The sequence below is a fragment of the Streptomyces sp. SAS_270 genome, from assembly GCF_052543295.1.
On sequence record NZ_JBMNDS010000065.1, the window covers coordinates 1 to 56755 of the forward strand.

General features: G+C 71.2%; 49 protein-coding genes and 2 pseudogenes (1 of these 51 cut by a window edge). 28 read left to right on the forward strand and 23 right to left on the reverse strand.

Going from position 1 to position 56755, the window contains the following annotated elements:
- Together ACN6LB_RS32895 and ACN6LB_RS32900 are read left to right on the forward strand one after the other, a co-directional pair.
- Window positions 1-289: pseudogene (locus ACN6LB_RS32895) on the forward strand (slipin family protein); the annotation flags it as partial.
- Between the two features lie 278 nt (window positions 290-567).
- The gene (locus ACN6LB_RS32900) at window positions 568-1650 is read left to right on the forward strand and encodes a S1 family peptidase (protein WP_445029032.1); all 1083 of its coding nucleotides are present in this window, start codon (window positions 568-570) and stop codon (window positions 1648-1650) included.
- 117 nt (window positions 1651-1767) lie between these two features.
- Here the strand turns inward: ACN6LB_RS32900 and ACN6LB_RS32905 are convergent, their stop codons facing one another.
- Window positions 1768-2805 carry a DUF3533 domain-containing protein gene (locus ACN6LB_RS32905; RefSeq protein WP_445029033.1) on the reverse strand — a complete coding sequence of 346 codons (1038 nt, stop codon included), beginning with the start codon at window positions 2803-2805 and terminating at the stop codon, window positions 1768-1770.
- Window positions 2806-2970: 165 nt separating this feature from the next.
- Here ACN6LB_RS32905 and ACN6LB_RS32910 point away from each other — a divergent pair, with 165 nt between their 5' ends.
- Together ACN6LB_RS32910 and ACN6LB_RS32915 are read left to right on the forward strand one after the other, a co-directional pair.
- On the forward strand, window positions 2971-6420 hold the full coding sequence (locus tag ACN6LB_RS32910) for a DNA polymerase III subunit alpha (RefSeq protein WP_445029068.1): 3450 nt from the start codon (window positions 2971-2973) through the stop codon (window positions 6418-6420).
- Entirely contained in the window at window positions 6417-7391 is a 975-nt protein-coding gene (locus tag ACN6LB_RS32915) for a DNA polymerase Y family protein (RefSeq protein WP_445029034.1), read from the forward strand. Before ACN6LB_RS32910 ends, ACN6LB_RS32915 begins: the two co-directional genes overlap by 4 nt.
- An 18-nt stretch (window positions 7392-7409) precedes the next feature.
- Here the strand turns inward: ACN6LB_RS32915 and ACN6LB_RS32920 are convergent, their stop codons facing one another.
- Entirely contained in the window at window positions 7410-7784 is a 375-nt protein-coding gene (locus ACN6LB_RS32920) for a cupin domain-containing protein (RefSeq protein WP_445029035.1), read from the reverse strand.
- A 93-nt stretch (window positions 7785-7877) separates the two neighbouring features.
- On the opposite strand from ACN6LB_RS32920, the gene ACN6LB_RS32925 reads away from it, so the two are divergent.
- A complete protein-coding gene (locus tag ACN6LB_RS32925; RefSeq protein WP_356140590.1) occupies window positions 7878-8324 on the forward strand; it encodes a MarR family winged helix-turn-helix transcriptional regulator in 447 nt (148 codons plus the stop codon).
- A 192-nt stretch (window positions 8325-8516) separates the two neighbouring features.
- Window positions 8517-9371: an esterase/lipase family protein gene (locus ACN6LB_RS32930; protein ID WP_445029036.1), complete on the forward strand. Its 855-nt coding sequence runs from the start codon at window positions 8517-8519 to the stop codon at window positions 9369-9371.
- Between the two features lie 77 nt (window positions 9372-9448).
- Here the strand turns inward: ACN6LB_RS32930 and ACN6LB_RS32935 are convergent, their stop codons facing one another.
- Together ACN6LB_RS32935 and ACN6LB_RS32940 are read right to left on the reverse strand one after the other, a co-directional pair.
- Complete coding sequence (locus tag ACN6LB_RS32935; protein WP_445029037.1) at window positions 9449-10474, reverse strand: lytic polysaccharide monooxygenase auxiliary activity family 9 protein; 1026 nt, start codon at window positions 10472-10474, stop codon at window positions 9449-9451.
- A gap of 202 nt (window positions 10475-10676) precedes the next feature.
- Window positions 10677-11175 (reverse strand): annotated as a pseudogene (locus tag ACN6LB_RS32940) (transposase); the annotation flags it as partial.
- 109 nt (window positions 11176-11284) lie between these two features.
- Between ACN6LB_RS32940 and ACN6LB_RS32945 the strand changes: the two are divergent.
- Together ACN6LB_RS32945 and ACN6LB_RS32950 are read left to right on the forward strand one after the other, a co-directional pair.
- On the forward strand, window positions 11285-11689 hold the full coding sequence (locus ACN6LB_RS32945) for a type II toxin-antitoxin system PemK/MazF family toxin (RefSeq protein WP_079422987.1): 405 nt from the start codon (window positions 11285-11287) through the stop codon (window positions 11687-11689).
- Window positions 11690-12188: 499 nt separating this feature from the next.
- Window positions 12189-13286, forward strand: a complete 1098-nt coding sequence (locus ACN6LB_RS32950) for a trypsin-like serine peptidase (RefSeq protein WP_445029038.1) — start codon at window positions 12189-12191, stop codon at window positions 13284-13286.
- Window positions 13287-13549: 263 nt separating this feature from the next.
- Here ACN6LB_RS32950 and ACN6LB_RS32955 read toward each other — a convergent pair whose 3' ends face one another.
- A complete protein-coding gene (locus tag ACN6LB_RS32955) occupies window positions 13550-14944 on the reverse strand; it encodes a M1 family metallopeptidase (RefSeq protein ID WP_445029039.1) in 1395 nt (464 codons plus the stop codon).
- A 142-nt stretch (window positions 14945-15086) separates the two neighbouring features.
- Here ACN6LB_RS32955 and ACN6LB_RS32960 point away from each other — a divergent pair, with 142 nt between their 5' ends.
- Window positions 15087-15539, forward strand: coding sequence for a GNAT family N-acetyltransferase (locus ACN6LB_RS32960; protein WP_445029040.1), 453 nt, complete (start codon window positions 15087-15089; stop codon window positions 15537-15539).
- Window positions 15540-15555: 16 nt separating this feature from the next.
- On the opposite strand, the gene ACN6LB_RS32965 is transcribed toward ACN6LB_RS32960, so the two are convergent.
- Window positions 15556-15690 (reverse strand): hypothetical protein, encoded by a 135-nt coding sequence (locus ACN6LB_RS32965; RefSeq protein ID WP_356140129.1) that lies wholly within the window; start codon window positions 15688-15690, stop codon window positions 15556-15558.
- A 138-nt stretch (window positions 15691-15828) separates the two neighbouring features.
- Between ACN6LB_RS32965 and ACN6LB_RS32970 the strand changes: the two genes are divergently transcribed.
- Window positions 15829-16461 (forward strand): class I SAM-dependent methyltransferase, encoded by a 633-nt coding sequence (locus tag ACN6LB_RS32970; protein ID WP_445029041.1) that lies wholly within the window; start codon window positions 15829-15831, stop codon window positions 16459-16461.
- Between the two features lie 4 nt (window positions 16462-16465).
- Here ACN6LB_RS32970 and ACN6LB_RS32975 read toward each other — a convergent pair whose 3' ends face one another.
- Together ACN6LB_RS32975 and ACN6LB_RS32980 are read right to left on the reverse strand one after the other, a co-directional pair.
- Window positions 16466-17008 (reverse strand): DUF402 domain-containing protein, encoded by a 543-nt coding sequence (locus ACN6LB_RS32975; RefSeq protein WP_356140127.1) that lies wholly within the window; start codon window positions 17006-17008, stop codon window positions 16466-16468.
- Window positions 16989-17918, reverse strand: a complete 930-nt coding sequence (locus tag ACN6LB_RS32980) for a GNAT family N-acetyltransferase (RefSeq protein WP_445029042.1) — start codon at window positions 17916-17918, stop codon at window positions 16989-16991. The genes ACN6LB_RS32975 and ACN6LB_RS32980 overlap by 20 nt, the downstream gene beginning before the upstream one ends.
- A gap of 118 nt (window positions 17919-18036) precedes the next feature.
- Here ACN6LB_RS32980 and ACN6LB_RS32985 point away from each other — a divergent pair, with 118 nt between their 5' ends.
- Window positions 18037-18405: a GntR family transcriptional regulator gene (locus ACN6LB_RS32985; RefSeq protein ID WP_356140125.1), complete on the forward strand. Its 369-nt coding sequence runs from the start codon at window positions 18037-18039 to the stop codon at window positions 18403-18405.
- Between the two features lie 266 nt (window positions 18406-18671).
- Here the strand turns inward: ACN6LB_RS32985 and ACN6LB_RS32990 are convergent, their stop codons facing one another.
- Window positions 18672-19766, reverse strand: a complete 1095-nt coding sequence (locus ACN6LB_RS32990; RefSeq protein ID WP_445029043.1) for a DUF5925 domain-containing protein — start codon at window positions 19764-19766, stop codon at window positions 18672-18674.
- A 211-nt stretch (window positions 19767-19977) separates the two neighbouring features.
- Between ACN6LB_RS32990 and ACN6LB_RS32995 the strand changes: the two genes are divergently transcribed.
- Complete coding sequence (locus tag ACN6LB_RS32995; protein WP_445029044.1) at window positions 19978-21396, forward strand: GH39 family glycosyl hydrolase; 1419 nt, start codon at window positions 19978-19980, stop codon at window positions 21394-21396.
- Between the two features lie 36 nt (window positions 21397-21432).
- Here the strand turns inward: ACN6LB_RS32995 and ACN6LB_RS33000 are convergent, their stop codons facing one another.
- The 5 genes from ACN6LB_RS33000 to ACN6LB_RS33020 form a co-directional block, all read right to left on the reverse strand.
- Window positions 21433-25284: a lipopolysaccharide biosynthesis protein gene (locus ACN6LB_RS33000; RefSeq protein WP_445029045.1), complete on the reverse strand. Its 3852-nt coding sequence runs from the start codon at window positions 25282-25284 to the stop codon at window positions 21433-21435.
- Window positions 25277-26074: a polysaccharide deacetylase family protein gene (locus tag ACN6LB_RS33005; protein WP_445029046.1), complete on the reverse strand. Its 798-nt coding sequence runs from the start codon at window positions 26072-26074 to the stop codon at window positions 25277-25279. The genes ACN6LB_RS33000 and ACN6LB_RS33005 overlap by 8 nt, the downstream gene beginning before the upstream one ends.
- Window positions 26075-26102: 28 nt before the next feature.
- Window positions 26103-27116 (reverse strand): glycosyltransferase family 2 protein, encoded by a 1014-nt coding sequence (locus tag ACN6LB_RS33010; RefSeq protein WP_445029047.1) that lies wholly within the window; start codon window positions 27114-27116, stop codon window positions 26103-26105.
- On the reverse strand, window positions 27113-27931 hold the full coding sequence (locus ACN6LB_RS33015) for a glycosyltransferase family 2 protein (RefSeq protein WP_356140120.1): 819 nt from the start codon (window positions 27929-27931) through the stop codon (window positions 27113-27115). The genes ACN6LB_RS33010 and ACN6LB_RS33015 overlap by 4 nt, the downstream gene beginning before the upstream one ends.
- Window positions 27932-28301: 370 nt before the next feature.
- Window positions 28302-28802 (reverse strand): hypothetical protein, encoded by a 501-nt coding sequence (locus tag ACN6LB_RS33020; RefSeq protein ID WP_445029048.1) that lies wholly within the window; start codon window positions 28800-28802, stop codon window positions 28302-28304.
- Between the two features lie 161 nt (window positions 28803-28963).
- Between ACN6LB_RS33020 and ACN6LB_RS33025 the strand changes: the two genes are divergently transcribed.
- Window positions 28964-29773, forward strand: a complete 810-nt coding sequence (locus ACN6LB_RS33025; RefSeq protein ID WP_445029049.1) for an SGNH/GDSL hydrolase family protein — start codon at window positions 28964-28966, stop codon at window positions 29771-29773.
- A 5-nt stretch (window positions 29774-29778) separates the two neighbouring features.
- Here ACN6LB_RS33025 and ACN6LB_RS33030 read toward each other — a convergent pair whose 3' ends face one another.
- From ACN6LB_RS33030 to ACN6LB_RS33045, 4 genes are all read right to left on the reverse strand, one after another.
- Window positions 29779-31476 carry a serine/threonine-protein kinase gene (locus tag ACN6LB_RS33030; protein WP_445029050.1) on the reverse strand — a complete coding sequence of 566 codons (1698 nt, stop codon included), beginning with the start codon at window positions 31474-31476 and terminating at the stop codon, window positions 29779-29781.
- Between the two features lie 75 nt (window positions 31477-31551).
- Window positions 31552-33072 carry a HoxN/HupN/NixA family nickel/cobalt transporter gene (locus tag ACN6LB_RS33035; RefSeq protein WP_445029051.1) on the reverse strand — a complete coding sequence of 507 codons (1521 nt, stop codon included), beginning with the start codon at window positions 33070-33072 and terminating at the stop codon, window positions 31552-31554.
- Complete coding sequence (locus ACN6LB_RS33040) at window positions 33069-34652, reverse strand: tetratricopeptide repeat protein (protein WP_445029052.1); 1584 nt, start codon at window positions 34650-34652, stop codon at window positions 33069-33071. The genes ACN6LB_RS33035 and ACN6LB_RS33040 overlap by 4 nt, the downstream gene beginning before the upstream one ends.
- A gap of 105 nt (window positions 34653-34757) precedes the next feature.
- A complete protein-coding gene (locus tag ACN6LB_RS33045; RefSeq protein ID WP_356140114.1) occupies window positions 34758-36293 on the reverse strand; it encodes a DUF4331 domain-containing protein in 1536 nt (511 codons plus the stop codon).
- A 279-nt stretch (window positions 36294-36572) separates the two neighbouring features.
- Here ACN6LB_RS33045 and ACN6LB_RS33050 point away from each other — a divergent pair, with 279 nt between their 5' ends.
- From ACN6LB_RS33050 to ACN6LB_RS33060, 3 genes are all read left to right on the forward strand, one after another.
- Complete coding sequence (locus ACN6LB_RS33050; RefSeq protein WP_356140113.1) at window positions 36573-37115, forward strand: sigma-70 family RNA polymerase sigma factor; 543 nt, start codon at window positions 36573-36575, stop codon at window positions 37113-37115.
- The gene (locus ACN6LB_RS33055) at window positions 37112-37930 is read left to right on the forward strand and encodes an anti-sigma factor (RefSeq protein ID WP_445029053.1); all 819 of its coding nucleotides are present in this window, start codon (window positions 37112-37114) and stop codon (window positions 37928-37930) included. The genes ACN6LB_RS33050 and ACN6LB_RS33055 overlap by 4 nt, the downstream gene beginning before the upstream one ends.
- Window positions 37931-38045: 115 nt before the next feature.
- Window positions 38046-38315 (forward strand): hypothetical protein, encoded by a 270-nt coding sequence (locus ACN6LB_RS33060; RefSeq protein ID WP_356149756.1) that lies wholly within the window; start codon window positions 38046-38048, stop codon window positions 38313-38315.
- A 297-nt stretch (window positions 38316-38612) separates the two neighbouring features.
- Here the strand turns inward: ACN6LB_RS33060 and ACN6LB_RS33065 are convergent, their stop codons facing one another.
- Window positions 38613-39395, reverse strand: a complete 783-nt coding sequence (locus tag ACN6LB_RS33065) for an ABC transporter permease (protein ID WP_445029054.1) — start codon at window positions 39393-39395, stop codon at window positions 38613-38615.
- Window positions 39392-40396 (reverse strand): ATP-binding cassette domain-containing protein, encoded by a 1005-nt coding sequence (locus ACN6LB_RS33070; RefSeq protein WP_445029055.1) that lies wholly within the window; start codon window positions 40394-40396, stop codon window positions 39392-39394. Before ACN6LB_RS33070 ends, ACN6LB_RS33065 begins: the two co-directional genes overlap by 4 nt.
- Before the next feature lie 64 nt (window positions 40397-40460).
- Here ACN6LB_RS33070 and ACN6LB_RS33075 point away from each other — a divergent pair, with 64 nt between their 5' ends.
- Window positions 40461-41186 (forward strand): TetR/AcrR family transcriptional regulator C-terminal domain-containing protein, encoded by a 726-nt coding sequence (locus tag ACN6LB_RS33075; RefSeq protein WP_356147375.1) that lies wholly within the window; start codon window positions 40461-40463, stop codon window positions 41184-41186.
- On the opposite strand, the gene ACN6LB_RS33080 is transcribed toward ACN6LB_RS33075, so the two are convergent.
- The 3 genes from ACN6LB_RS33080 to hmgA form a co-directional block, all read right to left on the reverse strand.
- Entirely contained in the window at window positions 41183-42367 is a 1185-nt protein-coding gene (locus tag ACN6LB_RS33080; RefSeq protein WP_445029056.1) for a type ISP restriction/modification enzyme, read from the reverse strand. The genes ACN6LB_RS33075 and ACN6LB_RS33080 overlap by 4 nt on opposite strands.
- Before the next feature lie 31 nt (window positions 42368-42398).
- Window positions 42399-43148: a GntR family transcriptional regulator gene (locus ACN6LB_RS33085; RefSeq protein ID WP_445029057.1), complete on the reverse strand. Its 750-nt coding sequence runs from the start codon at window positions 43146-43148 to the stop codon at window positions 42399-42401.
- A 126-nt stretch (window positions 43149-43274) separates the two neighbouring features.
- Window positions 43275-44600 (reverse strand): homogentisate 1,2-dioxygenase, encoded by a 1326-nt coding sequence (gene hmgA / locus ACN6LB_RS33090; protein ID WP_445029058.1) that lies wholly within the window; start codon window positions 44598-44600, stop codon window positions 43275-43277.
- A 232-nt stretch (window positions 44601-44832) separates the two neighbouring features.
- Between hmgA and ACN6LB_RS33095 the strand changes: the two genes are divergently transcribed.
- The 11 genes from ACN6LB_RS33095 to ACN6LB_RS33145 all read left to right on the forward strand — a co-directional run.
- Window positions 44833-45447 (forward strand): nuclear transport factor 2 family protein, encoded by a 615-nt coding sequence (locus tag ACN6LB_RS33095; protein ID WP_445029059.1) that lies wholly within the window; start codon window positions 44833-44835, stop codon window positions 45445-45447.
- Window positions 45444-46067, forward strand: a complete 624-nt coding sequence (locus ACN6LB_RS33100; RefSeq protein ID WP_445029060.1) for a TetR family transcriptional regulator — start codon at window positions 45444-45446, stop codon at window positions 46065-46067. Before ACN6LB_RS33095 ends, ACN6LB_RS33100 begins: the two co-directional genes overlap by 4 nt.
- Window positions 46068-46187: 120 nt before the next feature.
- Entirely contained in the window at window positions 46188-48440 is a 2253-nt protein-coding gene (locus tag ACN6LB_RS33105; RefSeq protein ID WP_445029061.1) for a molybdopterin oxidoreductase family protein, read from the forward strand.
- A 122-nt stretch (window positions 48441-48562) separates the two neighbouring features.
- Window positions 48563-49966: a CitMHS family transporter gene (locus tag ACN6LB_RS33110; RefSeq protein WP_445029062.1), complete on the forward strand. Its 1404-nt coding sequence runs from the start codon at window positions 48563-48565 to the stop codon at window positions 49964-49966.
- Window positions 49966-51219, forward strand: a complete 1254-nt coding sequence (locus ACN6LB_RS33115; protein WP_445029063.1) for an MFS transporter — start codon at window positions 49966-49968, stop codon at window positions 51217-51219. Before ACN6LB_RS33110 ends, ACN6LB_RS33115 begins: the two co-directional genes overlap by 1 nt.
- Window positions 51220-51320: 101 nt before the next feature.
- A complete protein-coding gene (locus ACN6LB_RS33120; protein WP_445029064.1) occupies window positions 51321-51995 on the forward strand; it encodes a hypothetical protein in 675 nt (224 codons plus the stop codon).
- A complete protein-coding gene (locus tag ACN6LB_RS33125) occupies window positions 51982-52689 on the forward strand; it encodes a class F sortase (protein WP_445029065.1) in 708 nt (235 codons plus the stop codon). Before ACN6LB_RS33120 ends, ACN6LB_RS33125 begins: the two co-directional genes overlap by 14 nt.
- A 253-nt stretch (window positions 52690-52942) precedes the next feature.
- Window positions 52943-54286 carry an ABC transporter ATP-binding protein gene (locus ACN6LB_RS33130; protein ID WP_356149244.1) on the forward strand — a complete coding sequence of 448 codons (1344 nt, stop codon included), beginning with the start codon at window positions 52943-52945 and terminating at the stop codon, window positions 54284-54286.
- A gap of 19 nt (window positions 54287-54305) precedes the next feature.
- Window positions 54306-54788, forward strand: coding sequence for a DUF3574 domain-containing protein (locus tag ACN6LB_RS33135; protein WP_445029066.1), 483 nt, complete (start codon window positions 54306-54308; stop codon window positions 54786-54788).
- Between the two features lie 109 nt (window positions 54789-54897).
- Window positions 54898-56286 (forward strand): aldehyde dehydrogenase family protein, encoded by a 1389-nt coding sequence (locus ACN6LB_RS33140; RefSeq protein ID WP_445029067.1) that lies wholly within the window; start codon window positions 54898-54900, stop codon window positions 56284-56286.
- Between the two features lie 54 nt (window positions 56287-56340).
- On the forward strand, window positions 56341-56755 hold the 5' end (the start) of the coding sequence (locus ACN6LB_RS33145) for a Zn-dependent alcohol dehydrogenase (RefSeq protein ID WP_356149235.1). It continues 674 nt past the right edge of the window; 415 of the gene's 1089 nt are visible here — the first part of the coding sequence; it begins with the start codon at window positions 56341-56343; the stop codon falls past the right edge of the window.

A 56755-nucleotide genomic window follows, 5' to 3' on the forward strand; every position in this document is an offset into this window, starting at 1 on the left:
GCAACTGCGGCTGCTGCAGACGGTGGTGGCGGTCGCAGCCGAGAAGAACTCCACCCTCGTCCTGCCCTTCCCGGTGGAGCTGCTGCGCTTCCTGGAGCGGGCCCAGCAGGCCGCGCCGCAGTCCGGCCCTCAGCAGTCGGCGCAGCAACCGGGACAGGGCCCCCTGCGGGCGGTGCCGGAGGCTCAGGAACCGACGCGGGAGGCCGAGCAATCGGTGCAGGAGCAACTGCCGCCGCGTGCACCGCGGTTGGATTCGGACCCCGATGCATCGAAATTCGGACAGGACTAGACCTCGCGGGCGGCGCGGTGCGTAAGTGCTCCCGGGCGTTTGCAGTGCGAACCCACCGGGGGTGACCACCCGGTAGGGCCCGCGCGGGGGGCGTACGCCCGTGGTCGCATGCTCGTCCTGAAGTCGACCTTGTGTGCCCCCTGTGCGCCTCGGAATAGTGGGCGCCGAACCGTTGGCATGAACGCGGCTTTTTTTGTGTGCCGCCTTCATGCCCGTACGCCTTCCGGTCCTGGGGGTCCCCACAACCTCCCGGGCCGCCCCCCACAGGAGGACGTAAGTTGAAGCACCGACGTATACCCAAGCGCCGTGCAGTCGCGGTAGGTGCGGGCATCGCCGCACTGGTCGCCGCGGGCGTCACCTTCCAGACTGCGAACGCCAGTGAGGCGCCGAAGAGTTCGGCGCCCGAGACGCTCTCGATCGCGGCGGCCGGAAAGCTCGCCTCGACCCTCGGCAAGGACCTCGGCGCCGACGCGGCGGGAACGTATTACGACGCGAAGGCGAAGCATCTCGTCGTGAACGTGCTCGACGAGGACGCGGCGAGCGCCGTCGAGGCGGCCGGCGCCAAGGCCAGAGTCGTCGAGAACTCCCTGGCCGAGCTGAAGAGCACCCGTGCGACGCTCCGGCAGGACGCGACCATCCCCGGCACCTCGTGGGCGACCGACCCGGAGACCAACAAGGTCGTCGTCACCGCGGACCGCACCGTCTCCGCGGCCGAGTGGGCCAAGCTCACCAAGGTCGTCGACGGCCTCGGCGCCACCACCGAACTCCAGCGCACGAAGGGGGAGTTCAAGCCCTTCATCGCGGGCGGTGACGCCATCAGCGGCTCCGGCGGGCGCTGCTCGCTCGGCTTCAACGTGGTCAAGGGCGGCCAGCCGTACTTCATCACCGCCGGGCACTGCACCGAGGCGATCTCCACCTGGTCGGACTCCAGCGGCAACCAGATCGGCACGAACGAGCAGTCCAGCTTCCCGGACAACGACTTCGGCCTGGTCAAGTACACCTCCGACACCGCCCACCCGAGCGAGGTCGACCTCTACAACGGCTCCAGCCAGGCGATCACCAAGGCGGGCGACGCCACCGTCGGCATGAAGGTGACCCGCAGCGGCTCCACGACCCAGGTGCACGACGGCACGGTCAAGGGCCTGGACGCCACCGTGAACTACGGCAACGGCGACGTCGTCAACGGGCTCATCCAGACCGACGTCTGCGCCGAGCCGGGCGACAGCGGCGGCTCGCTCTTCGCCGGTGACACCGCGATCGGCCTCACCTCCGGTGGCAGTGGCGACTGCACCGCGGGCGGCGAGACCTTCTTCCAGCCGGTCACCGAGGCGCTCTCGGCCTTCGGCGCCCAGATCGGCTGACGGACTCACCGACCCGGCAGAGCACCGGCTCCCGGGAATTCCCCGGGCCGCGGTGCTCCGGTCCCGCCCCCGCGCAGGCTGCGGGGGCGGGATTCTTTCCGGCGACGAACGCCGGCCTCAGACGGTCTCGCGCCTTCTGCGCAGCGAGGCCGCCGCCAGCGTGATGCCGGTTCCGGCGACCGCCCATGCGGAGAGGACCAGCAGCGAGGCGGTGACGTCGTTGCCCTTGAAGTACGCGATCGAGCGAGCCGTCCAGGTGCCCGCGCCCGGCGGCAGGGCCGGGCCGATCGCCCGCCAGAACGGCGGCAGCATCGGCAGCGGGAAGGCGCCGCCCGCGCTCGGGTTGCCCGCGATGACGATCAGCAGGATGGCCAGGCCGATGCCGACGATCCCGAAGACGCCCTGCAGGGCGAGGGTGGCCGCGCCGACGGCGAAGATGACCAGGGCGCCCAGGCCCCAGAGGGCGCAGACGCTGCCGGGCAGGGCGTCGAGGATCGGCCCGACGATGACCGCGCCGCCGATTCCGCCGATGACCGCGATGAGCGCCATCACCACCAGCCGGATCACCGCGCGGAGCGGGTTGGCGGGCCTGGCGCCGCTGCTGATCGCCAGGATCGAGGCGGAGAGGTAGCCGCCCACGCACCAGCCCACGACCAGGTAGAAGGACGAGAGTCCGTCGAAGTCCTGGGAGGAGGCCGGGGCCACGTCGATGGTCCGCACCGTGCGCCGTTCGGTCTTCTCCAGCGTGGTCATGAGCGTGTCCAGGGCATGGGCGAGGGCGCTGCCGCCACCGGAGGCGACCAGGAGCGTGTCGGTGGTGCCCGCCGGGTTGATCACCAGGGCGCCGTCGATGTCACGGTTCATGATCTGCTTCCGCGCCGTGGCGGCGTCGGTGACCGCCCGCGGGTCCAGCGGCTTGCCCGGGATCTGCTTCAGCCGGGTCACGGCCTGCTCGGCGGCCACCTGAGGCGCGACGACTCCGAAGGGCACGTCCTTGAGCTTCGGGTGGTGCAGGGCGCCCACGTAGGAGGCGATGAAGAGCAGCTGCAGGGCGATCGCACCGATGACGAGCAGGGTGGCCCGCGGGGTGACCGCCCCCTTCACCTCGGCGAGGAAGGACGTGCGCGGGGTGTCGGCGTCGGCTGTCTGCGTCATGACCCCACGGTCCGGTCCGGGTGGTGTTCGTGCAGGTGGGACGGGTCCGAATGGATGTCGTACAACAGTTCGAAAATTGGTCTATGGTGGGGGTGGGAATGTTGGGAACGAATGTTCGAAGACTCGGCGGGGCTCGCCGGTGAGCCCCTGGGACTGGAGGTGCGTGTGCCGGGTTTCACGCATCTGCACACCGCCTCCGGGTTCTCCCTGCGATACGGCGCCTCGCACCCGGAGCGCCTCGCCGAGCGCGCCTCCGGGCAGGGCATGGACGCCCTCGCACTCACCGACCGGGACACCCTCGCGGGCACGGTCCGGTTCGCCAAGGCCTGCGCGAAGGCGGGCATCCGTCCGCTGTTCGGGGCGGAGCTCGCGGTGCAGGAATCCGGGCGCGGGGAGCGCGGGGTGCCCGCCGAGGGGCAGAAGCGGCGCACCCCGGTCCGTGGCGGCGCCTTCGTCGATGAGTCCACGCCCCGCGTGACCTTCCTTGCCCGGGACGGCGCGGCCGGCTGGGCCGACCTCTGCAGAATCGTTACGGCGGCGCATGCCGGCGAGGGCGAGGGCCCACCGCTGCTGCCCTGGCCGGACAACCACGCCGAAGGCCTGACCGTGCTGCTCGGCCCCTCCTCCGATGTCGGCCGCGCCCTCGCCGCGGGCCGCCCCGACCGGGCCGCGAGGCTGCTCGCACCCTGGCGGGAGATCTACGGCGACGCCCTGCGCCTCGAAGCCGTCTGGCACGGGCGCACGGGCACCGGTCCCGGTTCGCTGCGGCTCGCCGCCCGCACCGTCGGCTTCGCCGCCGAGCAGCGGGTGCGGCCCGTGCTCGGCAACGCCGTCCGGTACGCCGACCCCGGCATGGGCCCGGTCGCCGACGTCCTGGACGCCGCCCGTCGCCTCGTTCCCGTCGACCCCCGCCGCGAGCTGGACTCCGGCGAGGCATGGCTCAAGGACGCGACCGCCATGTTGGGCGCCGCCGAACGGATCGTCGAGGCCGCGGGCTACCGCCGCGACACCGCCCACCGTCTGCTCGAACAGACCGAGGCCACGGCCGCCGAGTGCCTCGTCGACCCCGAGGACGACCTCGGCATCGGCACCGTCCACTTCCCCGAACCGCACCTCGTCGGCGCCGGCCGGCGCACCGCCCAGCGCGCCCTGGCCTCCCGGGCCGCGGCGGGCATGGTGCTGCGCGGCTACACCGGCCGGCGTGCGTACTGGGAGCGGATGCACCGCGAACTGGACATCATCGCCCACCACGACTTCGCCTCCTACTTCCTGACGGTCGCTCAGGTCGTGGACGACGTACGGAAGATGGGCATCCGGGTCGCCGCACGCGGTTCCGGCGCGGGTTCCCTCGTCAACCACCTCCTCGGCATCGCGCACGCCGACCCCGTCGAGCACGGGCTGCTGATGGAGCGCTTCCTGTCCGAGCGTCGCTCCGTGCTGCCCGACATCGACATCGACGTGGAGTCCGCGCGCCGCCTGGAGGTGTACCGCGCGATCATCGGCCGGTTCGGCACCGAACGGGTCGCGACCGTCGCGATGCCCGAGACGTACCGTGTCCGCCACGCGATCCGTGACGTGGGCGCCGCCCTCTCCCTGGACCCGGCCGACATCGACCGGATCGCCAAGTCCTTCCCGCACATCCGGGCCCGCGACGCCCGCGCGGCGATGGACGAACTGCCCGAACTCCGGGCTCTCGCAGGGGAGAAGGAGAAGTACGGACGGCTGTGGGAGCTGGTCGAGGCACTCGACGCCCTCCCGCGCGGCGTCGCCATGCACCCGTGCGGGGTCCTCCTCTCCGACGCTTCTCTCCTCGCCCGTACGCCGGTGATGCCGACCAGCGGCGAGGGGTTTCCCATGGCGCAGTTCGACAAGGAGGACGTAGAGGACCTCGGGCTGCTCAAGCTGGATGTGCTCGGCGTGCGGATGCAGTCCGCGATGGCGCACGCGGTGGCCGAGGTGGAGCGGGCTACGGGGGTCTCCCCGGACCTGGACGCGGTGCCGCCGGGCGACCCGGCGACGTACCGGCTCATCCGGTCCACCGAGACGTTGGGCTGCTTCCAGATCGAGTCGCCGGGCCAGCGGGACCTGGTCGGGCGCCTTCAGCCCGCTACCTTCCACGACCTCGTCGTCGACATCTCGCTCTTCCGGCCGGGCCCGGTCGCCGCCGACATGGTGCGGCCGTTCATCGAGGCACGGCACGGCCGGGCGCCCGTGCGCTACCCGCACCCGGACCTGGAGAAGCCGCTGAAGGAGACGTACGGAGTCGTCGTCTTCCACGAGCAGATCATCGACATCATCGACATCATGACCGGCTGCGGGCGCGGCGAGGCGGACCGTGCGCGACGCGGGCTGTCCGACCCGGAGTCGCAGGGGCGGATCCGCTTCTGGTTCGCGCAGAACGCGGCCGTGCGCGGGTACGACGCGGAGACCATCGCGCGCACCTGGGAGATCGTCGAGGCCTTCGGGTCGTACGGCTTCTGCAAGGCGCACGCGGTCGCCTTCGCCGTACCGACCTACCAGTCGGCGTGGCTGAAGGCCCATCACCCGGCCGCGTTCTACGCGGGGTTGCTCACGCACGACCCCGGGATGTACCCGAAGCGGCTGCTGCTGGCGGACGCGCGGCGGCGCGGGGTGCCGGTGCTGCCGTTGGACGTGAACCGGTCGGCGGTCGCCCACCGTATCGAACTGGTGTCTGAATCGGTTGATGCTCCTGGCCGATGGGGCGTGCGGCTGGCGCTCTCCGACGTGCACGGCATCAGCGAGGCCGAGGCGGCGCGGATCGCGGACGGGCAGCCGTACGCCTCGCTGCTCGACTTCTGGGAGCGGGCCCGGCCGAGCCGGCCGCTCGCGCAGCGGCTCGCCCAGGTCGGCGCACTGGACGCGTTCGGCGCCAACCGCCGTGACCTGCAACTGCACCTGACCGAACTGCACCGGGGTGCGCGCGGCGCTCGCGGGGGCCAACTCCCGCTGTCCGGCGGCCGGAAGACCGCCTCGGCCGGGCTGCCCGACCTCTCCTCGGCGGAGAAACTCAGCGCCGAGCTGGGCGTGCTCTCCATGGACGCCTCGCGCAACCTGATGGACGACCACCGGGAGTTCCTGGACGAGTTGGGCGTGGTGACGGCCCGTCGGCTGCGCGCGGCGCGGCACGGCGAGACGGTCCTTGTCGCGGGCGCCAAGGCGGCCACCCAGACCCCGCCGATCCGCTCCGGCAAGCGGGTCATCTTCAGCACGCTGGACGACGGCACCGGCCTGGTCGACCTCGCCTTCTTCGACGACTCGCACGACGCCTGTGCCCACACCGTCTTCCACTCCTGGCTGCTGCTGGTGCGCGGTGTCGTCCAGCGCCGCGGCCCGCGCAGCCTCAGCGTGGTGGGCGCGGCCGCCTGGAACCTCGCCGAACTCGTCGAACTGCGCGCCGAGGGCGGCATCGACCTGGTGGCGGCGCGGCTCGCGGAGCCGGTACCGGAACCGGAGCAGGCAGAGGCGAAGGAGAGCAGGCAGATCCGTATGTCCACGGGGTATGTGATGCACCCCTGGGCCGATCTGCGCCCCGCGGGTGAAGGGCCCGCGGGCGGAAAGAAGCTGTGGCACCAGAGTCCGGGGAGTGCGGGATGACCATCCTCTGCGTACGTTTCCAACTGCCTCCGACGCGGGAGGCCGTCCTGCCTCAACTCCTCGGCCTCCTGGAGGAGTTCACGCCCGTCGTCGAGGCGCTGCCGCCCGATGGCGCACTGGTGGACCTGCGGGGCGCCGAACGGTACTTCGGGCGGGGGACCGTGGAGTTCGCCTCGCTGATCCGGGTGCGGGCGCTGGCCAGATACGGCATCGACTGTGTGATCGGCGCCGGGCCGGGACCGATGCTCGCGCGGATGGCCCTGCGTGCGTCCGCCCCCGGCATGACCTGCGTGGTGCCCGAAGAGCCGGGCGCCGTCGCGGAGTTCCTCGCCGAGCGGCCCGTCGCCACCCTGCCCGGAGTAGGCTCCGCCACCGCCCGCACCCTGTGCGAGTACGGCCTCGACACCCTCGGCAAGGTCGCCGCCGCACCTCTGTCCACCCTGCAACGCCTCACCGGCGCGCGCACCGGCCGCGAACTGCACGAGAAGGCGTCCGGCATCGACCGCGGCCGCGTCGTACCGAACGCCACCTCGCGCGCTCTCGCCACCGAACGCCCCTTCAACCACGACGAGTTGGACCCGGACCGGCACCGTCGTGCGCTGCTCTCCGCCGCCGAGGAACTGGGCACCCGGCTGCGCGCCCTGGAGAAGGTCTGCCGCACCCTGACCCTCACCGTGCGCTACGCCGACCGGTCTGCGACCACCCGCAGCCGCACCCTCAAGGAACCGACCGCCCACTCCTCGGCGCTCACCGCCACGGCGTACCGCATGTACGAGGCACTCGGCCTGCAGCGCGCCCGGGTCCGCTCGATCGCCCTGCGCGCAGAGGGGCTGGGCCCCGCCGATCAGGCCTCCCACCAGCTCACCTTCGACCCGGTGGACGAGAAGGTCCGCAGAATCGAGGAGGTCGCGGACCGGGCGCGGGCGAAGTTCGGCCCGCATGTGATCGTGCCGGGGACGCTGGCCGCGTGATCTGCCGGCGGCTCCGGATCAGTTGGCCCACGGCGGAACGATCCGGGTGCCGTCGGCCAGCTCCGCCTCCAGGCCGATGGACGTGGTGACCCAGGAGATCGCGGTCTCCCCGGTCGGGTTCTCGACGCCGAAGGTCGCGCCGGGGTTGATGATCACCGTGTCGCCCGCGATGATGCGCTCGGTGCGGCCGTCGAGCGTGATCAGCAGCTCGCCGCCGAGCAGGTGGAAGATCTCCTCACGGTTGACGGTGTGCAGGGGGGCCTTCGTTCCGGCCGGGATCTCGCCGCGCCAGGCGCACAGCTCCTTGCTGCCGCTGAGAGGGGTGGCGTACGAGACGAAACGGGCGCCGTGGATCTCGTGGGTGACGGCTTCGGACGAATGGACGATGGGCAAGGTTTTCTCCTCGGAAAGTAGTCAAGCAGCTTGACTATGTCGCTCTATAGTCAAGCTGCTTGACCACTGTGTCAAGGGTGTTTCAATGCTCCCGTGCAGAATTCCGAGGCCCTGGCCCTGTCCGCAGCCCTGCTCGCCGCCGCCGGCGAGCTGACCCAGCGCATCAACGACGGTGTGGTCGCCCGCGGATTCGAGGGAGTGCGGCCCGCGCACGGCTTCGCGTTCACCCGGCTCGCCCCTGCCGGGGCGACGGTGACCGACCTCGCCGCCCACCTCGGCGTCACCAAGCAGGCCGCGAGTCAGCTCGTCGACGAACTGGTGCGCAAGGGGTACGTCGAACGGCGGCCGCATCCCGATGACGCGCGCGCCCGCCTGCTGGTGCTCACCGACCTCGGCTGGGCCTGCACGCGCGCCGCGGAGGCGGCGGCGGCCGACGCGGTCCGTCCGTGGGTCGAGCTCCTCGGGGAGGGTGAAGTGCGCGTGTTGCGCGATCAGTTGCTGCGCATCGCACCCTATGGTCCTATCAGGCCCGCCTGGTGATGGTTTGTCGGTGCTTGCCCGTGTTCTCGGACGAGTTCAACTCGAACGTAACTAACACTGGAAGTTTTTACTGACGCGTAACTTCACACTTGCACTACTCACTCGTAACTTGACGAGTGAACAGCATCCTCGTGATCCGGATCACAGGGCGTACGCCGTCGCAACTCCCTTGAGCCGCAAGGAGATCACACGATGCTGCCCTGGAAGAGAGCTCTCGGACCGCTGGCCGCCGTACTGCTGGCCGCCGCCGTCACCGCCGTCCCCGCAGCCGCCACCGCGCGAGCCGACTCCGCTCCCAGTACCGGCTGGAACGACTACTCCTGCAAGCCGTCCGCGGCCCACCCCCGCCCCGTCGTCCTCGTGCACGGCACCCTCGGAAACTCCGTCGACAACTGGCTGGCTCTCGCGCCGTACCTGGAGAACCGCGGTTACTGCGTCTTCTCCCTCGACTACGGCCAGCTGCCGAACGTCCCGTTCTTCAACGGCCTCGGTCCCATCGACAAGTCGGCCGGGCAGCTCCAGGTCTTCGTCGACCGGGTGCTGACCGCGACCGGCGCCGCGAAGGCCGACCTCGTGGGCCACTCGCAGGGCGGGATGATGCCCCGCTACTACCTGAAGTTCCTCGGCGGAGCCGCCAAGGTGAACACCCTCGTCGGCATCGCCCCCGACAACCACGGCACCACCCTCTCCGGGCTGGCCAACCTGCTGCCCTACTTCCCGGGCGCCGCGGACGCGCTGTCCTCGGGCGCGCCGGGCCTCGCCGACCAGGTCGCCGGGTCCGCGTTCCTGACCAAGCTCAACGCCGGCGGCGACACCGTCGCGGGTGTCCACTACACGGTCATCGCCACCAAGTACGACGAGGTGGTCACGCCGTACCGCTCGCAGTTCCTCAGCGGATCCGACGTCCACAACGTCCTGCTCCAGGACCTGTGCGCGGTCGATCTCTCCGAGCACGTGACGATCGGGCTCCTCGACCGCGTCGCGTACCACGAGGTGGCGAACGCCCTCGATCCGGCGCACGCGAGCGCGACCAACTGCCTGTCCTAGCCGATTGCCCGGGAAGGGCGCCCGGAGGGGCTGTCCGGCCTGAGCCGCCGGACACCCCCTCCTGTGCTGCCCCCGTCCTAACGGCCGCGGCGGCCGCTCGTCGCGCGGCGCCGGACCGAGGCGAACAACGCCGCGGCACCGACCGCCAGGGCGGCCGCCCCGCCGATCGCGACGTACGGTGTGCTGCCGTCGCCGCCGGTCTCGGCGAGGTTCTCCGAGGCGCCCGCGGCGTCGGGCCGGTTGGCCGCGCCGGGCTTCCCGCTGGGCTTCGCCGACGTACTGGCGTCGGAGTCGCCGTGCCCGTGGTGCTCGACGGTCGACTTGTCGGCACCGGCCTCGATCTGCTCGTCGGAGGGCGCGGAGGCGGTGGGTGCAGGCGCGGAGGACGCGGAGGCGGTGGGCGTGCCGGTGGGCGGGGCGGGGGTGGAACCGGTCGCCGTACCGCCGCCGTTGCTGCCTCCACCGCTCCCGCCGAAGCTGACGTCGGAGCAGGAGTAGAACGCCTCCGGGCTGTCCGAGCGCTGCCAGATGGCGTACAGAAGCTGCTTGCCGGCACGCTCGGGGAGCGTGCCGGAGAAGGTGTAGAAGCCGCCCGACGCAACCGGATCGGTGACCGTCGCGACCGGGTGGTCCAGGTCCAGGTCGGCCCAGGCGAGCTCCTGCGACGGGTCGTAGCCGGTCTTGGTGAGGTAGACCTTGAAGGTCCCCTTGTGCGGGGCGGTCACGCGGTACTTGAAGGTGTACGAGCCACTGCTCACGCCCGTCGCGGGCCAGTCGGCGCGCGCCAGGTCGAGCCCTTTGAACTCGTCGTTGCCGGCGCTGCACAGCTTGCCGTCCGGGATCAGCTCCTGATGCCGGCCGTTCGCGTCGCCGATCCGGATGCCGTTCCAGTCGTAGAGCGCCTGGGTGCCACCCGCCGCGACCGCCGCCTTGCAGGCGGCGGACCCGGGGCTCTCCGGACCCTCCGCGTAACACTGGGCGACCCGGCTGACCGGGTCGCCCATCGAGCCGTGTGCCGCCGCGGGCGCGGCGGCGAGTGCGGTCAGGGCGAGCGGGGCGATGCCGACAGCGGTGACAGCGGCGACCTGGCGGCGTACGGGCATGGGGAACTCCTCGAAACGGCCTCGATGCGTGGGGCGGACCCTGTGGGGGCGATCAGCAAGCTAGCCCCAAGAAACCGTGGAATCGCCTGCTGGAGGCGGGTGATGGAGATCCTTATGGCGCCGTTAAGGCAGAGCTAACTGAGGGCTCAGGCAGCGTGGTCGAAGAGTCGTGCCTCACCAGTGGGGGAGCGGCGCCACCGTCCGTGGTCGTTCGCGGTTGTCCATCGTGGGACGCGTCTGTTGGCTCCCAGGCGGCCCGATGGCCGGCGTCGAGGAATCGGGTGACCATGCGAGCGGCCGGCTCCGGCTTATTGTCACCGAGGGCGGCGGCCCGGCAGCGGTCGGGATCGCAGGTCCAGGAACGCGGAACATAGAGTTCCCGGTCCACTGGGGCGTGCCCGCAGCACCGCCTCGTCGTCGTGCTGATGCTCCACCACGTAGTCACCCACCTCGTCGCGGACCTGGTCGGCATCCCACTTCGCCCTCCCGAGCAGGTGCTGCATGTCGTCCGGGGTCCTGTCCCCGGCCCACTCGGCGATGGTCCAGCAGTTCTTGCGCGGCAGGTCCGGCAACAGGCCGAGTACCAACTTCCGGGCCCGGTGTCGGGATTCGACCCGTGTGAAGCGTCCCGCCATCCGGCTCATCAGGCCCTCGAACGCCTCCTGCCGGCAGGCAGGGTCTACGCTGTGCTCTGCGGCCACCGCATGATCGTTTGTCTTCACACGCCGATGATCAACGGGGGCCGCACCCGTATCCACACCGGGTCAGGTCGCGCAGCTTCTGCCTGCCGTCCTGTGTATCGGAGGGCTTGTGCAACGTGGCGAAGTCTGGTGGGTCCAGTTCGACGAGCGGAGGTTGGTCGTACTCCTGTCAGGAGACGACGCGTCCGGGTTCCAGGTGATGCAGGTCGTCGCTCCGGCGGGCCTCGACATCAGCGGTCTGGGTATCGAAGTGACGGTCGGCGCCGGTGAAGGGCTGCCGCTCGAAGGCGTGCTGCGGCTCGCGTTCCCCCGTCCGGGCTTCACCCCGTGCACGTGGCTGACCACCGTGTCCCGGGACGACCTGATAGAGCGGGCGGCCGTCCTGTCCTCCAGGAAGCTCAGCGAGATCGACGATGCCCTCCGACTCGCTGAACAAGCACAGGAGCGGACCCCGGCAACGACCGCGAAGCTCAGCGAGCTAAGGGACGCCCTCCGTCGCGGTGAACTCGGCTAGACGGAGAAGGAGCCGACGCCCGCGACGGCATGGGCGATCTCGGGCGAGATGATCCACGCTGGACACCTGCCGCCTCGACGCCCCTCACCATCGAGATCACGATCTACGGCCTTCGTGCCCGTCCGGCGGAGCGGAGCGCAGCCGGGTGCTTGATGCCCCGAACCATCCGGAGCGGTGCGATCAGCTTTGGTCTTGTGACTTCTCTGAACCAGTGTCCGTTGCTGAACGCGACCTGAATATGGACCTCTCGGGTGCGACGGACGGTGCTGCTTCCGGGAGGGACACGAAGGGCCAGGACCCGCCGGCATCCCCCGTTCAGTCGCCGATGACGCGCGAGGGACCATGCCCGATGGCAGGCTCGGGAGTGCCTGATCAGTAGCGCAGCACGGGTCGTTGACGCTTCACGCAACGCCGATGAGAGCTGCGTCATGACCCCTCATCACATCTCAGTGTGATGAGCCCGTGCCGCACCATCCCGGATCGCATTCGAAGGGGAGACATGCCCGACGATCAGCCCGATCAACTGGACAGCATCATCAAGAATTCGCGCCCACAAAACGGCGACCCGCCCGAGGCCCTCAAAACCCCGCACAACTATCTCACCTTCGACCGCCTCGGCGACCCGCTGGACGACCCGACCAGCGCCTTCGACACGGGCTCAGACGGGCACGTGGGCGTCAGTGATCCCGACACCGTCCTCGGTGTCGTCGTTCGGAAGGTTGAGCCGACGACGCCGGAGGCAATCGAGTCCGACCTGGCTGAGATGCGGGCGGCCGACGCCAAGGCGGGAACCGACAGTTCGTCGTACATTCCTGACTGGACCGCGGTATCCGTCACGCCGGCCTTGGCGCCCCGAATCGATCCGACCCGGCTGGTACGCCGCAACGGAACACGGGTGCGCCCCGAATGCGTGATCCTGCCGGACAACCGGTCGTCGTACTACCCCAACTCCTATCCGTGGAATTGCGTCGGCCGGCTTTTCGTCTGGACAAACGCATCCAGTCCGGGTTGGGACAATTCAGGAACGGCCGCGCTCCTCGGTACGCGGACGATTCTGACAGCCAGCCACATGGTGCCGTGGGGTTCCTCGAACTGGAAGGCGCTGTTCATCCCCGCCTACTACAACGGGAGCTCGCTCTATGGCTCGTCTGCGGCTTCGTGGGTAACGAACGCCCAGGGATACAGCAACCACTCCCAAGGCGACGACATGGCGGTCATGCGGCTGGCTGCTCCGCTCGGCACCTCGTTCGGCTACTTCGGATGCCGGACGTACAACAGCGCCTGGGAAGACCAAAGCGTCTTCACGCTGCCGGGCTACCCCGGGGACAAGGACAACGCTGAGCGGCCGTGGCTGCACCTGAACTTCCCGATTATCGACGACGACAACGACGGTGCCGGCGTCGAGCTGGAATATCGGGGCGATGCCTACCACGGCCAAAGCGGCGCGCCAGTGTTCGCATGGTTCAACGGGTCACCTGACGTCGTTGGCACCCACTCCGGATGCGAGGACAACCCTGGTGAGCCCATGCAGAACTGTGCCGCCGGCGGATCCGCGCTGACGAACCTGGTGAGTTGGGCACGCAGCACATGGCCGTAGGCCCTACGCGGCACTCGGCCGCAAGTCGAACGGATCCAGGCCGCGGAATTGACGGGCCTCGCGTACCGCCCTCCGCCAGGGATCCTCATGTGGCCGATCCTCCCGACAGGTACCGATGAACAACCAGGGCCCGCCTCGGAGCACGGGGCGGGCCCCGTCCGTGTGCAGCGAGATGCACGATCGCTTTCATCCGCCGTGGCTCAGGCAGGGCGGTTGGGAAGCCTGGTCTCACCTGGGGGCGAGCAGTGGCAGTCGAGCCCCCGTCACCGGATGCGGTGGGTCTTCCAGAAGGGGCCGAGATCCTGGACGGTCATGGACTGGGCGGCCTTCTTGAAGTCGGCGGTGGTGGAGACGCCGTACCAGTGGTCGTGGACGTACCGCTTCAGGAGCCGTGCCATGACGTCGGCGCCGAGGGTGCGTTCCAGGTCGGACAGGGCGCAGGGCCCGGCCGTGTAGACGAGATGGTATTCGCCGCGGTGCTGCGACCAGTAGGCCATCGACGCGGTCAGTGCGGTGCTGTCGTCGGGCCAGTCGTCGTCCGACCAGCAGTCGCGGGTCTCCCAGCCGTGGAAGCGGGCGTTGGCGTACTGGGCGAAGCTCTCGTCCAGCCACGGCGAGGTGTACTCGTCGTTGCCGACGATGCCGTACCACCACTGGTGCGCCACCTCGTGGACGACGGCGCTGCCCTCGTCGGTCGTGCCCAGGAGGACGAGGCCGGGGTATTCCATGCCGCCGCCGAACCCGCTGGTCATCACGAGGTCGATCTCGCCGTACGGATAGCGGCCGAACTCCTGGCCGAACCGGTCGACCGCGGCTGCGGCGTCCGTGCGGGTCGAGCGCACGCCCGCAGCGGATGTGCCGGGCGCCCAGTACGACTTCACGCGCACGCCCCCGGGTGTGGTCTGCGTCGCCGTGCGGAACGGGCCCGCGGCCCACGCGAAGTCCCGCACCCGGTCCGCGACGCTGAGGGTGACCGTACGGCCGGGACCGCCGGGGAAGGTGCGGGTGCGGCCACTCGCGGGCACTCGCAGGGCCGAGGGGTGATCGAGACGGACCCGGAAATCGCCGGTCAGCGCGTAGAAGCTCTCACCGAGGGCCACGTACGGGTCGAGGTGCCACCCCTTCGCGTCGTGCACGGCAAGCACCGGCAGCGCGTTGCCGAGGAAGCGGTAGGCGTCCTCGCGGCCGAAGCGGGCATTGCGGTCGGGCACCGTGATGGAGACATCGAAGGCGAGGGACGTCCGTTCGCCGTGCGCGAGCGGCTTCGGCAGGGCGATGTGCAGGGCCGTGCAATCCACGGCGAGAGGCCCTGGTGTGCCACCACCTACCTTTGACACGGTGACGGGGGAGGGGGCACCGGGCGTGCCGCACTTGTCCTCGCCGTTGCCCCACAGCCGTAGGTACACCTCACGCAGAGGCCGGTCCGACGCGTTGCGGAACGACACCCGCTGCCGTCCCGTCCAGTGACTGCCGTCGGCGTCGGAGCGCAGAGCCACGTCGTAGCGGGCGTGATCGGGCGTCGCCGCGGCCCTGGCCGCTCCCGGCCCGGGCACCGCGCGAGCATCGCTCACACCGGCGCCGACCGAAACGAGCAGCACGAGGAGCACGAGGAACAGGCGACGACGGGACAGGTGCGGCCATGCGATTGACGGCGACATGCCAGCCGATACTGCCACAACTCACCGACGGGAGAACCGACTTGGGCGGATCTTCCTGCCAAGAAGGTCCGACCGGGCAGTGCGCCGGCCATCGCAGGCGAGGGCTCGGGCCAACCGCGATCAGGTAGGTACCGTTCGCCGTATGACAGTCGAGGAGATCCGGCCGGCCGGTGCCGGAGACGTGGCCGCGGTGAAGTCGGTGACCGATGCCGCGTATCAGCCCTACATCGCGCGCATCGGGGTGGTGCCCGTGCCCATGGAGGCGGACCACGCGGCGAACGTGGCCGCCGGACGGGTGTTCGTCACGGGGGAGCCCGTGATCGGCCTGGTGGTGATCGAGGCGTACGAGGACCATCTGTTCCTCGACAGCATCGCCGTGCACCCGGACGCCCACGGCAAGGGCGTGGGGCGACGGCTGCTGGAGTTCGTGGACGCACGCGCGCGTGCGCTCGGTCTGCCCGAGGTCAGGCTCTACACGAACGCGATGATGTGGGAGAACCAGAAGATCTACCCGAAGTACGGCTACGAGGTCGTGGAGCGTCGTGTGGACGGCCCCTACGACCGCATCCACTACCGCAAGCGGCTGGCCGCCTGACGGCTCCACGGCTCGATCAGCCGTCCGGCCACCAGGTGCGCGCGATGTCCTTTCGGACCTCCGGGCGCTCGGCCGGGCGTTCGTCGGCCTCGTCCCGCACACGCCGGGAATCCGACTTCCTCAGGGGCTTCTGCACGGTTACACGGCGCATGGCTGCCTCCTTGTGCCTATCAGAGTTCCGCGATTGCACGGAGATAGACCCTTTCGGTGAGGGTTCCTCATCGGTCGCGGTCTGTCAGTGGCGGCCGTCACGATTCGATTGTCAGTGGCGGGTGTCACTCTGGGGCCCATGACCAGTGACAACGGCATCAACCCGGAAGCGGACGTCGACTGGGACGCGCAGTCCGCCACCTTCGACGACGAGCCGGACCACGGGCTGCGCGACCCCGGCGTGCGCGCGGCCTGGGCGGCCCGGCTGGAGGAGTGGCTGCCCAGAGCCGCGTCCGACGTGCTCGACCTCGGCTGCGGCACCGGCAGCCTGTCACTCCTCGCGTCCGAGCGGGGCCACCATGTCACCGGGGTGGACTTCTCGCCCCGCATGATCGACCTCGCCCGCGCCAAGCTCGCCGGACGTGACGCCGTGTTCCTCGTCGGTGACGCGGCGGCGCCGCCCGTCGGCGAGCAGCGGTTCGACGTGGTCCTCGTGCGCCATGTGCTGTGGGCGCTGCCGGATCCCGCGCGCGTGCTGCGGCAGTGGTGCGGACTCCTGCGTCCCGGAGGGCGGCTCGTCCTGGTCGAGGGCGTCTGGGGCACGGTCAGCCCGGTGGGCGTACCCGCCGACCGGCTCACCGCGCTCCTCGCGCCTCTTGTCGCGGACGTGCGCCTGGAGCGGCTGTCGGACGACGCGCGGCTGTGGGGACGGGAGGTGGCGGACGAGCGGTACGCGGTGGTGGCCGGCCTCAAGGGCCCAGGGTCGCCGTGAGCGGTCAGGCGGACGCCCGCGGGGCCGTCAGCGACTCGAAGCCGCCCTCGTGGGCGAGGCGTTCGAGCGTGTCGAGGGCGTTGTGCGCGGCGGCCGCGGCTTCCGGGTCCGTGGCGGACAGGCCGCTCGCCTCGAACTCGTCCTCGTCCAGACGCAGTACGGCGGTGCCGTCGGCGGAGCGCCACAGGTCCAGGTCGAGGTCCTCGACGACCAGCTCGCCACCGGTGACGGCGGCCGGGCGGGTGATGTCGCAGTACCAGCCCTTCAGCACGCCCTCCGCGTCGCGGACCTCCTTCACGGCGTACCAGCGGTCCCGCCAGTAGTACTCGGTGAAGACATCGCCGGGCTCGAACCGTACGAAGCCGAAGTCGCGGACGCCCTCACCCGCCCACGGCGCGCGGACGGTGATCCTGTTGCCGTCGTCGTCGAGCAGGTCGGCGGGGTAACGGATCTTCGTCCGGCCCGCCTTGACCAGGACGACTTCCAGGACGGCCGCCGCCTCAGGTGCGCGAGGTGACGTGGGTGAGTCAGGTGAGTTCGCGGACATGGCGGACCTCCGTTGCACAGATCTCGTAACCGAACCATTCGTTGATGGCCAGCATCGGCCCGTTGCCCCCGTCGTTGCCGGTGAACGCCTCGGTGAGGCCGGCGGCGCGGGCGCGGTGCAGCGAGTCGTTCTTGGCGAGCTTGGCGAGGCCGCGGCCGCGGTGGGCGCGCGCCGAGCCCGTCATCACGGTGCCGTAGCGGGTGGAGCCGTCGGTGCGGGCCGCGCTGAACGCGGCGGGCCGGCCGTCGACGACCGCGACCGAGGTCAGCTCCGCGTTGAACAGGGGATGCTTCCAGGTCTCCAGGAGCCACGCCTCGTAGTCCGTGAACTCCTGGGCCACGTCGCTCGGTTCGTCGGCCATCGCCTCGGCGTCCAGGAGGAACAGCGGGTGCGGGTCGTCGGCGAAGTCCGAGCCACTGCGCAGTTCCACGCCCGCCGGGGGCTCCTGGAGGGGCGGCAGCACGCCGTTCGCCAGGTCCAGGCGGAGGAAGTGCGCGGAGCGGCTCGGGCGGTAGCCGCGACGTCCGGCGAAGGCGCGGTTTCCGGGGGAGTCCAGGACCCAGGCGAAGAGCTTCGTCGCGGAGAGCGCGGCCAGCCGCCGCTCGGCGGTGGCGACCAGGAGCGCGCCGGCGCCGCGGCCGGTCCGCTCCGGGTGCACATACACGTTGACGTAGCCCTGGCCCGGCTCCGGGCTGTCATGGGCGAGGCCCACCTGCGCCGTGCCGATGATCTCGCCGTCGGCCTCGGCGACCAGCGGTCGGTAGTGCGCGTCGGGGTGGGCGTGAAGCACGTCGTAGGCGACGGACTCCGGGGTGTGCAGCATGAAGGGGAGGACCAGGTGGCGGACGCGGGTGAAGCCCTCGGCGTCCTGCCGGTCGTGAGGGCGGAGGTCACGAACGATCACAGTCATGGATGCGCACGTTACGTGCGGGGAGCGCGCGGGCGCCCCTCAATTTCGCGGCGGGCCGCGGCACTTCGCCAAGGCGGCGCAGCGGGTCATTTCCCCGGAGGTACGGGAGAATCGCCCCGTGACTCTGAAGATCGACATCCAAGAGGGGGCCGCGCCGTACGAGCAGGTGCGCGCCCAGATTTCCGAGCAGGCCCGGTCCGGTGCGCTGCCCGTCGGCTACAAGCTGCCCACCGTGCGAGGGCTGGCCGAGGAGCTGGGCCTCGCCGCGAACACGGTCGCCAAGGCGTACCGCGCTCTGGAGACGGACGGGGTGATCGAGACGAGGGGACGCAACGGCACGTTCGTGGCCGCCGCGGGTTCGGCCGCCGAGCGCGAGGCGGCGACCGCCGCGCAGGGCTATGCCGAGCGCGTGCGTCGCCTCGGACTCGGCGAGTCGGACGCGCTTGCCGCGGTGCGGGACGCCCTGCGGGCGGCGTACGGGGAGTAGGGCGCTTGTGACGAGTCCTGAAGCGGCCCTCGGGGTGGAACGGGCGGGTCCGGAGAGGCGGCCGGCGCCTCGCGAGGTGCCCGGTGGCGGGCGGACTGGCCGCTCGGCGCCCGGCCAGGAGCCATCAGAAGCGCCTCAGGGCCGGACCAGGGCCCGGTTGCTGTGGGCACCACCCTCGGAGGACCCGGTCTCGTCGGGTGCGGCACCGTTGGATGCCGCGGCGGTGGTTGATCGCCGTCGCGGCAGGACAGAAGGGGAGCCGTCCCTCACAGATACAAGCCCGCGTCCGCCCCCTCGCGAGGATCCGGCACCGACGTCGGCTGCGTACCGCGGCGCAGCGCGTACAGCTCCGCCAGGGTCGCGCCCTCGCGGCCGACGCCCTCCTCCGTGCCGAGCCAGTTCACGGCCTCGCGGCGGGTCAGCGCGCCCACCTCGATGCGGGCGAGACAGCGGCCGGGGCGGACGACGGCGGGGTGCAGACGCTCCAGGTCCTCGTTGGTGGTGACGCCCACGAGGACGTTGCGGCCCTGGCCGAGCAGACCGTCCGTGAGGTTGAGCAACCGCGACAGGGCCTGGCCCGCCGTGTGCTTGGCCTCGCCGCGGATCAGCTCGTCGCAGTCCTCCAGGAGGAGCAGCCGCCAGCGGCCCTTGCCCGTGCCGTCGTCCTCGCCGATCGCGATGTCCATCAGATAGCCGACGTCGGAGAAGAGCCGCTCCGGGTCGAGGACGCAGTCCACCTGGCACCAGTCCCGCCACGAGCGCGCCAGCGTGCGCAGCGCCGACGTCTTGCCGGTGCCCGGAGGGCCGTGCAGCAGCAGGAGCCGGCCGGCGATGTCCTCGGGGGTCGTCTTCATCAGGTGGTCCATCGCGTCGGCCACCGGCGCCGTGTAGTTGGACCGGACCTCGTCCCACGTGCCCGCCGAGATCTGGCGGGTGGTGCGGTGCGGGCCGCGCCTCGGCGAGACGTACCAGAACCCCATCGTGACGTTCTCCGGCTGCGGTTCGGGCTCGTCCGCCGCGCCGTCCGTGGCCTGGTCGAGGACCTTCTCGGCGAGCTCGGCGCTGGTGGCCGTCACCGTGATGTCGGCGCCGCGGTTCCAGCGCGAGACCAGCAGCGTCCAGCCGTCGCCCTCGGCGAGCGTGGCGCTGCGGTCGTCGTCGCGGGCCGAGCGCAGCACACGGGCGCCGGACGGCAGGAGGGTGGCCCCGGACCGTACCCGGTCGATGTTCGCCGCGTGCGAGTGCGGCTGCTCGCCCGTCGCGAAGCGGCCGAGGAACAGCGCGTCGACGACATCCGACGGCGAGTCGCTGTCGTCGACGTTGAGCCGGATCGGCAGAGCGTCGTGTGGGTTCGCAGACATGTCGCCATGATCTGTCACCAAGGGAACCTCCGCATGGAATTTCCACAGCCCGCCCGTCCGCGGTGTTCTTCGAAGGCGTCCTTCGAGGCGTGTCCCGGCCAAACGGCTCCCGGCCAAAGGCCCCGGGGGGCCGGCTTCCGGAAAATGTGGCACGGCTGTGCACCGACGAGGCCTGTCCTACGGCCGATACTCGCCGATACTGTTGCCCTTGATGGGACGTCATGGGTGGAATTCGGGGGCACTGCGGTGGCGGCTCACCGCGCTGCTCGGCGTAGGGGTGGCCGCTCTGGCGCTGGTGGTGACGTTGCTCAACACCCTGCCCGGAGACAGTTCGAGCAACGCGGGCACCACCCGCGACGGCGACAAGGTGCACGGCACCCCGGTGGTGCCGTCCGGCACGCCGAAACCCGAGGTGGGCTGGGGCTTCACGCACACCCAGTACAGCGCCGACGAGGGCAGCTCCGCCGCGACCGAACGCGTCGAGGGGCTGCTCAAGGGGAAGGGGCTGCCGCAGATCCAGCACATCATGGGCTGGGGCTCCGACAACCCCGAACCGGTCAAGGGACGCTACGACTTCGAGGACATGGACCGCCGGATCGACTTCATCCGCAAGTCCGGCGGCACCCCGGTCGTCACCCTGTGCTGCGCGCCGGACTGGATGAAGGGCGGCAAGGCCGGCGCCGGCAACACCGACTGGAGCCAGCAGGCGCTGGAGACCGCCCCGGACCGCGCCCACTACAAGGACTTCGCCGCGCTCGCCGCGACCGTCGCCAAGCGCTATCCGGACGTACGCCACTTCGTCGTCTGGAACGAGTTCAAGGGCTTCTGGAACAACAGCGAGGCCCGCTGGGACTACGAGGGCTACACCCAGCTCTACAACCTGGTCTACAAGGCGCTCAAGAACGTCGACAAGGACATCATGGTCGGCGGCCCGTACCTGGTCATGGACAGCGTCGACCCGCGCTCGGACGACGCCTCCAAGACCTTCAAGGGGCCCTGGGGCGCCATGGACCAGCGGATCCTGGACGCCTTCGACTACTGGAACAAGAACAAGGCCGGCGCCGACTTCGTCGTCGTGGACGGCTCCAGCTACACCAACGACGACGAACTGCTGCCCGACGAGTTCGGGGCCACCGACAAGCTCACCGCGGTCGGCAAGTGGGTGCGCGCGCAGACCCGCGACCTGCCGCTGTGGTGGGCGGAGTACTACGTCGAGCCCGCCGACGGCAACGACGACCGCAAGGGCTGGTCCGAGACCCGCCGAGTCGCCGTCCAGGCCTCCGGAATGATCGCCATGGTCAAGGGCGGCGCCTCCTCCGGCTTCTACTGGAACCCGGAGGACGAGAAGGGCTCCGGCTGCGCGGGCTGCATGTGGACGCCGACCTCCGCGGCGGACGGCGGCAAGCCGCTCGCGATGTACGACCTGATCTCCCGCTTCAGCCAGGAGTTCCCGCCGGGCACCGGGTACCGGACCGTGTCGGTCGCCGCGGACGACGTGCCCAACGTGCGCGTGCTCGCCACCGACAAGGCCGTTCTGGTCGTGAACACCCTGGACCGGTCGATCAGCGCGAAGGTCGACGGAAAGCGGTTCGAGATGCAGGCGTACGGGGTGAAGTGGCTCCGGCGCTGAGCCGCTTCACTCCGTTCGGGTTGCCGTCCCCCAGCCCTACTTCATCGACAGGAACCGCTGCACGAGCGACGCCAGCAGCACCGCCAGCAGGGGCAGCGAGAACCAGAAGGTGCTCTGCAGCCACCGCAACTGCCGCACGCTCGGCCGCAACGCGACCCGTACGATCTCGCGGGCCGTCAGCATCAGGATGAGCGCGATCGCCGCGAGACCGCCGACCACGGACCACGGTGTCCATGTCACCTGGGGTCCGATCGGGCCTGGTTCGGCCTTCGGGACCTTTCCGGCGGGCTGCTTGCGCAGGGCGTACATCGTGACGTCGTCGTTGACGAGGACCTTCTTCAGTTCCTTCCGGGCGTCGAGGTTGCGCACGAGCCGGGAGTCCCAGCTCGCCGAGTAGCCTATGTCCATCTGCAGATAGACCACCTGACTGCGGTTGATCATCAGATACGAGTTCGGGCCGGCGTCCTTGAGCGCCTTGACCAGCCCCGACACCAGCACCGGGTCGGCCGGCGCCAGCGTCGGCACGTACTGCACCTTCTCCATGTCCCGCGCCCCCCACGGCATCGCGGGCGTCACGTTGTCGAGGGTGTCGTTGCTCATCCACAGCAGGCGCACGGTCGGATCGTCGTGCGCGTACACGTAGTTCATGGCGGTGACCTCGCCGGGGCGGATCCGCTCGAAGGGCTCGTTGCCCCAACGGGCCACCAGGAAGCCGCCCATCAGGATCAGTCCCGCCATCAGCGCGGCCACGGGAGCCAGGCTGATGCGGTCCTTCTCCCGTTCCTTCGCGGTGACTCCGGTGCGCGGGAACAGGGCGAGACCGGTGAGCAGCGCCGCGCCGGGGAGGGCGAACATGAAGACGCGCAGGGCCATTTCGCCGCCGTACGACTGCATGCCGAAGCCCAGGAACGGCACGAAGGTGAGGACGAGCAGCGACCGCTCGCGGTACTTGTGGTCGCGCCGCCGCCACCAGCCCCAGCAGGCGAAGGCCATCACGCCGCCGGCGAGCAGCACGCGCGTGTAGAGGACGAGTTTGTGGGTCGAACTGCCGCCCTGGATACGGCCGGAGACGGAGGTCGACACATTGCTGCCGACCCCGCCGACCCCGCCGAACAGGTCGTCGAAGTGCCCCGACCAGTACGGCTCGGCCATGAAGCCGACCCAGACGGCCACCAGTACGGCGAACAGGACGGGCAGGCCGCGCAGTTCGGAGCGGCCGACCAGGACGAGGACCGCGAGGACGCCCAGCATCACGAACGGCGTGAGCTGGTGGGCCGGTACGGTCGCGGCGAACAGCCCTATCAGGACCATGAGGAGCACGGCCCGCTGGCGCCGGTTGCTCGGCTCGACCTCCGCCTCACCGGGCCGCCGCTTCGTCCACAGCACGCGCGGGGCCCGGAACCAGACGAGCAGGATCGCCACGAAGGCCAGATAGAGAAGGTACGTGAAGCCCTGCGGGGAGAAGTAGTCCTGGCCGACCCAGCCGCTGAGCACGAAGATCCAGATGCCGGTCCACTTGGCGCGCCAGCTCGCCCGCATCGAGCGCACCAGGAGGAACAGCGGGGCCAGGTACAGCAGTTGGATGGCCAGCGGCCACCAGCGGATGACCTCGGTGAGGTCGGTGACACCGCAGGCCTTGGCGAAGAACGCGGCCGCGGCGAAGAAGCCCGGCCAGCTCCAGCGCGCGTCGAGATCGGGCACGGCCGAGCCGGTCCGGTCGATGTAGTCCATGAAGCCGAGGTGCTGCCACGCGGTCGCGAACCGCGGCTCGGTCTCGATCACGGCGGGCAGCGCGTGCAGCGACACCACGGTCGCCAGCAGCGTGATGAGCAGAAGTCCCTTGTGCTCGCGGGCCGTCCACAGCAGCGCGGCGAAGACCGTGATCAGCAGAGCGGCCCCGACCAGGGTCGGCAGGGGGAGCACGGAGATCAGTCCGAGCCCGCCCATCCGGTCGAGGTCGGACTCGCCGAGGCCCAGTACGGGCACCCAGTAGAGCAGCAGCGCGGCCGTCAGCAGACAGCCGAGGACCACACCCGGCCGGGTGGGGTGCCGCAGACGCTCCCGCAGGGACTGCGGCGGCTCGGGTGCGCCGAGGACGAGCGGGGACTCCTCCGCCTCTGTGGAGGATGCCGCGGTCTCCCTTACGGGCGTGATCTCCCGCAGCGCCGACTCCTGCGGGCTGAACGGCGCGTCCACCTCCGGCACTTCGACCGGTCCCAGCGAGGCCTCCGAGCCGGGCTCGCGCGCTTCGACGGGCAGGCCCAGCAAGGGTTCCCGTTCGAGCGGCGGCACCGGTTTCAGCGCCCAGGTCGGCCGGTGGTCGGGCCGCGCCCGGGGCGTTCCGGCGGGAGGGGTCCCGGGGCCCGGGCGGACGTCGGGGCGGCGCTCCTGGTGGTCGAAGTCGACGTGGATGCCGAGCGCGATGGTGTCCGAGTCGAGGGCCCAGGCGGGCCCCCGCTTCGGTTCGCGGGTCTTCGAGGCGGGGACCTCGCGCGCCCCCAGGTCGGCGAGGTCCCCGTCGGGGGCCGCGGCCTCGGGCACCGCGGCGGGTACGGCCCTGATCGTCCTGTAGAGCTTCGGCGCCGCGATCGCGACGATCACCGCGAGGCTGGAGATCTCCGCGACGCCCGCGCCGGTCAGTCCCATGCGGGGCAGCAGCAGCACGGTCAGCCCGAGCACAAGAGCGCACAGCAGGCCTTGGAGATAGGCGAGTCCTGAGGTGCGGCTCTGCGCGCGCAGCACCGCGAAGTAGGTCTCCATGACGACCCGCAGCAGCGCGCCGACGGCGAACCAGCGCAGCAGCGGCGTGGCCGCGTCGGCGTACCCCTGTCCGAAGACGTGCAGGATGAACGGCGCCCCGACGAACAGCCCGCCGCACACCGGCAGCATGATCCGGGCCATCCTCCGGAGCGCCGCCCGGGTGTTGGCGGCGAGCTGAGCCGGGTCGTGCGAGCCCTCGACGGTGAGCGAGGCGCCCATGTTGATGGCGAGCAGGTTGACCGTGCCGCCGATCGTGGTGGTGATGTAGAAGTACGCGTTGTCGGTGGAGCTGACCTGCGAGGCCACGAGCACCGGAACGAGGTAGACCACGGCGAGCGAGAACAGCGAGCCGGTGTAGTCGCCCGCGAGGAACCGCCCGATCTCCTTGAGAGTGGGCGGCTTCGCGTGCTCCTCGGTCGCCTTGATGTGCCGGGGCACCAGCCGCCGGAAGACCAGAAAGCCGAGCGGGACCACCGACATCGCGATCGCGGCGACCCAGGACACGAAGACGCCCGTGGTGGGGATCGCGGCGGCCAGGGCGACCAGCAGCACCAGCTTCACCGCGGAGAACACGGTGTTGCCCACCGGCACCCACAGCGCGCTGCGCAGCCCGGTCAGCACCCCGTCCTGCAGCGTGAGCAGCGACCAGGCGGCGACGGCGAGGATGAAGCCGAGGCCGTTGAGCGGTCCGTGCAGGAAGCGGTACGAGGGTCCCCACAGGTCGAGGGTGAGCAGGAAGATCACGGCGGCCACCGCCACGATCACCGAACTACCCGCGTACGTACGGAAGATGAGCCGTCCCGTGTGGCGGCCCGCGACCGGGATGAAGCGGGCCAGGGCGCCCGTCAGGGTGACCGCGGTCAGCCCCGCGAGGAGCTTCATCGCGGCGATCGCGGCGGAGCCCTGCCCGACCGCGTCCTCGGTGTAGTAGCGCGCCGCGACCAGCCAGTACCCGAGCCCGAGCACCGCGGAGATGCCGGTGTTGAGCATCAGCGCGTACGCGTTGCGGAACAGTTGGTTGCCTCCGGCGCCCTTGCCCCGGCCGGGCAGCCGGAGGCGGCGCCCCGACTGCTGCTCGGGCGCCTCGGGCGCGGGCGACTCTGCCTGGGCTGTGGTCGTGTCAGACACGGGAACGGATGGCCTTTCGGCGGACCTGTCGTGCTCTTCGGATCAACGCGTACCCCTTGGTGAGGACGCGGTCCCTGGCGAAGTTCCGGGCGATCGCGCGGCCTTCGACCAACCGCTCGAACTCCTCGATGCCGGTCGTACGGCGCACGGTGACCCGTTGCAGTGCGTACGGGCCCTGTCGGCGGCGCGCCAGACCGTTGCCGACGGCGAGCGACTGGGTGAAGCCCGTCTCGCGCACCGTGCGCCGCACCCGGCGGCTGGAGTAGCCGTAGGGGTAGGCGAACGAGGCGGGCCGGGTGCCGAGTTCGTCGGCGATGATCTCCCTGCAGCGCAGCAGTTCGAAGCGGAGCGCGTCGTCGTCGAGCTGGTCGAGCTGCGGGTGCGTGTGGCTGTGCCCGCCGATCTCGACCTGCTCGCCGGCGAGTGCGCGCACCTGGTCCCAGTCGAGCATCGTGTCGAGGCCGCCGCCGGTGTCGTATGCGCCGCGCAGCCAGCCCGTCGAGACGAACAGGGTGGAGGCGAAGCCGTGCTTGGCGAGGACCGGCAGCGCGTGCCGGTGCACGCCTTCGTAGCCGTCGTCGAAGGTGATGAGGACGGGGCGCGGCGGCAGCGGGCCGCCCGAGCGCCAGCTCGCCGCCAGCGTCGCCGTGTTCACCGGGGTGAACCCCTGGTCGGCCAGCAGTGTCAGCTGCTCCGCGAACGCCTCGGGCGCGACGGACAGGGCCCGGGTGGCGTCGTTCGGTGCGGTCGCCACGGAGTGGTACATGAGGATGGGCACGGGGGCGTTCATCGGACACCCCCGTGCACGGTGGGCATGGTCATGCGGCAGCCCCCTCGCTGTCCGGAGCCTCCTCGATCCGCACCACCGAGAACACGGCGCCACCCCTGTGGGCCCGGACGCTGCCGAGTGCGTACCCGCCCGCCGCCGTGAGCACTCCGGCGACGATGGCACCCGCGCGGCCCGCACCGCCCGGCCTGGCCCCGCGGGCCACCAGCGCGTCGCGCATCCCGCGCACCACCCCGGCCGGCAGGACACGCGTGGTGTACCGGCGCTCCGACTCAAGCCCCTTGCCGGCGCCCACGCTTCGGGCGACCAGAGCCTTGGAGAGCCCCTCGGCGTAGGCGCGGGTGCGGAAGTAGGCGAAGTGCTCGCGGGCCTCGGGCACCCGGTGGTGGATCACCGCGCGGTCGTCGATCAGCAGAATCGCGTCGGGTCTGGCGCGGGTGAGGCGGATGCACAGCTCCGTCTCCTCGCAGCCCAGCGGACGCTTGTCGCCGTCCCGTCCGATGCCCGTGGCGAAGCCGCCGGCCGCGTCGAACGCCGTACGGCGGAAGGAGGCGTTGCCGCCCAGGACGTTGCGCACCCGGACGCGGCCCGGCGGGAGTCCCTTGTACGTGCAGCCCACCACCCAGTCGAACTCCTCGGGGAACCAAGCCGGGCGGCGGCCCGACGCCCAGATCGGCATCGTACGGCCGCCGACGGCCATCACCCGCGGATCCCCGTACCCCTCGGCGAAGTACCGCAGCCAGTCGCGCTCGGCGACGGCGTCGTCGTCGAGGAACGCGATGATCCCGCCGCGGGAGGCGGCGATGCCGGTGTTGCGGCCCGCGGACAGGCCGCGGGGGCCCGCGTTGGCGAGCACCCGGACCTCTCCGGTTTCCTTGTACTCCCTGGTCAGCCGGCCCAGGAGCGCCGCGTTGTGGTCCACGACCAGCAGCGTCTCCAGGGCAGGCAGGGACTGCGCCCGCACCGAGGCGACCGCCGCGAGGATGTCCTCCCAGCGGTCCTCGGTGTAGACGCAGATCACCACCGAGATGTCCGGATCGCTCAAGGCATCTCTCCCCGGCCCGAGTTGAGCGCCACCGCGTGCGGCCGACGGGCCAGCGCGCGCCGGTTGGAGCGCTCCTTGAGGATCACCTTGAGTACCCGGAACCCGTCCCGCACGGCGCGCAGATTGCTGGCGCCGTGGATGCGGAGGTACTCGTGGCTGGGTATCTCCTGCACCTTGAGGCCGGCCTTGACGACCCGGATGTTCATCAGGGTCTCGACCTCGAAGCCGGTGCAGTCGAGGTCGATCTTGTCGAGGCAGTGCCGCCAGAACGCGTTGTAGCCGTAGCAGAGATCGGTGTAGCGGGCGCCGAACTTGGCGTTGACGACCGCGCACAGCACCCGGTTGCCGAGCTTGCGGATCGGCGTCATGTCGGAGGTGCCGCCGCCGTTGGCGAACCGCGACCCCTTCGCGAAGTCCGCCCCGGACACCAGTGCGGACACGTACGACACGATCTCGTTGCCGTCCGCCGAGCCGTCCGCGTCGACCATCACGATGATGTCGCCGGTGCAGGCCTCGAATCCGGTGATCAGGGCATCTCCCTTGCCCTTTCCGCGCTGCTCGACGACCTTGACCTCCGGCCACAGCCCGCGGGCCACTTCGACGGTGTCGTCCGTGGAATTGCCGTCGACCAGCACCACTTCATGAATCCAGTCAGGAAGGGTCTTGAAGACGTAGGGAAGATTCTCGGCCTCATTCATGGCGGGAATCACGACGCTCACCGGAGGCGCAATGGCCAGGTGAGAGGAGATGGGCCGGTACTTGCCGGCCATTAACGGATCTTGACTCGAAAATGCCGGTCGCAGAAATGAACTCATGAGTCTGGTCCCTCTCGTCCGGTGGACCGCCCGCCCCTGGGCGGTCCGGTTCTCTACTCCGGTTCGAAAGGGGGGTTCTCACTTACGGCATGACGAAATCGATCTCCGTGCATGCCGGGTGAGCTGGCAAAGCTGGCCGACTACAGAAGTCGGTAGTCGGTCGCGCGGCACGACTCGGCACAAGTGCGGTCACCGAGCACGGCACCCCCCTACCGCGCCCCGCGCCGGGATCCATCGCGGTCCTTGAGCCCTCCCCATGAGCCGCTCGATGATGGACCGATGCGGGTGAGATGTACGACGGTATTGACGATTGTGCACGTATGGCAAGACCTGGAACGTGGCCTCACGTTTTTGTTGATTTGGCTGTTACCTAACGCCTCGAACGGATTTTCCTCATCCGTTTGAGGACGACCAGAAGCAGAATCACGGAACTGATCACGGTCACTGCCGCGATACCTCCGTGAACGGACCACCGGTGCACCGCCAGCATTCCCTCGGCGACGAGGAGATCAATGGCGATCGCTCCCGCGACGGACGCGATGGTGCGGCCCCACGGTTCGAGGCCGTGCAACGCCGCTGCGACGGCGGCTCCCGGTGCGGCGATCAGGAAGAAAAGGGTGAACGGGCCGCGCAGGGGTGAGTCCACGTCGGTGAGTGCGAGCACCGCACCGACTCCCGCGACGGCCACCGCCGCACCCGCGAGCAGTGGAAGCAGGTCCCTCCCCGGTTCCTGCCCCGACCGCTCGTCTCCGTCCGACGGCGGGTTGATGCCTATCGTCTGCATTGGCGACTTTGCCCCCTGAAGCGCCGGATGCCGGACTTCAATGTCGCGCAGCGGGCGGGGGGTCGTCAAGGTGCGGAAGACGTTCACGCCGTTTGGTGTGCAGGGGGGCGCGAGAGTTCCCCGGAGGCGCCGTCCGTCCCGGGGAGGGGGATCCGGTAAGGGCCGGAAAGTCTTGGCATGGACACTTCCTGTCAACACGCGTAGCTGCTACGACAGTTGTGGCAGAGATCCTGCTAAAGGGAGGTTCCATGAGACGTTCCCGATTTACGGCATACGTGACCTCGCTCCTCCTCGCCGTCGGCGTCGCCCTCACCGGGGCCGCGACGGCGCAGGCGTCCCAACTGGCCGCAGGCACCGGCTATGTGGCCCTCGGCGACTCCTACGCCTCCGGTGTCGGGTCCGGCAGCTACCTCAGCTCCGGCGGCGACTGCAAACGCAGCACGAAGGCCCATCCGTATCTGTGGCAGGCCGCGCACTCACCCTCGTCGTTCAGTTTCCAGGCCTGCTCAGGCGCTCGTACGGGTGATGTTCTGGCGAACCAGCTGGGCACCCTCACCTCCTCCACCGGCCTCGTCTCGATCACCGTCGGCGGCAACGACGCGGGCTTCTCCGACGTCATGACGACCTGCGTACTCCAGTCCGACAGCGCCTGTCTGTCCCGGATCGCCACGGCCAGGGCGTACGTCGACTCGACGCTGCCCGGCCAACTCGACACCGTCTACTCGGCGATCAGCTCCAAGGCCCCCTCGGCGCACGTCGTCGTCCTCGGCTACCCCCGCTTCTACAAGCTGGGCGGCAGCTGCCTCACCGGCCTCTCCGACACGAAGCGGGCCGCGATCAACGGCGCCGCCGACTACCTGGACAGCGCGATCGCCAAGGTCGCCGGCAACCACGGCTTCACCTTCGGCGATGTCCGGCCCACCTTCAGCGGCCACGAGATCTGCTCCGGCAGCTCCTGGCTGCACAGCCTCGAATGGCTGAACATCGGCGAGTCCTACCACCCGACCGCGGCCGGACAGTCCGGCGGCTACCTGCCCGTCCTCAACGCAGCGGCCTGAGGGCCTCAGCGACCCGCTCCGGTGGGACCCGGCGCCGGCAGCACGGCATCGGGGCCCACCGGACCACCGAACAGCCCGCCCGACGAAGCCGAGGACGAAGGGGAGACGGAGGTCCCGCCGTTCGAGGTGTCCGTCTCGCACGTCACCGAGAACGGCACCGAGTTGGACGTCGCGTGCACCGGACCGCGGACCTCCACGCTGATCTCGTTCTCGTACGTCCCGCCTTCGTCGTACGTCGTCACGATCACTGTCTTCTGCTGCGACCGGCCGCCGCCCGCGGGGAACGAGAGGGTCTTCCAGCCCGGGTCGGACACCTCACCGGTCTTCGTCACCCAGCGGTAGTCGACCTCCACCGGGACGCGGCCCACCGTGAACGTCGCCGTGAAGGTGGGCGCCTGGGCCTCGGGCGGCGGACAACTGCCGGAGTAGTCCGTGTGCGAGCCCGCCACCGACACCGACACGGACTGCTGGGGCTGCGTCGTCGTACCCCCGCTGCTGGGCGAGCTGCTGGAAGGACTGCTGCTCGCATGCGAACCGCTGGGCGAGCTGCTGCTCTTCCCCCCGCTCGAACTCGCGCCGCCCGAGCCTTCCTTGGTGGTCTGCCCGGCAGAGCCTCCACGGGTGCCGTCGTCCCGGTTCAGCAGGGCGTACGTCAGCCCGCCGATCGCCAGGGCGAGGGCGGCCAGGCCCGCGATCAGCACGACGGCCGCGCGCCGGTTGCGCCCCGGCTCCGCCGTGGTCGTCGTGGCCGTCCCGGCGGGATGGGCCGGAACGGTGGGGGCGGGGGAGGGGAGCGGCGCGGTCGGCGGCTCGGCCGGGAAGGCGTGCACCGTCGGCGCGTAGGGGGCGACCGGCGGAGCGTCCGCGCGCGGCGTACCGCCCGCGGCGACGACCCGCAGGTCCTGCTCGGCACGCTCACCGGACAGGCGCTGCGCCGGATCCTTGCGCAGCAGCCCCTCGATCACCGGGGCGAGCGGCCCCGCACGGTACGGCGGCGGCAACTCCTCGTCGACGATCGCCCGCAGGGTGCTGAGCGGGGTGTTCTGCCGGAACGGCGAGTTGCCCTCCACCGCCGCGTACAGCAGGACCCCGAGCGACCACAGGTCCGACTCGGGACCCGGCGTACGGCCGAGCGCCCGTTCGGGGGCGAGGAATTCGGGCGAGCCGATGACCTCGCCGGTCATGGTCAGTGCGGAACTGCCCTCGACCATGGCGATCCCGAAGTCGGTCAGCACGACCCGGCCGTCGTTCGAGATCAGTACGTTGCCCGGCTTCACATCCCGGTGCAGGACCCCGGCCTCGTGGGCGGCGCGCAGGGCGGCGAGCACCTCGGCGCCGATGTGCGCGGCGCGCTGCGGAGTGATCGGACCCTCCGCGTCCAGGATGTCGGAGAGGGCCAGACCGCGGACCAGCTCCATCACGATCCAGGGGCGGCCGTCCTCGGTCGCCACGTCGTACACCGTCACCACGTTGCGGTTGGAGACCCGCGCCGCCGCCCACGCCTCCCGTTCCAGGCGGGCGTACATCCGCTGGACCTCGCTGTCCGGGAGTCCGTGGGGCGCGCGCACCTCCTTGACGGCGACCTCGCGGTGCAGCACCTCGTCGCGGGCGCGCCAGACGGTCCCCATGCCGCCCTCCCCCAAGGGGGACAGCAGCCGGTAGCGTCCCGCGATCACACGTTCACTGCCCGGTGCTTCGGACACGGGCGCCCCCCATTCGCATCCGCATGCGCATCCGCGCGAAATCTCCACTCCGCGTGATTTCTCCCCAAAAGTAGCTCAGCCGAGTGCGGATGCCGCCCCCCTGAACACCAATCCAGCCCCAAGAGCTACGACGACGAACGCGGATCCCAGCGGCGCGGCCCTGCGCAGCAGCGCCGCCACGGGGCCACCGGTCCAGCGCGGCCGCCTGGCCAGCAGCCGCGACATCCCGCCGCCGAGCCGCACCACGGCGAACCCGGCCGCCGTGAGCGTGAGGGCCAGCCCGACGCCGTACGCGAGCACGAGCAGGAAGCCGAACCAGGCCTGTCCGAGCGCCGCGGCGCCCACCAGTACGACGACGGCGGAGGGGCTCGGCACGAGTCCACCGGCGAAGCCGAGCAGGATCGTGCCGCGGATGGTGGGCGCGGTGGCGTGGGTGTGGGTGACGCCGCCGTGGGTGTGGGTGTGCGGGTCCTCGTGGTGGTGGTCGTCCTTGTGGGGGTGGTCGTGATGGTGGTCGTGGTCGTGGTCGTGGCTGTGCGGGTGCTTGTGTCCGTGGGCGCGTTCGCGGTTGCGCCAGGCGCGGCGTACGAGGGAGGCGCCGGCCAGGGTCACGAGGAGGCCGCTCGCGAGGCCCAGCCAGGCGATCACGGAGGGGGCCGCCGCCGAGCCGGCCGTGACGAGGAGGCCCAGCGTGACCACCCCGAGGGTGTGCGTGATCGTCACCGACGCGGCCAGCGGCAGGACGTCGCGGAGTCCGGCCCGGCCGCCGCGGGCGGCTGCCGTCGCCGCCATCAGGGTCTTGCCGTGGCCCGGAGCGAGCGCGTGCATCGCACCGAGGCCGATGGCGATCACCAGGGCCAGCGAGGCGAAGCCGAGCGTGAGGTGGTGGCGGGCCACCAAATTGTCCAGGGCGCGCGTCCAGCGGTCGGCGCCGCGGGGGAGCACGGAGGCCGCGGGCGCGTTCGACCGCTCGTCGACGAGGGCCGGACCGCCGGGGCGCACCCGCAGGGACGCGGACGCGGTGTCCGACGGCGAGGAGAGCAACTCCTTGGGATAGCCGGTGAGTTCGTGCGACACCGACTTCTTCGGTACGTCGGACGCGGTCAGCGTCATACGGTCGCCGCGGGCGGTGATCTCCCGCCAGCCCGGCCCGGTCGACGCCCCGGCGCTGTGGAAGCCCACGGAGACGGTGTCCCCCTCGGGGAGCGGCGCCGTCAGCCCGCACTCCACCCGGAGGGTGTCGAGGCCCGCCTGGCCGGGCCGCACGCGCGCGTGACTGGTGCCGACGCCGAGCGCGACCCGGCGCCCGTTCACGGTGACCTTGCTGCCGACCGCGGCCGTCTCGCACCGCTGCCGGGCCCAGGCGGTCATGCCCAGCTTCTCGATGTCGGGCTTGGCCTGCGTCGCCGGGATCTCCGCCAGGTCCTCGACGTGGGCGACCCGCAGTTCACCGGGGGCGGCGACGAGGCCGTCGTAGCGGTTGACGGTGAAGTTGCCGAGCGGGTGGGCGCTCGCGGCGCTCGCCGGCACGAGGACGAGGGCGCAGGCGGCTGTGAGGACGGCCGCGCAGGACGCGAAGAGACGACGGGGGTTCATTCGCCGGCCTCCAGAGCCTTGCGGGCGACGCGAGCGCCCAGCGGCGAGAAGCCGGGGTTCAGCTTCAGGGCCGCCGTCAGGGAGTCGTGGGCGTCCTTCTTGTGGCCGGTGGCGCGTTCGATCATGCCGCGGTGGTAGAGGAAGGTCGCGTTGCGGTAGCCGGTGGCCGTGGCGCGGCGGGCGTACGCAAGAGCTTCCGCGTCCCGGCCGTTGACGTGCAGCGCCCAGGCGAGGGCGTCCGCGGTGTGCACGGTGTGCCGGCGGGCCCACTCGGCGCGGGCCGCGGTGAGGGCGGCCGCGCGGTCGCCGTGGTCGGCGGCGGCCAGGGCCGTGTCGAGGTCGGCGTTGACGCCGTTGGCGCGGGCCAGCGCGGTCCAGGCATCGACGAGGGCGTACTGGTCGTGGGCCTTGCGGGCGTCCCCCTTCGCGCCGCGCGCCTCGTACAACTCGCCCAGCTCGACGAGGGGTTGGGGCAGCGGATAGCGGGACACGACGTCCTCCATGGCGCGGATCGCACCGGCCCGGTCGCCCTGCGCGGCCTGTGCGCGGGCCCGGCCCTCCAGCGCGGGAAGGTAGGTGTCGTCGGCCGCCAGCGCCCGCGCGTAGTAGGTCAGTGCGGTGCCGTACTCGCCCTGGTTCCAGGAAAGTTGGCCGAGAGCCGACGCCACGTACGCCACGTCCCCGCGCGAAGTCGCCGTGGACAGTGCCAGTTTCAGGACACGCCGGGCGGTCTTCACATCACCGCGCAGCTCGTGCACGTACGCGTACCGCGTGAAGACCGGCACGCCGGGGCGGCGGCTGTCGGCCAGGTCGGCGGCCTTCGACGCGTCGTCGTAGCGGCCGAGTTCGACCAGGGCGTCGATACGGGAGGACAGCGCGCGCTCGTTGTACGGGTTCTGGGCGAGCTCCTTGTCGGCGTACTTCAGCGCTTCGGGGAACTGGTGCCGGGCGGCGGCGAGCGCCGCGCGTCCGGTGAGCGCCGCGTCGTTGTCCGGGCGCAGCTTCAGTGAGCGGTCCAGCGCGCGCTGCGCCTGCGGGTAGCGCGCGGGGTCCCCCTTCGTCCGCGCCTGCTCCACGTAGGCGAGCCCGAGCGTCGCCCACGAGCCGAAGTCCTGTGGCTGGGCGCGCAGATGGGCCTGGAGCGAGCTGATGCTCGCGTCCAGGCTGCCGCTGGTGAGCAGTTCGGGAGACAGCCCCGCAGGCGCGGCTGCCACGGTCGCCGTGCCGCCGTCCCGCGCGCCCCCCCACGCGATGGCCCCGCCGGTCAGCGCGACGGCCAGCAGAGCGGCGCACCCGGCGAGTTGAGCTCCCCGCCAACGCCGCCCGGCCGCCGCCACCCGCCGCACGGCGACCACGCGCTCGTCGGCTGCAGCGTCCTGCCCGTCACCGGCTGCCGCGGCGCCGTCGGTTCCCGCCTCGGCCCCGGTCGCCGTACTGCCGTCCGCTGCCGCCTCGGTCTCGGTGGCCTGCCCGGTGTCCACCCCCGTCTCCTCACCCCCGGGCGTGGCCTCCGCTGTGCGGTCGGCCGGTGTCTCGCCGGGGGCGGTTGTCGGCGCGTCGTGGTTCTTACGCGGGGACATGGGCTCTCCTCAAAGTCCTTGGGTGCAACGGTCGTTGCGGGGGAGCGGCGCGGCCCGCGCCGTGGGGGATGAGTACGTGCGGGCCGCGCCAGTCGGTGGTGGGGGTCAGTACGCGCGGCCGCGCATACGGCGCCACCACATCAGGCCGGTGCCGACGAGGAGGATTCCGGCGGCGCCGGCGCCCGCCGAGAGGGCGATCAGCGTGGTGTCGCCGGAGCTGCCCGAGGCACCCGCCGGCTGAAGCGCGTCACCGAGCTGGTTGCGCACGTCGGTCCCACTGGTCGTGCCCTTGGCGAGGGCGCCGCGCGAGCCCGAGGTCGGCTCGGCGACGTAGGGGAAGTAGCTCTCGAACTTCTTGTCGTTCTTGTCGACCGCGTCGCCCAGGTCGTTCTTGGAGCCGACGAGTTCACCCTCGACCACCTGGAGCGAGGCGTCGATCACGTCGTCGGTGAGCCGGCGCCCGTTCGGGAAGCCCGCGTTGTCGCCGTCGAGCACACCGAGCCGCTTGGGATGCATGGTCGGCTTGATCGAGGTGTTGAGCCGCAGCTCCTCCGCCGGGCGGACGTTGGGCGGCTGGTTGAGGCCCTTCACGCCCTTCAGGAAGACGTCGACGAGGTCGTTGCGCGGCTCGGCGGGCGCCTTGATCTTGTAGATCGCCTCGATGAGCTTCGGCAGTTCGGGGTTGGTCACGTTCTTGAGGAACTGGGCGTCGTACCACGGCGCCGACGCGTTGAACTTGTCCTTGTCCTTCTGCGGGTTGACGACCTCGTTGACCAGCGGGTTGCCCAGCCGCGAGACCTGCGTCCAGTCACCGTGCGCGTCCTTGCGCTGCGTGGTGGACCAGATCCCCACGATCGGCTGCCCGGACGACTCGCGGATCATGTCGTTGGGCACCTGCAGGGCGAGCGAGTTGACGTTGTAGCCCTTGAGCGTGTCCCGCCCGACCTCCGTCAGGTTGCCGCCGTACAGCAGGTCGAAGACACGCAGGTCCAGGAAGAACGGGTCGTCCGCCTGACCGGCGAACGTCGTGGATCCGCCCGGAAGCTTGTACACGGCCTGGTCGCGCAGCTTGCCGTAGTCCGGCATCGACGCCTTGCCGACGTTCGACGGCGCCACCGGCACGTCGTCCGCGACCTTGGTCCGGGAGACGAGCTTCTGGTTGTGCAGCCGCAGCAGATCGATGTCGTACGTCTGCGTGATGTTCAGGTCGGGGTCGTCGAGGCTGGTGACCGGGCCCGTGTTGTAGAGGAACGTGTCCCCGTTCTTGCGGTGCGTCTTGAAGGTGTACCGGTAGATCAGCTCGCCCTGCGCGTCACCGTTGTTGTCGATGTGCAGGTCGTACTGGGCGTCGTCCGCGAACGTGAAGAAGTTCGGTCCGCCGGCCGGGTCCTCGAAGGGGATCCAGTTCGCCACGATCGTCGTCGTGTCGGGCTTGTCCGGGCTGACGAACGCGTACACGTCCGTGTTGTCGTACTGCGGTTGCCCCGAGATCAGCGGGGCCTCACGGTGGCTGGAGGCGTTGGCCGCCCCCGGTTCCAGCGCGGTCACGCCGGCGGCTGCGAGCCCCCCGGCGGCCAGCGCACCACAGACGAGGGTCGCGATGCTCCTGCGTCGCGCGCCACTCCTGGAGATAGGTGTCATGCCGTCCGTCCTCACGTCCCAATTGCCTGACGCAACGCCATTCGGAGCGCCCGCCGGGGTGGATTGGTCGAATCTCAAACGTTCTTACGTCGGCTTTCGAATCTTGTTTCACCGCTCGCGGCAGATGTTGTGTGAACCTTCCTGCCCCGGCCGCCAGTTGACCGGCCGTCGACCCGCGTTTTCGCCCCGCTGATCCGTAACCCCATCCGAAGGGGCACTCGCTGCGAATGACGGTGTGACCGAGGGGACGGGCCGTGCGCGGCCGGAGAGGGGGAGCGGGTGGAGGCGGACGAACTCCTGGTGCTCGTGGCCGGAGGCGACCAGAAGGCATTCGAGGAGCTGTACGGACTGGTGTCCGGGCCGGTGTTCGGACTCGTACGGCGCGTGGTGCGGGACGCGGCCCAGTCCGAGGAGGTGGCCCAGGAGGTGCTGCTCGAACTGTGGCGCTCCGCCGCCCGGTTCGATCCCGGCCGCGGCAGCGCCTTCTCCTGGATCCTCACCCTTGCGCACCGGCGGGCCGTCGACCGGGTGCGCAGCGCCCGCGCGGCCACCGAGCGCGAGCAGCGCGAAGGACGGCGCGCCCACCACCCCGCCTTCGACCAGGTCGCCGAAGAGGTCGAGGCCGGGCTCGAACGCGAGTGGGTCCGCCGCTGCCTGGACCGTCTGACGGCACTGCAACGGCAGTCCGTCACCCTCGCCTACTACGACGGGTACACGTACCGTGAAGTGGCCGAACGGCTCTCCCTGCCGCTCGGCACCGTGAAGACCCGGATGCGGGACGGACTCACGCGGCTGCGGGACTGCCTGGGAGGAGTCGCATGAGCGTCCTCGACCGACTGCGGGGCCGCGATCCGCACTCGCTTGCCGCCCCCTACGCACTCGACGCCCTGGAGCCCGCCGAGCGGCGCCGTTTCGAGCGGCACCTGCGGCGCTGCACGCGCTGCGCCGCCGAGGTGCGCGCCCTCGCCGAGGACGCCGTCCGTCTCGCCTGGTCCACCGCGGCCCCGCCCCCGCCGGCCCTGCGCGACCGCGTCCTGACCGCAGTACGCACCACTCCGCAGGAGGCCCCCTCCCAGGACGACGAACTGCTCGTGCGCGGCGCCGTGCAGCCGGCCCGCGGCCGGGGGGAAAGGCAGCCGGCACGCGCGCGTACCCCCCGCTTCCGACCGCTGCTCGCCCCGCTCGCCACCGCCACGGCCGCCGCCGCGCTCGTCGTGGCCTCGCTCTTCGCCGTTCAGGCGACGCAGACCAGGGACACCCTGGACCAGGAGCGGGCCCAGGCACGTGAGATCGCCCACGTTCTCGCGGCGCCCGACGCCCGCGCGACCGGCGCCCGGGACGTCCGGGGGCACGGTGTGGCCGTCGTCGCCTCCGCGTCGCTACGGCGCGCCGTCGTGACACCGAGCGGGCTCGGCAGCCCGACGGGGGGACGCGTGCACCAGCTGTGGCTCATGCGCCCCCACGTGCAACCACGCTCCCTGGGGCTCTTCGACGGCGACACGCCCTTGGTCACCGCTGGACTGAACACTGACGCCCAGTCACTCGCTGTGACCGTAGAGCCACCCGGCGGCTCACAGCAGCCCACCACTGCACCAATTGCCCAAGTCGACCTGAAATCAGTTGGATTCGGAGAGTAATCGTCAACACCCTTACAGGGAAGGTGAATCCTGTGACCGCGATACACGAGTGCCACGAGGGAGCGATAGGGTTAGCCTGCCCGGGCCGGGTGGACTCGTACGGGTGGGGAGTGACATGGAACAGATAACGATGCGCAGCAGGGCACGCGTCCCTGCGATCACCTGCGGGAGCAGCGCGACCAGTTCGCGCCTCGACCGCCATCTCTCGGTGCTGGGCGGCCCAGCCCTCCCGCAGCGCGAGACGGCCGAGGCGACGTCCCTGATGCGTGAGCTGACCGCGCGTGACACCGGGAAGGACCGCAACGGCAGGGTCGCGCGCATGCGGCGGGTCTCGCTCTTCGCACCGCTGAAGCGGCTGCGCCGCACGCTGTTCGGTGGCCACTGAGCGGTGCGGTCAGGCGGTTTCTGACCCGCGCTCGGGCGTTCGCCGCCCCGGCGCGGCGCTGTGCTGATCCGTGGCCGTTGTCCCCGCATGCCCGTAGCGCTCCCCAACTCCCGCTCTTCCACCACCCGTTGAGCGGGGTCACGGCCGAGGAACAGCGGTTTTCGCCCCCTCCGCCCCTTCCCTTCCCGTCACTGATCGCGCTGCCGCGCTCGTCCTCGAACGCCGGAGGGGCTGGATATAGCCCCTCCGGCGTTTGAGGAGCGGGGGTTCGGGGGCGGAGCCCCCGAGTGCTCGTGCTCACCGTTCACCGCGTTCGTACCGGCGGACGGCCAGCGGCAGGAACACGGCGATCAGGGCGGCGGACCAGGCGAGCGACCCGGCGACCGGGTGCGCCACCGGCCAGGCGGCGCCGTCCGGCACCGGCGCGTTCCCGAACAGGTCGCGCAGCGCCGTCGTCACCGCGCTGAGGGGATTCCACTCGGCCATCGTGCGCAGCCAACCCGGCAGGTTGTCGGTGGGGATGTACGCGTTCGACAACAGCGGCAGCATGAACGTGGCGCTGCCCAGCTGACCGGCAGCCTCCTCGCTCCCCGAGGCGAGTCCCAGCAGAATGCCGACCCACGTCATGGCGAACCGGAAGAGCAGCAGCAGCCCCAGGGCCCCGACCGCCTGAAGCGCCGATCCGTCGATCCGCCAGCCCACCACGAGTCCGACCAGCAGCAGCGGCACGATCCCCACGGCGGTCACGACCAGGTCGGCGGCCGCCTGCCCGAGCGGCACGGCGGCCCGGCTCATCGGCAGCGTACGGAAGCGGTCCATCACGCCCCGGTGCGAGTCCTGGGCGGCCTGGAACATCCCCGTCATGATCCCGTTGGCCGCGGTCGCCACCAGCAGGCCCGGCAGCAGGTACGCGCGGTACTCCTCGCCCGGCATCGCGAGGGCGCTGCCGAAGACGTATCCGAAGAAGAGCAGCATCGTGATCGGCATGGTCTGGGTGAGTACGACCAGACCGGGGTTGTGCCGGATCCGCTGAAGGTGACGGCCCAGCATCGCGCTGCCGTCGTACGCCAACGTGCTCATGCCACCAGCTCCTTGTGGTCGTTCGGGCCGTCGTTCGGGTTGTTGCGCCGGGAGTCGGCAGGGCCGCTCGTCAGACGGAGGAAGACGTCGTCGAGCGTGGGCGGCCGCAGGCTCGCGTCGAGCAACGGCACCCCGGCGGCGTCGAGTTCGCGCACCAGCCGGGGCAGCGTCAGCGTCGGGTCGGTCGCGAGCGCGCCCACGGCGTGCCGCTCGGGGGCGAAGTCGGGCGCCGAGCCCGTCAGTTGGTCCAGGACGGCCGCCGCCCCGGGCAGTGCGTCCGGGTGCGCGACGACCACCTCGGCGTACGAGCCGATGAGCGCCTTGAGCTCGCCGGGCGATCCCGTGTGCGCGACCCTGCCGTGGTCCAGCAGGGCGATGGTGTCGGCGAGTTGGTCGGCCTCCTCCAGGTACTGCGTGGTGAGCAGCACGGTCGTGCCGTCGTCCTTGAGCGCGCGCACGGCCTCCCAGATCTGGTTGCGGCTCGCCGGGTCGAGGCCGGTGGTCGGTTCGTCGAGGAAGAGCACGGCCGGGCGCCGGATCAGGCTCGCCGCCAGGTCCAGCCGGCGCCGCATGCCGCCCGAGTAGGTGGACGCGGGCCGGTCGGCGGCCTCGGCGAGACCGAACCGGTCGAGCAGCTCACCCGCCCGCGCCGCGGTGTCCCGGACGCGGTGCAGCTTCGCGAACAGCCGCAGGTTCTGCCGCCCGGTGAGGTCGCCGTCGACGGAGGCGTACTGCCCGGTGACCCCGATCGCGCCCCGGACGGCGCCGGCCTCCCGCACCAGGTCGTGCCCGGCGACACGCGCGGACCCCGCGTCGGGCCGCAGCAGCGTGGCGAGCAGCCGTACCGCCGTCGTCTTGCCCGCCCCGTTCGGCCCGAGCACCCCGCAGACCGTGCCCTGCGCCACCGCCAGATCCAGGCCCCGTACGGCGTGGACGACGTTCCCCCGTGATCCGAAGCTCTTCTCCAGACCTTCACTAAGTACAGCGTACGTAGTAGTCATGGGTCGACCATAGCGCACTACGTACGGTGTACGTAACTAGGATGGTCCACGAGGTGATCGACCCATGGCAGGGCGCAAGGCCGTACCCGAAGTGATCTGGGCCCGTCCGGAGCGGGCGGGGCGTGGCCCGCGGCCCGCGTTCAGCCGCGCGGACATCGCGGCCGCCGCGGTGCGCATCGCGGACGCGCAGGGGCTCGAAGGGGTGTCCATGCGGCACGTGGCGGCCGAACTGGGCTGCGGCACGATGTCGCTCTACAACTACGTGCCGCGCAAGGAGGACCTGTACGAGCTGATGCTCGACGCCATCGGCGCCGAGCACGTCATCGAGGAACCCTCCGGGGACTGGCGCGCCGACATGCTCCGCAACGCCCACGAGACCCGCGCCATCATGCACCGCCACACCTGGGTGCCGCGCCTGATGTCCGGCGTGTACGGCTTCAGCCCGCACACCCTGCGCTATCTGGAGCACTGCCTGGCCTGCCTCGAACCGCTCGATGTGCGTGCGAGCGTCAAGATGGAGCTGATCGCGATGCTCAACGGCGCCGTCACGACGTACACGGCGAACGAGATCGCCACCGCCGAGCGCACCCGCTCCATGCCCTGGTCGGAGGAGGAGGAGAACGCGGTCCGCATCGCCTATCTCGGCAGCCAGGTGGCCACCGGCGCGTATCCGCGGCTGGCCGCGGCCTTCATGGAGGACAGCGGGCCGATCGACCTGGAGGCGGTGTTCGCGCGGGCGCTCACCCGAGTGCTGGACGCCTTCGATCCGGAGTTCCGGCGAGAGCGTTAGAGCAGCGCGAACTGGCCCTCCGGGCCCTCCTCGTGATGATCGAGGACGGACGCGGGCCTGCGCGCCGCGTCCGGCACCGGCAGCACCCCCGCCGTGCGCAGCTCGGCCGCCGTGACCGGCGCGTCCCCCACGGTCAACTCGGCCTGCTGGGGCCGCAGTTCCGCGAGCAGCGCGAGCACCGTCACGAGCTCCAGGAGTTCGGACGTCCACACCTGCGGCCAGGTGGCGGGCCGGACCGCCTCCAGAGTCCCCGGCTCGGCCGGTACGGTCCTGGCCGCGAACCACTGCTCCAGGACGCGCACGCCCCCCACCTCGAAGTCCCAGGCGTCCGACGGCACCGGGGAGATCACGCCCTCGCCGAGGTGCAGGGCCTCCTCGTCACGGTCGTAGTACACATCGAGCGGTCGGGTGGGAAGCGGGGCGCGGACATAGGGGCGACGGCCGCCGGGGAGCTTGGGGCGCTCGCCCTCGCGTCGCATCAACCGCAGCATCCTGCGGCCCAGTTCGACCCCGTGCGCCCAGCTGTCGGGGTCGGCGGTGAGGGGTACCGCGCAGCCCGCACGGCCCGCCCGCGCCAGCGCCAGCGTCCAGGCGAGGACGTCGACCGGCTCGGGGGAGTGTCCCAACCGGCCGCCCAGGTACTCCAACAGGCCCGGCGCCAGGTTCGGTTCGCGACCGCCCGGGCGCCGGTGGAGAGGGCGCACCCGGCCACCGCGGCCGGCGCTCAACGGCACGACGGAGGAGACCAGCAGCGCGGGGCCCGACGACTCGGGCACCACCGTCTGCTCGACCGCGAACACCTGCCGCTCGTCCGCCACCCGCCACAGCTCCGGACGTGCCGCGTCGATCAACCGGTGGTCGGGGATCAGCCACTGCTCGTCGAACGGACCGTGCAGGACGCGCACCGGTTCCGGGCAGGGGCCCGACTCGCGCGCCAGCCGGCCCGTTCCGCCGCTCCGACCCGGCAGTTGCGCGACCGCCGAGTGCAGGGTGCGCGAGCGGGTGGGGCCGAACAGCGCCTCGCGATCCGGCCCCTCGGCCTTCATCAGCGCATCCCAGCGCGCCTTCAGGGACGCGGCATCGGGGGCCGTCGGCCACCCCCGGCCCAGCCTCGGCGGGGCGACGGACCACGGCATGAGGTCCGCGAGCAGCGGAGCGTCGTCGTGCGTCACGCTCGGCATCGTACGACGTCCTCCAGGGGGCACGCCGGGGTCAGTGGGCGTCGAGGGTGACCGTGAACGAGAAGCGGTCCCCCCGGTAGTGGATACGGACCACGTCCAGGGCGCGGCCGTCCTCGCCGTGCACGACGCCCGTGTAGTGCAGGATCGGGCTCAGCAGCGGGACCTGGAGCAGCCGCGCCGTCTCCGGGTCGGCGAGCCGGGCCTCCACGGTGTCGGTGATCCGGCTGATCCGCACGCCGACCACATCCCGCAGCACCTTGGTCATGGGCCAGCGCACCAGGTCCTCCGGGTCGATCAGCGCGGCCAGTTCGGGCCGGACGTAGTTGCGCGCGTGGTTCGTCGGCTCGCCCGTCTTCTCGTCGCTGCGCAGCCGGTGGTAGGTGCCCACCCGGTCCAGATCGGGGAAGAACTCGGCGAGTTCGGCCGACACCGCGGCCTGGCCGTGGTCGAGCAGCTCGGTCGTCATGCCCGACTGCTGGGCCACGATCGCGTCCACCGAGCCGAGCAGCCGTACGGGCGCGCCCCGCCGGGCGCTCGGCTCGATGAACGTGCCCCGTCTGCGATGCCGGGTGATCAGCCCCTCGTCCTCCAGTTCCTTGAGCGCCTGCCGCATGGTCAGCACGCTCACTCCGTAGTGCCCCGCGAGCTGCTCCTCGGTCGGCAGGCGCAGCGGGTCCTGCGGCGCCCGGCCGAGTATCGAGGCGCGCAGGGACTGCGACACCTGATACCAGAGCGGCAGTTTGCGGTTCAGGACGATCGAGTCCGGAGCGAAGGAGGTCACGAGGGCTATCCGTACCGGTCGCGGGCGGTCAGTGCAACGGGCCGTACTGCTAGGGGGTGTTTTGAAGGCACGCCGAGGGCACGCACCGAACACCGCGGGCACCGCACAGGACTTTCAAAACACCCCCTAGCCCGCCGGGCGGAAGTGACGCTGGAGGCCCTGCCAGACGTCGTCGTAGCCCTGTTGCAGGTGCTCCGCCCCCGCTGCCTGAGGCGTGGCGGTCACCGGCCAGCGGGTCTCGAACATGAACGCGAGGCCGTCGTCCACCTTCTGCGGCTTCAGTTCGGCGGCGCTCGCCCGGTCGAAGGTCTCCCGGTCCGGGCCGTGCGCCGACATCATGTTGTGCAGCGAGCCACCGCCCGGCACGAAGCCCTCCGCCTTCGCGTCGTACGCGCCCTCGATGAGCCCCATGTACTCGCTCATCACGTTCCGGTGGAAGTACGGCGGCCGGAACGTGTTCTCGCCCACCAGCCAGCGCGGCGCGAACACCACGAAGTCGACACCCGCGAGCCCCGGGGTGTCCGACGGCGACGTGAGCACCGTGAAGATCGACGGGTCCGGGTGGTCGTAGCTGATGGTGCCGATCACATTGAAACGGCGCAGGTCGTAGACGTACGGCACATGGTTGCCGTGCCAGGCGACCACGTCGAGCGGCGAGTGGTCGTACATCGCCGTCCAGAGGTTGCCGCAGAACTTGTTCACCACCTCGACGGGGCCCGCCGCGGTCTCATCGTCCTCGTACGCGGCGACCGGCGCCAGGAAGTCCCGCGCGTTGGCCAGCCCGTTGGCGCCGATCGGGCCCAGGTCGGGCAGTTGGAAGGGCGCCCCATAGTTCTCGCACACATAACCGCGAGCCGAAGCATCCAGCAGCTCCACACGGAAGCGGACACCACGAGGAATCAGCGCCACATGGCCCGGCTCCACATGAAGCAGCCCGAACTCCGTGCGCAGCAGCAGGCCGCCGCGCTCGGGCACGATCAGCAGTTCCCCGTCGGCGTCGCTGAAGACCCGCTCCATCGACGCGGTCGCGTGATACAGGTGCACCGCCATGCCCGTGCGCTGGGTCGCGTCGCCGTTGCCGCCGAGGGTCCACAGGCCGGCCAGGAAGTCGGTGCCGGGCGCCGGCTCCGGAAGCGGGTTCCAGCGCAGCCGGTTCGGGTCGGGGGCCGTCTCCGTGAAGGGGGCCGTGCGGATCGCGCCGTTCTCCGTGCGCGTGAACGCGGGGTGCGCGGCCGACGGGCGGATCCGGTACAGCCACGAGCGCCGGTTGTGCGCCCTCGGTTCCGTGAACGCCGTACCGCTCAGCTGCTCCGCGTACAGCCCGAGCGGTGCCCGCTGCGGGGAGTTGCGGCCCACCGGCAGCGCGCCCGGGACCGCCTCCGAGCCGTGTTCGTTGCCGAAACCGGAGAGGTAGACCAGCCCCTCGGCCGTCTTCCTCGCGTCCCCGCTCATGATCGCTCCCTTGCGCCTGATGGCGTACGCCGATGTGCCGTCGATTCCTATGCTTCACCGTAGGATTCGGTTTTTCCGCGCGCAAGAGGGAAAGCGAGCCACGCTGGGGCCGGCGGGTGCGTCACAGAGCGGGCCACTTCGGCCCGGATCGCACCGCATCGGTCCGCAGAGGGAGCGAGAACCAGACTCCAGGGGGATCCGACTGTCGGAGCGGTGTTCTACTCTCCCCGGCATGTCGTGGACGCGTGTACCGCTCGCCGCGCTCGTGATCTGCGCCCTGCTCGGCGGATCGGCGGGCTGTGGTTCCAGTGACGCGCGCGAGCGCGGGGGCGCGCCGTCGGCCTCGCCCGTGGGCAAGCTGCTGGACCGCACGGACGAGCAGGGCCGGCACTATCGCGAGGTCGACAAGAAGGGCGCCCCGAACGTCGCCATCGAGGTCCAGCCGGACTCCGACGACAGCTGGGACGTGACGCTGACCCTCCACCGCTTCCGCTTCTCGCCCGCCGGGACCCCGGCCAGGGCGGTGGCCGGCCGTGGGGTCGCCGTGCTGTATCTGGACGGCCGCACGCTCGCCGAGCTCCGTACCGCCGAGTACCACCTCGGCGCCGCCCTGGTCCCGCGCGGCACGCACCACGTCACCGCACGTCTGTACGCGGACGACCGCACCGTCTGGGCCGTCGGCGGCAAGCCCGTCGAGAGCACGGCGGACATCACGCAGTCCCAGGCGGGAGAAACCCTCAAGGCGCCGACGACCCCGACGACGCCCGCACCGACGCTGAGCGACAACGCCCCCGAGGCCCGTACTGGTACGGGAGGTTCACCGGACCCCGGCGGAAAGGCATCATGAAGCCCGTGCCCCAAGCGACCTCGCTGCGCCGCGCCCCCATCCAGCGCCGCAGCGCCGAACGACTGACCAGAATCCTCGACGCGTGCGCCGACCTCCTCGACGAGGTCGGCTACGACGCCCTGAGCACCCGTGCCGTCGCCCAGCGCGCAGGCGTGCCCATCGGCTCCGTCTACCGCTTCTTCGGCAACAAGCGCGCGATGGCCGACGCGCTCGCCCAGCGCAACCTCGACCGCTACACCGAGCGCGTCACCGAGCGGCTGCGGGAGGCGGGCGGGGGTGCGGGCGGCTGGCGTACGGCCATGGACGCCGTCCTCGACGAGTACCTCGTCATGAAGCGCACCGCGCCCGGCTTCTCCCTCGTCGACTTCGGCAACCAGATCCCGGTCGGCGCCCGCCACAGCGAACCCAACCACCGCGTCGCCGACCGCCTCACCGACCTGCTCTCCGCCTACCTGGACCGGGCCCCCGACGAGGACCTGCGCCGCACCTTCCTGATCGCCGTGGAAACCGCCGACACCCTGGTCCAGCTGGCCTTCCGGATCGCCCCGGAGGGGGACGAACGCACCATCGCGGAGACACGGGAGCTGCTGCGGGCGTATCTGGCGAGGGTTCTCGACTGAGTTGGGGGCTCTCGCGAGTTTCCGACCTCACCCCCCGCAGGCCCTCCCCGCAGTGCATACCGGTCGGTATGCTCGGCGGTGTCCGTGCGTCATCGCCGCCACCGTCCTCCGGGAGGACCCGTGCCCACCACCGACTCCCGCACAGCGCTCCGCGTGTGCCCGCTCTGCGAGGCGACCTGCGGGCTCACCCTGACCATCGAGGGCACCCGGGTCACCGGAGCACGCGGTGACCGCGACGACGTGTTCAGCCAGGGGTTCATCTGCCCCAAGGGCGCGTCCTTCGGCGCCGCCGACGGCGACCCGGACCGGCTGAGCACCCCCCTCGTCCGCAAGGACGGCGAGCTGCGCGAGGCCACCTGGGAGGAGGCCTTCGACGCCGTGGCGGCGGGGCTGCGCCCGGTCGTCGAGCAGTACGGGCCGAACGCCGTCGGTGTCGTCCTCGGCAACCCCAACGTGCACACCATGGCCGGCGCCCTCTACCCGCCCGTCCTGCTGGGCGCGCTGCGCACCCGCAGCATCTTCACCGCCTCCACCGTCGACCAGATGCCCAAGCATGTCTCCAGCGGGCTCCTGTACGGCGACGCGGTGGCGATCCCCGTGCCCGACCTGGACCGCACCGACCATCTGCTGCTCATCGGCGCCAACCCCCTGGAATCCAACGGCAGTCTGTGCACCGCCCCCGACTTCCCGGGCAAGCTGAAGGCCCTCAAGGCCCGCGGCGGCACCCTCACCGTCATCGACCCGCGCCGCACCCGCACGGCCAAGCTCGCCGACAGGCACGTCGCCATCCGCCCCGGCACCGACGCGCTGCTGCTCGCCGCGATGACGTACGTCCTCTTCGAGGAGAAGCTCGTCGACCTCGGCGACCTCGCCCCGCACGTCCAGGACATCGACGAACTCGCCGAAGCCGTACGGGACTTCACGCCCGAGGCGGCGAGCGAGGCATGCGACGTGCCCGCCGACACCATCCGGGCACTCGCCCGCGAACTCGCCGCCGCACCCACCGCCGCCGTGTACGGCCGCATCGGCAGCTGCACCGTCCCGCACGGCACCCTCGCCAGCTGGCTCGTCGACGTCCTCAACATCCTCACCGGCAACCTCGACCGGCCCGGCGGCGCACTCTTCCCCCTCTCCGCCACCGACAAGACACCCCGCCCGGCCGGCCCCGGCCGCGGCTTCGCCCTCGGACGCTGGCACAGCCGGGTCGGCGGGCACCCCGAAGCCAAGGGCGAACTGCCGCTGTCCTCGCTCGCCGAGGAGATGGACACCGCGACGCCGGAGGGCAGCCCGGTCCGCGCCGTCATCGCCGTCGCCGCCAACCCCGTGCTCTCCGCGCCGGACGGCGACCGCCTCGACAAGGCCCTCGGCTCACTGGACTTCATGGTCAGCGTCGACCCGTACCTCAACGAGACCTCACGCCACGCACACGTCGTCCTGCCGCCGCCCCCGCCCTCGCAGGCGCCGCACTTCGACTTCGCCTTCAACGCCTTCGCCGTGCGCAACCAGGTCCGCTACGGCCGCGCCGCGATCCCCCTGCAACCGGGCCGGATGCCCGAGACCGAGATCCTCGCCCGCCTCACACTCGCCGCGACCGGCATGCACGGCGCCGACCCGTCCGCCGTCGACGATCTCGTCATCGACCAGACCCTCGGCAAGTCCGTCACCGAGGCGCACTCACCCGTCCACGGACGTGACCCGCGCGAACTCGCCGCCGCCCTCACCGGCGAGTCCGGCCCGGAGCGACGCCTCGACCTGATGCTGCGCCTTGGCCCCTACGGCGACGGCTTCGGCGCGAACCCCGAGGGGCTGAGCCTGCGCAAGCTGCTCGCCCACCCGCACGGCATCGACCTCGGACCGCTCCAGCCGCGCCTGCCCGGCCCGCTGAAGACCCGCAGCGGGCGGATCGAACTGCTGCCGGGCCCCATCGCCGGCGACCTGCCGCGGCTGCGCGAAGCACTGCGCGAGCGCCCGGCCGGGCTCGTGCTCATCGGCCGCCGCCATCTGCGCTCCAACAACAGCTGGCTGCACAACGTGCCGGCCCTCACCGGCGGCTCCAACCGCTGCACCCTGCACATCCACCCCGAGGACGCCGCGCGCCTCGGCATCGCCGACGGGGCGCCCGTCCGGGTCAAGGGCGCCGGGGGAGAGGTGACCGCTCCCGCCGAGGTCACCGACGGCGTCCGCAGCGGCGTGGTGAGCCTGCCGCACGGCTGGGGACACGACCGGCCGGGCACCCGGATGAGCCACGCCGCCCTGGACCCGGGCGTCAATGTCAACCAGCTCCTCGACGGCTCGCTCCTGGACCCGCTGTCGGGCAACGCCGTACTCAACGGAGTCCCCGTTGAGCTGGCACTCACCGAGACAACGCTGTGACCTGGAGTTTTGCGCTTATTGCTCTCATGTCAACGTCTTGTTAACGCTGGATGGCGCGACCTAACGTCACCCTCACCGCCGGCCCTGGTGGGAGTTCAAGGGCGAACGTTAGGTATCCACTCATGCTGACCATCCTCGGCTTCACCATGATCGCGACCTTCCTGGTCCTGATCATGCTGAAGAAGATGTCGCCGATCGCGGCGCTCGTGCTGATCCCGGCACTCTTCTGTGTCTTCGTCGGTAAGGGCGCCAAGCTCGGTGACTACGTCATCGACGGCGTCACCAGCCTCGCCCCCACGGCGGCGATGCTCATGTTCGCGATCGTCTACTTCGGTGTGATGATCGACGTGGGTCTCTTCGATCCGATCGTTCGCGGGATCCTCAAGTTCTGCAAGGCGGACCCGCTGCGGATCGTCGTCGGCACGGCCCTGCTCGCCTCGATCGTCTCGCTCGACGGCGACGGTTCGACCACCTTCATGATCACGGTCTCGGCGATGTACCCGCTCTACAAGCGCCTCAAGATGAGCCTCGTCGTGATGACCGGCGTCGCCGCCATGGCCAACGGCGTGATGAACACCCTGCCCTGGGGCGGCCCCACCGCCCGCGCCGCGACCGCGCTCAAGCTCGACGCCAGCGACATCTTCGTCCCGATGATCCCGGCCCTCGCCGTCGGCCTGCTCGGTGTCTTCGCCCTCGCGTACGTCCTCGGCCGCCGCGAGCGCAAGCGGCTCGGTGTGCTCACACTGGACGAGGTCCTGGAGCCCGCCGAGTCCGAGACGGTTCTGGTCGGCGCCGGTGGCGGCTCCGAGGGCAAGAAGGGCCCACGTACGGGCGGTGCGGGCTCCGGCACGGACGCCGAAGCCCCCGAGACGGACGACGACGGCTTCCAGGGCCTCGACCCGAACCGCGCCACCCTGCGCCCCAAGCTCTACTGGTTCAACGCGCTCCTCACGGTCACCCTGCTCACCGCCATGATCATGGAGTGGCTGCCGATCCCGGTCCTCTTCCTGCTCGGCGCGGCCCTCGCCCTCACCGTCAACTTCCCGCACATGCCCGACCAGAAGGCCCGCCTCGGCGCCCATGCCGAGAACGTGCTCAACGTCTCGGGCATGGTCTTCGCCGCCGCCGTCTTCACGGGCGTGCTCCAGGGCACGGGCATGGTCGACCACATGGCCAAGTGGCTGGTCGGCAACATCCCCGACGGCATGGGCCCGCACATGGCCTTCGTCACCGGTGTCCTGAGCATCCCGCTCACGTACTTCATGTCCAACGACGGCTTCTACTTCGGCATCCTCCCGGTCCTCGCCGAAGCGGGCCACGCCCACGGCGTCTCCTCCCTGGAGATCGCCCGCGCCTCGCTCGTCGGCCAGCCGCTGCACATGTCGAGCCCGCTGGTGCCCGCCGTCTACGTCCTCGTCGGCATGGCGAAGGTCGAGTTCGGCGACCACACCAGGTTCGTGGTCAAGTGGGCAGCGCTCACCTCGATGGTCGTGCTCGGCGCGGGAATCCTCTTCGGCATCATCTGATGAAGGACGCTTCCGGGCCCGGCCGGGGCTGGCTGCTGCGCCTCGTCATCGCCTTCTCCTTCGCGCAGGGGGCGGTGTCGATGGCGCGGCCCGCCGTCTCCTACCGGGCCCTCGCGCTGGGCGCCGACGAGCGCGCGATCGGAGTCATCGCGGGCGTGTACGCGCTGCTCCCGCTGTTCGCCGCCGTACCGCTCGGGCGCCGTACGGACCACGGGCGTTGTGCCCCGCTCCTGCCCGTCGGCGTCGTCCTCATCGCGGGCGGCTGCGCGCTGAGCGGCAGGGCCGACTCGCTGACGGCGATGGCCGCCTGGAGCGGCGTGATGGGCCTCGGCCATCTCTGCTTCGTCATCGGCGCCCAGTCGATCGTCGCCCGCCAGTCCGCACCGCACGAACAGGACCGCAACTTCGGGCACTTCACCATCGGCGCGTCCCTGGGCCAGCTCGTCGGACCGATCGCCGCCGGCGCCCTCATCACCGGCCCCGACCGGGCGGGCACCAGCGCGCTGGCCCTGCTCGTCGCGGGCGCGGTCGCCGCGGTCTCCTGTACGTCGCTGTGGCGCATCGAACGCCCTGCGACGTCCAAGTCGCCTGCGGGACAAGGCGATCGCGTTCCCGTCGGCCGCATCCTGCGCACCCGGGGCGTTCCGGCGGGCATCTTCATCAGCCTCGCCGTGCTGTCCGCGACGGACATCCTCACCGCGTATCTGCCGGTCGTCGGCGACCACCGGGGCATCGAGCCGTCCGTGATCGGTCTGCTGCTGAGTCTGCGCGCGGCGGCGACCATCGCCTGCCGGCTGGTCATGACGCCGATGCTGCGCCGGCTCGGCCGGGCGGCGCTGCTCACCGTGACCTGTCTGGTGGCAGGTCTGCTCTGCGCGGGCATCGCGCTGCCGGTGCCGGTGTGGGGGCTCGCGGTGATGCTGCTGGTCCTCGGCTTCTGCCTGGGGGTCGGCCAGCCGCTGTCCATGACCACGGTCGTCCAGGCGGCCCCGGGCGGCGCGCGCTCCACCGCGCTGGCCCTGCGGCTGACCGGCAACCGGCTCGGCCAGGTCGCCGCGCCCGCCGCGGCCGGTCTGGTGGCCGGAGTCGCGGGTGTGGCCGCTCCGTTCGTGATGCTCGGCGCGCTGTTGCTGCTGTCCTTCGGGGTAGCGCTGCGCTCGCCGGGGCGAACGGACCGGGGAACCGGCGGCGGGGACCCGGTGCGGGCCCGGTCGGGGGTCCGGGAGCGGTTGCGCCGGAAGAGCGATATCTGACGGAGCGTCGGGCGAAGGTCCCCACGTTCGCGGGGCGGATGTGAAAGAGAGTCAGACGAAGCGCGATTTATATGAAAATCGTCTGACTCGGAGGAACCCTCATGTCCACCCTCGTCATCCCCCGCCGCGGTGGCGCACGCCTGACAGCCGCCGCCACCCTCGCCGCGCTCACCGTCGCGGGCACCGCCCTCGCCGGGGCCCCGGCCGCGTTCGCCGCTCCCACGGCGCCCGGCGACAACGGAACGGTCAAGATCCACACGCCGGACACGGACCCCGGAGACCCGAAGGACGAGCCGAAGGTCTGCGAGTTCTACCTCGACGGCACCGGCTTCGACGCGATGCAGAAGTTCCACTGGTCCATCAAGACCCAGCCGCCCGTCCCGGGCGGCGACACGGCCGAGGGCGACCTCGTCGCCGACGCGACCGGGGCGGCGCACACCGCCAACGTGCCGCTGGCCGACGGGATGTACAAGCTGACCTGGAAGTTCGAGGGCGAGAACGGCGCGGGCAAGATGAAGGTCTTCAAGGTCGACTGTGCGGGCTCCACGCCGTCCCCGACCCCGACCCCGACTCCCACCTCGACGCCGCCCGGCGGACCGGGTGGACCGCACGGTGGACCGGGCGGACCGCACGGCGGCCCGCCTGCCGGCGGCGGTGGCCTGGCCCGCGGCACCGGGGACTTCTCGCCGGTCGCCGGCGCGGCGGCAGCGGGACTGGTCGTGGTCGGAGGAGCCGTGTACTTCCGGCTGCGCCGCCGCCCCGATGGCGAGGCGTAACCGACGCCGCAGGCCCTGGTACCGGACGCGCGCCTACCGCCTGACCAGGACGATCGTGGTCACGATCGCCCTGGCGGTGGGCGGCGTCTGGTGGGCGCACGACGACGAGCCGGCCGCACCGGCCACGGCGGGGCCGGGGGGTGCCCGAGCGTCCTCCGGCCCCGCCGCCGGGAACCGGCCGCATCCGCCCAGGCGGCCCCCCGCCCCACCGGCGCCGCTGCCGCCCTCCCGGCCCACCACCCTCGCGATCCCCTATCTCGGTCTGGAGGCACCGGTGGTCGGGCTGCGGCTCGACAGCGCCAGCCGCCTCACCGCGCCGCCGATGGAGGACCCCAAGCTGGTCGGCTGGTACGACGGCGGACCGATGCCGGGCGGGGCCGGCACGGCCGTCGTCGTCGGCCACCGCGACACCAGAACCGGACCGGCCGTCTTCGCCGCTCTCGACCAGCTCCGCCCCGGCAAGCCGATCGAAGCCCGTCGTGCCGACGGACGGGCAGCCGTCTACACCGTGGACGCCGTGCGGACGTACGAGAAGGCGCGCTTCCCCGACAAGGAGGTGTACGGCGCCAGGGACCGCCCGGAGCTGCGACTGATCACCTGCGGCGGCGCCTACGACCCGAAGACCGGCTACGCCGGCAACATCGTCGTCTTCGCGCATCTGACGGCGACCCGGGGTCCGGCGCGCGGGGCGTGAACGGACCGGGGAGCCGGGGAGCGCCGGCCCGAGGTCCCAATCGGCCGGAAAGGGGCTGGAAGGGACGAGAGGAAGGCTGAAGCGGGCCGTCCGCTTTCTCACGGGGTGGACCGGACCACCCGATCCCGCCGCGCGTCTTCCCCCGGGTGTGTGCGGTCCGTTAGCTTCCGTGACTCATACGCCCCGTACGACCCGCACGGGACGTTCGACCGTGGAGCACCTACGTCCTGTGAGCCCCCGGGGGGCACCCCTCATGACACGCGCCATCTCCCTGCACAACGTCAGCAAGGTCTACACGCGCGGCGCCCGCGTGGTGGAGCGGCTGTCACTGCACATCCGGCCCGGTGAGTTCCTGGTGCTGCTCGGGCCCTCCGGCTGCGGCAAGTCGACCGTGCTGAGAATGATCGCCGGACTCGAGGACGCCACCGAGGGCGAGGTGCGCCTCGACGGCGAGTACGCCAACGATCTTGCGCCCGCCGAGCGGGACATCGCGATGGTCTTCCAGAACTTCGCCCTCTACCCGAGCATGACCAGCCGCGACAACATCGGCTTCCCGCTGCGCATCGAGGAGCCCGGCGCGGACCCGCGCCCACGCGTCGACGCCACCGCCCGGATGCTCGGCATCGAGGACCTCCTCGACCGCTTCCCGAGCCAGCTCTCCGGCGGTGAACGCCAGCGCGTCGCCATGGGCCGGGCGATCGCACGCCACCCGTCGGCCTTCCTGATGGACGAGCCGCTGTCCAACCTCGACGCCAAGCTGCGCAATCACCTGCGCGCCGAAATATCCAGCCTGACCAGGGACTTGGGCGTCACCACGGTGTACGTCACCCACGACCAGTCCGAGGCCATGTCCCTCGGCGACCGGGTGGCCGTCCTGCGCGGCGGTGTCCTGCAGCAGGTGGGCACACCGCGGGAGGTCTACGCGCTGCCCAGGAACGTCTTCGTCGCCGCCTTCATCGGCACCCCGCGGATCAACCTGCTGCGCGGCCTCGTCCGCGCCCCGCTCGACGGCGCGATGTCCATCAGCCTCGGCAAGCAGTACCTGCGGCTGCCCGAACCCCTCTCCCTCGACCACCAGTTGCTCCGGGTGCAGCAGGGGCGCGAGGTCATCGTCGGGCTGCGCTCCGAGGCCGTCCGCATCGGCAAACCCGCCGCCGCCCGCCCCGGCGAGGTGGCGATCAGCGGTCTCGTCGAGCATGTGGAGTTCCAGGGCCACGAGGTCCTCGTCCACTTCAACACCGGCTCGCGGCCGGCCGTCGTACCGGACCTGGAGGCGCCGCGCCCGGTCCGGCCGGCCCGTCGGCGCCGCCGCGAGGGCACCGTCATCGACCGGCTGAAAGAGCGGGCGGGCGCCCTGCGGGCCGGGCCCGTCGTGGTCCTCGAACACCCCGGGGACACGGGACCCGAGCGCCCCGAACCGGCGCCCCCGGAGGGCCGCCTGCCCGGTGACCTCGTCGTCCGCACCACCCCCGACATCGACCTGCGCCACGGGATGCAGGTCCCCCTCCTCGTCGACCTCGCCCACCTGTTCGTCTTCGACCAGCACGGCGAACGGATCTGCCCGGCCCCGGCACGGCTTCCGGATCTGGAGGAGTGAAACCGCTAGGGATGGGTGCATGAAACCGCACCTCCTCCGTACCCGGGCCGTCCTCACGGCGGTCGGACTCCTGCTGGCCGCCGCTCCGGCCGCGTACGCCACTCTCGCCGACGGGGTGCCCGCGGCAGCCGTCGCGGCCGCGGGTCCCGCCATGTCCGTTCCGGCGCGCGGGAAGCCGTACGTCGAGAGCCGGCTCCTTTTCGGCACTCAGCGGCCCGACGGCGGCCCGGCCGTCACCGACCGGCAGTTCATGGCCTTCGTCGACCGGGAGATCACGCCGGACTTCCCGGACGGGCTCACCGTGCAGAGCGGGCGCGGGCAGTGGCGCGACGCGCACGGCACCGTCGAGAAGGAGCGGTCGTACGTGCTGACGCTGCTGTATCCCGTGGCGCGGGCGGGCACGAGCGACCGGCGGATCGAGGAGATCCGCCGGGCGTACGAGAAGGCCTTCGGGCAGGAGTCGGTGGGCCGGGTGGACGATCGGGCCCGGGTCGACCTGTGAGGGTTTCCGGCCGGTCCCGTGCGTCTGGTGACCGGGGGCGCCTGGCGCACAAAAACTAACATCGCTAGTTTGTGAGCCGGACGACGCAGCCCATCCGGGAGGAAGCACGATGCAGGCACACGACGGCATGTACATCGACGGAGCCTGGCGGCCCGCAGCGGGCGGGGACACGATCGAGGTCGTGAACCCGGTCGACGAGCAGGTGATCGGCCGTGTCCCGGCGGGCAGCGCCGAGGACGTCGACACCGCCGTACGGGCCGCCCGCGCCGCCCTGCCGGGCTGGGCGGCGACCCCGCCCGCCGCACGCGCGGCGCGCCTGGGAGCCCTGCGGGACGTCCTGGTCGCCCGCAAGGACGAGATCGCCGAGACCGTCACCGCCGAACTCGGCTCGCCGCTCGCGTTCTCGCAGGCGGTCCACGCGGGCGTGCCGATCGCGGTCGCCGGCTCCTATGCCGAACTGGCGGCGACCCACGCCTTCGAGGAGCGGATCGGCAACTCGACCGTCCACCACGAGCCGGTCGGCGTGGTCGGTGCCATCACCCCCTGGAACTACCCTCTGCACCAGATCGTCGCCAAGGTCGCCCCGGCGCTGGCGGCGGGCTGCACGGTGGTGCTGAAGCCCGCCGAGGACACCCCGCTGACCGCACAGCTCTTCGCCGAGGCGGTCCACGAAGCGGGTGTACCGGCAGGCGTGTTCAACCTGGTCACCGGCCTCGGACCGGTCGCGGGCCAGGCCCTCGCCGAGCACGAGGGCGTGGACCTGGTCTCCTTCACCGGGTCCACGGCCGTCGGCCGGCACATCGGCGCCACCGCCGGCGGTGCCGTCAAGAGGGTGGCCCTGGAGCTGGGCGGCAAGTCGGCCAACGTCATCCTGCCGAGCGCCGACCTCGCCAAGGCCGTGGCCGTCGGCGTCGCCAACGTGATGTCCAACTCCGGCCAGACGTGCAGTGCCTGGACGCGCATGCTCGTGCACCGCGACCAGTACGACGAGGCGGTCGATCTCGCCGCGTCCGCCGCGGCCAAGTACGGCGACCGGATCGGACCTGTGGTGAACGCCAAGCAGCAGGCCCGGGTGCGGAGCTACATCGAGAAGGGCGTGGCCGAGGGCGCCCGGCTGGTCACGGGCGGCCCCGAATCCCCGTACGAGCGCGGCTACTTCGTCAGCCCGACCGTCTTCGCCGATGTGACCTCCGACATGACGATCGCCCAGGAGGAGATCTTCGGCCCGGTCCTCTCGCTCATCCGGTACGAGGACCAGGAGGACGCGCTGCGGATCGCGAACGGCACGGTGTACGGCCTCGCGGGTGCCGTCTGGGCAGGGGACGAGGCGGAGGCGGTCGCCTTCGCCCGCCGACTGGAGACCGGGCAGGTCGACATCAACGGCGGCCGCTTCAACCCCCGTGCCCCCTTCGGCGGTTACAAGCAGTCGGGAGTGGGTCGCGAACTGGGTCCGCACGGTCTCGGCGAGTATCTCCAGACCAAGTCCCTCCAGTTCTAGGCCGGTTGGCCGTACTGCAATCCACATCGCTCTATTTTTGGGAGAGTTGCCTCCATGGCCGTCCGTGCCGCCGTCCTGCCCGCCATCGGTGCCCCGCTGGAGATCACCGACATCGAGCTGCCCGAGCCCGGCCCCGGCCAGGTCCGCGTCCGCCTTGTCGCCGCCGGGGTCTGCCACTCCGACCTGTCCCTGTCCGACGGCACCATGCGGGTGCCGGTGCCCGCGGTTCTCGGCCACGAGGGTGCGGGCACGGTCGTCTCCGTCGGTGAGGGCGTCACACATGTCGCGCCCGGCGACGGAGTCGTCCTCAACTGGGCGCCCTCCTGCGGTCGTTGTCATGCGTGCTCGCTCGGTGAGGTGTGGCTGTGCGCCAACGCGCTGAACGGCGCGGCCGACGTGTACGCCCGGCGCGTGTCCGACGGGAGCGACCTGCACCCCGGACTGAACGTCGCCGCGTTCGCCGAGGAGA

Excerpts from the sequence above, each read along its gene's own strand:
- ACN6LB_RS33100 (WP_445029060.1), top strand. The coding sequence starts at position 45,444 with ATGAAGCCCGTGCCCCAAGCGACCTCGCTGCGCCGCGCCCCCATCCAG.
- ACN6LB_RS32980 (WP_445029042.1), bottom strand. The coding sequence starts at position 17,918 with ATGACTGTGATCGTTCGTGACCTCCGCCCTCACGACCGGCAGGACGCC.
- ACN6LB_RS32975 (WP_356140127.1), bottom strand. The coding sequence starts at position 17,008 with ATGTCCGCGAACTCACCTGACTCACCCACGTCACCTCGCGCACCTGAG.
- ACN6LB_RS32990 (WP_445029043.1), bottom strand. The coding sequence starts at position 19,766 with ATGTCTGCGAACCCACACGACGCTCTGCCGATCCGGCTCAACGTCGAC.
- ACN6LB_RS33055 (WP_445029053.1), top strand. The coding sequence starts at position 37,112 with ATGAGCGTCCTCGACCGACTGCGGGGCCGCGATCCGCACTCGCTTGCC.
- ACN6LB_RS32950 (WP_445029038.1), top strand. The coding sequence starts at position 12,189 with ATGCCCGACGATCAGCCCGATCAACTGGACAGCATCATCAAGAATTCG.
- ACN6LB_RS33060 (WP_356149756.1), top strand. The coding sequence starts at position 38,046 with ATGGAACAGATAACGATGCGCAGCAGGGCACGCGTCCCTGCGATCACC.
- ACN6LB_RS32970 (WP_445029041.1), top strand. The coding sequence starts at position 15,829 with ATGACCAGTGACAACGGCATCAACCCGGAAGCGGACGTCGACTGGGAC.
- ACN6LB_RS33115 (WP_445029063.1), top strand. The coding sequence starts at position 49,966 with ATGAAGGACGCTTCCGGGCCCGGCCGGGGCTGGCTGCTGCGCCTCGTC.
- ACN6LB_RS33110 (WP_445029062.1), top strand. The coding sequence starts at position 48,563 with ATGCTGACCATCCTCGGCTTCACCATGATCGCGACCTTCCTGGTCCTG.
- ACN6LB_RS33065 (WP_445029054.1), bottom strand. The coding sequence starts at position 39,395 with ATGAGCACGTTGGCGTACGACGGCAGCGCGATGCTGGGCCGTCACCTT.
- ACN6LB_RS33005 (WP_445029046.1), bottom strand. The coding sequence starts at position 26,074 with ATGAACGCCCCCGTGCCCATCCTCATGTACCACTCCGTGGCGACCGCA.
- ACN6LB_RS33080 (WP_445029056.1), bottom strand. The coding sequence starts at position 42,367 with ATGCCGAGCGTGACGCACGACGACGCTCCGCTGCTCGCGGACCTCATG.
- ACN6LB_RS32915 (WP_445029034.1), top strand. The coding sequence starts at position 6,417 with ATGACCATCCTCTGCGTACGTTTCCAACTGCCTCCGACGCGGGAGGCC.
- ACN6LB_RS33135 (WP_445029066.1), top strand. The coding sequence starts at position 54,306 with ATGAAACCGCACCTCCTCCGTACCCGGGCCGTCCTCACGGCGGTCGGA.
- ACN6LB_RS32905 (WP_445029033.1), bottom strand. The coding sequence starts at position 2,805 with ATGACGCAGACAGCCGACGCCGACACCCCGCGCACGTCCTTCCTCGCC.
- ACN6LB_RS33040 (WP_445029052.1), bottom strand. The coding sequence starts at position 34,652 with ATGTCCCCGCGTAAGAACCACGACGCGCCGACAACCGCCCCCGGCGAG.
- ACN6LB_RS33125 (WP_445029065.1), top strand. The coding sequence starts at position 51,982 with ATGGCGAGGCGTAACCGACGCCGCAGGCCCTGGTACCGGACGCGCGCC.
- ACN6LB_RS33120 (WP_445029064.1), top strand. The coding sequence starts at position 51,321 with ATGTCCACCCTCGTCATCCCCCGCCGCGGTGGCGCACGCCTGACAGCC.
- ACN6LB_RS32935 (WP_445029037.1), bottom strand. The coding sequence starts at position 10,474 with ATGCCCGTACGCCGCCAGGTCGCCGCTGTCACCGCTGTCGGCATCGCC.
- ACN6LB_RS33140 (WP_445029067.1), top strand. The coding sequence starts at position 54,898 with ATGCAGGCACACGACGGCATGTACATCGACGGAGCCTGGCGGCCCGCA.
- ACN6LB_RS32960 (WP_445029040.1), top strand. The coding sequence starts at position 15,087 with ATGACAGTCGAGGAGATCCGGCCGGCCGGTGCCGGAGACGTGGCCGCG.
- ACN6LB_RS33025 (WP_445029049.1), top strand. The coding sequence starts at position 28,964 with ATGAGACGTTCCCGATTTACGGCATACGTGACCTCGCTCCTCCTCGCC.
- ACN6LB_RS33070 (WP_445029055.1), bottom strand. The coding sequence starts at position 40,396 with ATGACTACTACGTACGCTGTACTTAGTGAAGGTCTGGAGAAGAGCTTC.
- ACN6LB_RS33045 (WP_356140114.1), bottom strand. The coding sequence starts at position 36,293 with ATGACACCTATCTCCAGGAGTGGCGCGCGACGCAGGAGCATCGCGACC.
- ACN6LB_RS33095 (WP_445029059.1), top strand. The coding sequence starts at position 44,833 with ATGTCGTGGACGCGTGTACCGCTCGCCGCGCTCGTGATCTGCGCCCTG.
- ACN6LB_RS33075 (WP_356147375.1), top strand. The coding sequence starts at position 40,461 with ATGGCAGGGCGCAAGGCCGTACCCGAAGTGATCTGGGCCCGTCCGGAG.
- ACN6LB_RS32995 (WP_445029044.1), top strand. The coding sequence starts at position 19,978 with ATGGGACGTCATGGGTGGAATTCGGGGGCACTGCGGTGGCGGCTCACC.
- ACN6LB_RS32955 (WP_445029039.1), bottom strand. The coding sequence starts at position 14,944 with ATGTCGCCGTCAATCGCATGGCCGCACCTGTCCCGTCGTCGCCTGTTC.
- hmgA (WP_445029058.1), bottom strand. The coding sequence starts at position 44,600 with ATGAGCGGGGACGCGAGGAAGACGGCCGAGGGGCTGGTCTACCTCTCC.
- ACN6LB_RS32965 (WP_356140129.1), bottom strand. The coding sequence starts at position 15,690 with ATGCGCCGTGTAACCGTGCAGAAGCCCCTGAGGAAGTCGGATTCCCGG.
- ACN6LB_RS33015 (WP_356140120.1), bottom strand. The coding sequence starts at position 27,931 with ATGAGTTCATTTCTGCGACCGGCATTTTCGAGTCAAGATCCGTTAATG.
- ACN6LB_RS33130 (WP_356149244.1), top strand. The coding sequence starts at position 52,943 with ATGACACGCGCCATCTCCCTGCACAACGTCAGCAAGGTCTACACGCGC.
- ACN6LB_RS32930 (WP_445029036.1), top strand. The coding sequence starts at position 8,517 with ATGCTGCCCTGGAAGAGAGCTCTCGGACCGCTGGCCGCCGTACTGCTG.
- ACN6LB_RS33035 (WP_445029051.1), bottom strand. The coding sequence starts at position 33,072 with ATGAACCCCCGTCGTCTCTTCGCGTCCTGCGCGGCCGTCCTCACAGCC.